Below are 57287 nucleotides of genomic sequence, written 5' to 3' on the forward strand. Positions count from 1 at the left end.
AGGATGGTCGGGATGCGGACCTCGATGGCCATGGCTGAGGGCTCCTGTCGGAAGGTGTCGTGGGTTCGTGGGGCGCGCGGCGGCACGCGGCGGCCCGCCGCGGCTCACGGCCGTACGGCGGCAGCGGAAGATCAACAGATGGCGCTGTTCAGCCTGCACAGGTCGACGTGCAGGCGCGCCACGAGCAGCGTGCCCGGCGCCTTGTCGCTCACGTCGAGAAGAACCATGGGCTCATCGTATCGATTCCCGGTCCGGCTTCCGGAGTGTGATCTCACCGTTCGGACAGTTTTCATCCGCAGTGCGAGATCAGTACGCCTCCACCACCTTGACCTCCTCCTCCGTGACCTCGCCCTCCACGATCCGGAACGAGCGGAACTGGAAGTCGCCGGCGTCGTCGGTGTCCGCGGTGGAGACGAGGACGTAGTGGGCGCCGGGTTCGTTGGCGTAGGTGATGTCGGTGCGGGAGGGGTAGGCCTCGGTGGCCGTGTGGGAGTGGTAGATGATCACCGGCTCCTCGTCGCGGTCGTCCATCTCGCGGTAGAGCTTGAGCAGGTCCTGCGAGTCGAACTCGTAGAAGGTGGGCGAGCGGGCGGCGTTGAGCATCGGGATGAACCGCTCGGCACGGCCGGCGCCCACGGGACCGGCCACCACGCCGCACGCCTCGTCGGGGTGGTCCTCGCGCGCGTGGGCGACGATCTGGTCGTACAGGGCCTGGGTGATGGTCAGCATGCGGCCAGCATAAGCAGAAGGGCCGACCCGTACCGGTGGGTGGTACGGATCGGCCCATATGCCGGACATCCTGAGCGGCGGCCCTGTCGGGGTGCCACGAGCAGCCCGTGCGGCCGGACGTCCGGGTGCGCACGAAGGCGCTGGTCGGCGGGGTTCGGCGGGGTGGCGGTCAGCCGACCTTCTCGAATTCCGGCTCGCCGTGGCGCTCGGTGATCTGCGGGTTGCGGGCCTTGAGCACGAACCAGCCGATGCCCAGGGCGACGGCCCAGCCCGCCATCACGTACAGACAGATCCGGGAGTCGGCGTCGTAGGCGATGAGGCCGGTGACGAAGAGCAGGAAGGCGATCGCGACGTAGGAGAAGACCGAGCCGCCCGGCGCCGGGAAGGACGAGGCGGGCAGGCGGCCCGCGACGACCTCGCGGCGGTAGCGGACGTGGCTGACCAGGATCATCAGCCAGGTCCAGATGCCGGCGGCGGTGGCGACGGAGGTGACGTAGCCGAAGGCCTTCTCCGGGACGATGTAGTTCAGCACGACGCCGATGCCCATGAAGACGACCGAGACCGTGATGCCGAACGCCGGGGTCTTGGTCGACGACAGCCGGCTGAAGACCTTGGGCGCCTCGCCGTTGTCCGCGAGGGTGCGCAGCATGCGGCCCGTGGAGTACATGCCGGAGTTGCAGGAGGACAGGGCGGCGGTGAGCACGACGAAGTTGACGATGCCGGCGCCGGCCGGGATGCCGATGACCGCGAAGGCCTCGACGAAGGGGCTGACGCCCTCGGCGAACTCGGTCCACTTCACCACGGCCAGGATGACGGTGAGGGCGCCGACGTAGAACAGCGCGATGCGCCAGGGCAGGGTGTTGATCGCCTTGGGGAGGGTCTTCTCCGGGTTCTCGGACTCGCCGGCGGTGACGCCGACCAGCTCGACGGCGAGGTAGGCGAACATGACGCCCTGGAGGGTCATCAGGGACGAGCCGATGCCCTTGGGGAAGAAGCCGTCGAACTCCCACAGGTTGGAGACGGCGGCGGTGTCGCCGGCCTGGCTGAAGCCGAGGGTGAGCACGCCGATGCCGATCACGATCATGCCGATGATGGCGGTGACCTTGACCATCGAGAACCAGAACTCGATCTCGCCGAAGAGCTTGACCGAGATCAGGTTGGCCGCGAAGAGCACGACCAGGAAGACCAGGGCGGAGACCCACTGCGGGATGTCCGGGAACCAGTAGTGGATGTAGATGGCGGCGGCGGTGAGCTCCGCCATGCCGGTGACCACCCACATCAGCCAGTACGTCCAGCCGGTGAAGTAGCCGAAGAAGGGGCCGAGGAACTCGCGTGAGTACTCGGCGAAGGAGCCCGAGACCGGCCGGTAGAGCAGGAGCTCGCCGAGCGCCCGCATGATGAAGAAGATGATCACACCCGCGAGGGCGTACATGAGGATGATGCTGGGGCCGGCCTTGGCGATGTTGGCCCCGGCTCCCAGGAAGAGGCCGACGCCGATGGCGCCGCCGATGGCGATCATCTGGACCTGACGGCTGCCGAGCCCGCGCTCGTACCCCTCTTCGGGGGCCTTCTCCGTGTCGACCTGCGCAGAGGTCATGTGTGGTGCGCCTTTCTCCATGCCGACCCGGGCCTGTCGTCGGCCTCGGATCGGGTCTCGATCCCCCCGGATGATGGAGCTGAGCGGGCCTCGCGTCCCGCTCGTGCCTGGCCGGCGGTCCGCCGGCTCGGTGGCGCACCCGGCCGAACATTCGGGTGGTGTTCGCCGGGCGGTCGTGAAGATTTACCACGGCCGCAGCACTGATCACAGGGGGCGCCTGTGATGTGTCACACAGGCAGAAGCGGACAAAAGGCACCTTGAGGGTGCAAAGAAGGGCGCGGCTTTGACGCGATCGTTATCCGGATTTGAGGCTCCGCTGAGCGGACGCGCGAGCCTCGCGATCGGGACCGATCAGGGCATAAGGGTGGTGACAAGCGTCTCCTGGAGCCCGCCGAGCCACAGATACGCCATGACCATCGGCTTGCGCGGGTCCTCGTCGGGCAGCCGGTAGAGCAGGTCGGAGTCGTCCTCGTCGGTGATCTCCAGCCGGGAGCCGATCGCCAGGCGCAGGTCGTTCAGGGCGCCCAGCCACTGCCGGGACTCGTCCGGCGACAGCTTCAGCACCGCACCGTCCTCGCCCGCCGACGCCGACGCGGACGCCAGGGCGTCCAGGGCGCGGATCACCGCGAGCGCGTTCTGGCGCTTGCCGGCGCGCAGGTCGTTCTCGGTGTAGCGGCGGAACTCGGCGGAGTGCTCCCGCTGCTCCTCGGCCTCCTTGGCCTGCGGGGTGCCCTCGGGGTCGCCGTAGGCGTCCGGGAAGAGGCGGCGCAGCACCGGGTCGGAGGGGGGCTCGCTGGGGCCCTCGGCGAAGAGCTCGGCGAGCGGGTCGTCGGAGGCGTTCTCGGCGGGGCCGGGGCCGATCAGCTCCAAGAGCTGGACCGCGAGCGAGCGGATGATGGAGATCTCGACGTCGTCGAGGGCGACGGCCGCGCCGCCGCCGGGGAGCGGTTCGAACTGTCCTGGCATGGAGGTGATTCAGCTGCTTCCGTCCTGCGGGCGGGCGTCGGTCATTTCCGGTCCTGCTGGAGGGTGGCCCACAGGCCGTAGCCGTGCATGGCCTGCACGTCCCGTTCCATCTCCTCGCGGCTGCCGCTGGAGACGACGGCCCGGCCCTTGTGGTGGACGTCCATCATGAGCTTGGTGGCCTTGTCCTTCGAGTAGCCGAAGTACGACTGGAAGACGTAGGTCACATAGCTCATGAGGTTGACGGGGTCGTTGTGCACGATCGTCACCCAGGGCACGTCGGGTTCGGGTACGGCGAAGACCTCCTCCGCCGACTCGGTCTTCTCGATCTCCATGGGTGCGGCTGCCGTCACACAGCCCATGCTGCCACCACAGGGGGGCACCCGCACAAACGGGCCTGTGCGTGCCGCCACCCGACCTTAAATCGTCAGACTGACGAAATGGGAGTACGATCCTTGCCATGCTGCACGCCCCGGGGGACGACCCCCGGACCCCCGGCCTGCCCGGGGGCGCCCGGAAAGTCATAGCTAGGAGAGTTCGGTGGACGTAGCGGACCTTGGGCTGCCGGTGGACGTTCCCTCGACGGCGCTCTTCACGGACCAGTACGAGCTGACCATGCTGCGAGCCGCCCTGAAGGCGGGCACGGCCGGACGGCGGAGTGTGTTCGAGGTCTTCACCAGGCGACTGCCGGACGGACGCCGCTACGGCGTCGTGGCGGGCACCGGACGGGTGCTGGACGCGGTGGAGAACTTCCGCTTCGACGCCGGCGTCCTGCGCTTCCTGCGCGAGAAGGACATCGTCGACGGCGAGACCCTGGACTGGCTCGCCGACTACCGCTTCAGCGGCGACATCTGGGGCTACCCGGAGGGCGAGGTGTACTTCCCCGGCTCGCCGATCATGCGGGTCGAGGGGACCTTCGGCGAGTGCGTGCTCCTGGAGACGGTGCTCCTGTCCATCCTCAACCACGACTCGGCGATCGCCGCCGCCGCCTCCCGCATGGCCTCCGCCGCCGGTGACCGGCCGCTGATCGAGATGGGCGCCCGCCGCACCCACGAGCTGGCCGCGGTGGCCGCCGCCCGCTCCGCCTACGTCGGCGGTTTCGCCACCACCTCCGACCTGGCCGCCGGGTTCCGCTACAACATCCCCACCGTCGGCACCTCCGCCCACGCCTTCACCCTGCTGCACGACACCGAGCGCGACGCCTTCCGCGCCCAGGTGGACGCCCTCGGCCGGGACACCACGCTGCTCGTGGACACCTACGACGTCGCCGAGGCCGTCCGCACGGCCGTGGAGGTGGCCGGGCCCGAACTGGGCGCCGTACGCATCGACTCCGGCGACCTGCTGCTGGTCGCGCACCGGGTGCGGCAGCAGCTGGACGAGCTGGGCGCCACCGAGACGAAGATCGTCGTCACCTCCGACCTGGACGAGTACGCCATCGCCTCGCTGGCGGCGGCGCCCGTGGACGCGTACGGCGTCGGCACCCAGCTGGTGACCGGCTCCGGGCACCCGACGGCCTCAATGGTCTACAAGCTCGTCGCGCGCGCCGAGTCGGGCGAGCCCGGGGCGCCGCTGGTGCCGGTGGCCAAGAAGTCCACCGGCGGCAAGACCTCCATCGGCGGCCGCAAGTGGGCCGCCCGGCGCCTGGACTCCTACGGCTACGCGGAGGCCGAGGTCGTGGGCACCGGTCCGGTCCCCGCGGGCCTCGCCGACCGGCAGCTCCTGGTCCAGCTGGTCAAGGGTGGCGAGGTCGTCGCCCGTGAGCCGCTGGACGTCGCCCGGGACCGGCACGCCGCCGCCCGCGCCAACCTGCCGCTGTCCGCGACCCAGCTCTCCCGGGGGGAACCCGTCATTCCGACGGAGTACGTGCACGGAGGGTCGGGTAACTAAAGCTGGTGCGCCGCGAAAAGGACCGCACCGCCCGCCCCTCCTCGTCCCCCGTGCCCCCACCGACCTAGCCGCCCCAGTCGAAGGACACCGACCATGCGCCGCGCCTTGATCGTCGTAGACGTGCAGAACGACTTCTGCGAGGGAGGCAGCCTCGCGGTGACCGGCGGTGCCGACGTGGCCGCCGCCATCACCGAGCTGATCGGGCAGGCGCCCGCCGGCTACCGCCACGTCGTGGCCACCCGCGACCACCACATAGCGCCGGGCGGCCACTTCGCCGACAACCCCGACTACGTCCACTCCTGGCCGGCGCACTGCGTCGCCGGCACGGAGGGAGTCGGCTTCCACCCGAACTTCGCCCCCGCCGTCGCCTCCGGCGCCATCGACGCCGTCTTCGACAAGGGGGCGTACTCGGCGGCCTACAGCGGCTTCGAGGGCGCCGACGAGAACGGCACGACGCTCGCCGACTGGCTGCGCGCCCGGCAGATCGACGAGGTCGACGTCGTCGGCATCGCCACGGACCACTGCGTCCGGGCCACCGCCCTGGACGCCGCCCGGGAGGGCTTCCGTACGCAGGTGCTCCTCGACCTGACCGCCGGAGTCGCCCCGGAGACGACCGAGCGGGCGCTGGAGGAGCTGCGGGAGGCGGGCGTGGAGCTGTCGGGCAAGCCCGTCGTCCAGTAGGCGGCTCGCCTAGGCCTGGGCCGTCGGGCGCCTGAGCAGCGCCCGGATCGGGTGCCACAGCTCCTGGACGAGGGCCCCGCCCACGGGAGCCGTGCGCCATATCAGGCCGTCGGGGTGGTGCAGGACCGCCGTGATCTCGTCCGGGGTGGGCGGTGCCGCGTTGCCCCGCAGGTAGACCGCGCGCAGTCCCAGGTTGCGCAGCCTGGTCAGGGCGCGCGCCCGGTTGTGGGCGTGGACGAGTACGCGCACGTTGCCTCCGGCGGCGGCGGGGCTGGGCAGGTTCAGTGCCACCACCACCGTGCCGTTCGGCAGCTTGCAGAAGCCTCCTGCGGCCATGCGGTCATACCCCCGTGTCGGTCGGTGCGGGTTCCGGTGTCAATAAGCGAGCCACAGGACGCACCTAAACACGGATCGGCGGCGACCCGCCAGGGGGTCGCCGCCGATCATGCGCTGACCTGCGCAGATACTATTTACCTACCTGCGGAGCCCACCTCGAGCTCGATCGTCGAGCCGTTCTTGGCCTCCTTGAGGATCTTGATCTGGGTGTTGGTGTCAGTGATCTTGACACCACCGGTCGGGTTCGCCGGGTCGTAGTAGGTGTTCTTGCGGTCGTTGAAGACCGAGACGCCCTTCGAGCCCGGGAAGTACTTCGCGACGTCCGCCTTGTGCAGCGTGATGGCGTCCGTGCGGTAGAGGCTGAACGGCGAGTCGTACGCCTGGATGCGGTTGCGCAGCAGGGTGCCGTCCTTCCACGTCATCGCCGTCGGGTGCGAGTCGATCGGCAGGACCAGGCCGGTGCCGGGGTGCTGGCTGGTGTTGTTGTCCGCCTGGGAGGTGTCCCACTTCCAGATCAGCAGGCCGTTCTGGTACGGGTAGTGCTCCACCCAGTCCGGACGGGCCGTGGAGCCGAAGTTGTACGGACCGGTCTCCAGCGTCTTGTCGTACGACACGTACTGCCGGTTCTCGGCGATGTAGTACTGCGCGTAGTCCTTGGTGAAGGACGCGCCCTGACGGGTGAAGCCCTTCGCGGTCCACGCGGCGTCCGCGGTCTCGGCGTCGTCGGAGAAGAGCGCCGCGCCGTCGGCCGTCACCGTGATCTCGTCGGCGGTGAAGCCCTTCATGGCCAGACCGCCGTCGGTCTGGTAGCGGAAGCGGAGGTCGATCTTCTTGCCGGCGTACGCGTCCAGCGGGTAGACGAGCTTGCCGTAGGCGTCGACGGAGGCGCTCAGGGCCGGCTTGTCGCTGCCGTCGCGCTCGATCGGCCGGCCGTCGAACGTGCCGTCCAGGGCCGTCCAGTTGGCGCCGCCGTCGGTGGACACCTCGGTGTAGAGGTAGTCGTAGTTGGCCTCGATGTCGTACCAGGCGTCGAGGGTGAGGGCGGCCGACGTCTTCCCGGTGAGGTCGACGCTGCGGGTCAGCGTGTTCTTGAGGTCGTCACCGCTGCCGCTCCACCACTGGGTCTGGCCCTGCGCGGGGGGAACGATCTCGGTGGTGACCGCCTTCTTCGGCAGCTCGACGACCAGACCCTGCTTGTGCTTGGTGTTGTACTCGGCCACGCCCAGCTTGTGCCAGGAGCTGACGCCCGCCTTGGCGGTGTCGTAGTTCAGCCACCCGAGCTGGAGCTTGTCCCAGGCGTTCATGTCGCCGGGCAGGTCGCCGATCTCGTTGCGGCCGGTGCCGAGCCAGGAGCCGGACGACATGAGCGTCCAGAAGCCGGTGGAGTTGTCGCCGCCGGCGGTGTCGTAGTGGTCCGGCAGGCCGAGGTCGTGGCCGTACTCGTGGGCGTAGACGCCGAGTCCGCCGTTCTCCGGCTGGATGGTGTAGTCGCCGACCCAGATGCCGGTGGAGCCGATCTGCGCGCCGCCGAGCTTGTTCTCGGACGGGCCGGTGGCGCCGGCGTCGGTGCCGAAGGCGTACCAGCGGTGGGCCCAGATCGCGTCGGTGCCCTGGACGCCGCCGCCCGCGGACTCGTCCTCGCCGGCGTGCACGATCTGGAAGTGGTCGATGTAGCCGTCCGGCTCGTTGAAGTCGCCGTCGCCGTCGAAGTCGTAGCGGTCCCACTCGTCGAAGCGGGCGACGTCGGCCTTGATCTGGGCGTCGGTGCGGCCGGCCGCCTTCTGCTGGGCGACCCAGGCGTTCAGACCGTCGCTGACGACGTTCCACACGCTCGGGCAGTTGGTGTCGCCGCAGGCGTTGTTGCCGTAACGGGCCTCGTTGTACGGGACCTTGACCCAGTCGGACACCTCGCCGTCGACCGAGTAGCGGCCCGAGGACTGCTTCTCGTAGTACGTCTTGACCGAGTTGACGCCCGTGCCGGAGCCGAAGTAGAGGTCCTGGAAGTGCTGCTGGTTGTAGTCCTCCTGCCAGGCCGTGGAGTTGTCCGTCTTGCGGTTCGGCTTGGCTATCTGGTTGTGCAGCGGGCCCGCTTCGCCGCCGTAGCGGCTGTCGGTCTTGTCGCCGAACTCGACCAGGATGGTGAAGATCTTGTCGGTCTTCTCCCGGCCCAGCTCGACGTACTTGGCGTCGCCCTTCTTGCTCTTGAGCTGGACGACGTTGGAGCCGTCCTTCTTCTTCACCGAGGCCTTGCCGGCGATGACCTGGTTCAGCGCCTCCTGACGCTGGGCCTCCTGGGTCTTGCTGAGGGGGCCGTCGAGGTCGTGCGAGTCCATACCCTTGGCCGGGTGGGGGTCGTTGCCCTCCGCGGCTGCCGGGCGGATGGGCGCGTCCGCGTACGCCACAGTGGCGGCGGAGAGTGTGGCGCCCGCCGCGGCGAGCGCGACGGCGGTGGCCGCCGTTCTGAACGTCCAGGATCTGCTGGTCACTTGAGTTCCTCCCCCGCGTCCACGCGCGCGGATCGGGGGACCCAGGACATGGCAAAGTCCGCGCACACGTGATCAACGCGTGTAGTCAAGTGACGACATTTGACTAGAGGTTCGCGGGAAAAGACAGACCTTGACTTGAGCAGAACAAGTGCACTATGCGGAGTCGTCGTTCGCTTTACGGACACCGTCCAGGCCCGCGGGCGCGTGGGAGGGGCCCCGCGTCCGACTCCATGAATCCGTGCGCCCCCCGTGCATCTGCCCTGTCGGTTAGGTCACGCTTACTGTTTGTTCCACTCGGGCACACAGCCCGTTAGAGTCGGTTGGCGGAACGCCCGGGGTCGGCGGAAAGCCAGGCTGACAGCCGGTCTTACCCACAGATTGCCTTCCGAGGACACGATGGCCATGCCCCGTCCGACTGCCGCCCAGTTCGCCTACGGTTCGTGCACCGTGATCGTCTCGACGCTCGCCATGCTGCTGCTGTCACGGACGAGTTCGGGTCCGGGAGTCGCGGTCATCGCCGTCGCCGCCCTCGCCCTCGGACTGCTGGTCGCCGTGACGGTGCCGCTGCCGAGGACCCGCCCGGTGGCCGCCGTGCGGCCCGCGGCGGCCGAGGAACCGGTGCCGGCCGCCTCCCGGGTCCACGCGGGGGCCGGCGAGTCGGTGCGGGGCCGGGCCGCCTGACCGCGGGCCCGGCGGTCCTCAACGGGTGCTGACCACCACCGTCTTGGCCGCCTTGTCGTGCAGGCCCTGCTTGTAGGGCTTGTCGAAGAAGCTCCAGCCGCCCGCGATGATCGTCCACACGCAGGCGCAGCAGAAGGCGAACGGGATCCACAGCACGAGGGCGCGGATCAGCGAGGTCTGCACGGAGGGCGTGGCGCCGTTGTCCAGATTGGCGACCCGCATGCCGAGCCACTTCTTGCCGAGCGTCTGGCCGGTGCGGGCGATCATGTAGGTGTCGTAGGCGATGTAGAGCACGGCGGCGATCAGGGACTGTCCGAAGGACTTGCCGGCCGCGACCTCGTCGCCGTCCACGGAATACTCCTGGACGTTGAACGCCCAGCTGAGCAGCCAGACCACGATGCCCACGAGGATCATGTCGATGATGCGGGCGAGCGTGCGCCGGCCGCTGTCCGCGAGCGGCGGCATGCCGGCCAGCGGGTCGCTGGGGTAGGAACCGCCGCCGTACGGGTCACCGCCGTAGGGGCCTCCGCCGCCGTAGGGCCCTCCTCCGCCGTCGGGCGGGGGCTCGCCGCCCCCGTGCGGCGGCGGGTTGTCGTACGGCGAGCCCGAGCCGCCCGGGCCCGGACCGGGGGACGGGGGCGGCTTCCTGAACGGGTCGTCCTCGGGCGGCTGCCCGCCGGGGCCGTGGGGCGGTTCGCTGCTCATGGCCCGAGTGGACCTCGGGCTCTTCGACGGCGCATCCGCCGAGGGGCCGTCCGGTGGACGGGGCTGCGACGTTCGGCGGACGGGGGTGCGCCGTTCGGGGAGGGGGTGCGGGTTTCGTCGGCGGGTGCGGGTGCGTCGTGGTTGCTCGCGCCCCGCTGCGGAGCCGCTGATGTCACAGCCCCGCGTCCCTTCGGGGCACGTCCACTGAACGCCCCCTGAAAGGGGCGCGGGGAACTGCGCGACCGGCTGCACACCACCCGCACCCGACCGCGAGACGGATGCCCCGCGGCCCCGCCCGCCCGGCTAGCCCGCGACGAACGTGCCGGCCGCCTTGTCGTGCCAGCACTGGTGCCACGGGCGGTCGAACAGGCACCACGCGACGCCCACGACTCCGACCGCCAGGAGGCCGGGGACGCTGTAGACCAGCCAGCGGCGCAGCGCGGCGCCGAAGGACGGGGGCTCGTGCGCCTCGATGTCCCGCACCTCGAGGCCCAGCAGCTTCTTGCCCAGGGTGCGGCCCCACTTGGCGGTGGGCAGCGCCTCGTAGACGACGCCGAAGAGCAGCAGGACGGCCAGCACGATGCCCAGGTACGTGGCCGTCGTGCCGTCGAGCAGCCAGACGGTGACCGTCTCGCCGGAGAGCTTGGCCGCGTCGATCTTGTCGTTGACGTGGTCGATCGCCTTGGCGCCGAGGGGTACGGCGGCCACGGCGGTGACGCCCGCCAGGACGACGGTGTCGATCAGCCGGGCGGCCAGCCGCTTGCCGACCCCGGCGGGGCGGGCCGCGGCCTGGCGCCGGGCGGCGGCCTGGAACACGTCGTCGACGGGCGGCTTCCAGGGCACGACGGGCTGGTCGTCCCCGCCCGCACCGGCGAGTCGGTGCACCTGCTGCGCCCAGGAGGACTGTCCGCCACCGGGACCGACGGCGACCGGGGCCGAGGCGGCGGGCTGGGGCGGGGACTGGACGGGCTGGGGCTGGGGTGCGGCGGCCTGCCGGGGGACGGCGGATCCTGCCGGGCCGCCCGCCTGCTGCGGGCCGGAGAGAGCCGTCGGGGCGGCCGCGGGAGCCTGCTGGGGCCCCGCCGTGCCCTGGACGGCGGCCCGGGCGGCGGCGCCCTTCCCGGCGGCGAAACCGGGGCCGCCCGTGCCGGGTGAGGCGGAGGCGTCCGGGGTGCCGGGTGCCGCGCGCGGCGGGACCGCGCGGAAGGTGATGGTGCCCTCGTCGGCGGCCGGGGCCGCCTGCGGCCCGGCCGTCGGGCGGCGGAAGACGAAGGTGCTGCCCGCCCCGCCCTCGGCGTCGGCGGGTGCGCCGCCCGCCGGGTTTCCCGCGTCCCCGGACGAGACACCGGACCGACCGGCACGCCCGTCGGCGGAGCCGTCACCGGCGACTTGAGCGGCAGCCGGGTCCGCGTAGGCCTGCCCGGCACCGGCGGACCCGGAGGCGCCGGATGCGGGAGCGGCGGACCGAGCGGAAGCGGGGTCCCCGTAAGCCTGTCCGGCACCGGCGGACCCGGTGGCGGCCGGTCCGGCGCCGGCAGACCCGGTGGCGGGCCGGTCGGTCGGGGAGGCCGCGTGCGCCGGTGCGGCGCCGGTCGGCCCGGCCTGTCCCCGGGGCGCCGGTCCTGCGGGCGCTTGTCCGGGAATCTCGCCGGAGGCGCCCGCACCCGCCCCGCCGCCGGGCCCGGTCCGCGCGTGCGGCACCCTCGGGTCGGCTCCCTGGGCGTTGGGCCACGCGACGCGAGCGCTCCCGGGCTGCCCCGTGTGGTCGGCGCCCCAGGCCGAGGCGGGCTCCGGACGGCTGCCGTGCTGGGACGCACCGGCGGACGGCTCCTCGACCGGGTCCTCGTCGAAGAAGTGCGGCCCGGTCTCCTCCACGGAGGCCACCGCGGGTGCCGCGGGCCGCACGCCGGGCGGCGGGGCGAGCGGCTCACCGTCCTTGGGCGCCGGCCGGCTGGTGCCGGCCACCCAGGAGGCACCGTTCCAGTACCGGACGTATCCAGGAATGGACGGGTCCGGGTAATACCCTTCGCGGGGCCTGTCGTCACCGGGGGCCGGGGTTGGGGCGCTCATGTCCGTCGTCCCGTATCTGCTCGGGGGTTGATTTGGGGGCCTCCACATCTATCAGACGGGCGCAACCCGTACGGCCAGTCCCGCCGTACCCGCCCCTTTCCGGGCAACCTCGTGCACGGACCTTCACACGGAGGAGGAGTCCGGCGGTCCGGGGAGGCCGTCGGAAAAAGTTCCGCGAACCCGCGTAACGCTCACGGCCGAGGCCGCTCTCCCTCGTACGGGCCCGCTCCGGGCGGCCCGTGCGGACCGTACGAGAGAGGACACATCCGCCATGCACATCACCGTCGTGGAGCGCGAGCTGGAGCTGCGGCTCATCCTGTCGCCCGAGTACGGCGTCCCGGTCCCGGCCAGGCTCACCTACCTCGCCGACGACCCGTACGCCGTGCGCATCACCTTCCACGTCGACTCCGGCCACCCCGTGCACTGGACGTTCGCCCGCGAGCTCCTGGTGGAGGGGGTGTTCCGGCCGTGCGGGCACGGGGACGTGCGGGTGTGGCCGTCGAAGGCCGAGGGCCGCAGCGTCGTCCTGATGGCGCTGAGCAGCCCGGACGGAGACGCCCTGTTGGAGGCGCCGTCGGCGCAGGTGTCCGCCTGGCTGGAGCGGACCCTGCGGGCGGTGCCTCCGGGCAGCGAGGGCGCGCGGCTCGGACTGGACGACGGGCTGGCCGAACTGCTCGCCCGGTAGTGCGGGCGAGGGGTCAGAACAGCTTGCCCGGGTTGAGGATGCCGAGCGGGTCGAAGACCTGCTTGACGGCCCGCTGCATCTCCAGTCCCACCGGGCCGATCTCGCGCGCCAGCCACTCCTTCTTCAGGACGCCCACGCCGTGCTCGCCGGTGATGGTGCCGCCCAGTTCCAGGCCGAGGGCCATGATCTCGTCGAAGGACTCGCGGGCGCGCCGGGACTCGTCGGGGTCCGCCGCGTCGAAGCACACGGTGGGGTGGGTGTTGCCGTCGCCGGCGTGGGCGCAGACCCCGATGGTGAGGTCGTACTTCGCGGCGACGCGCTCGATGCCCTCCAGCATGTCGCCGAGCCGGGAGCGCGGCACGCACACGTCGTCGATCATCGTCGTGCCCTTCACCGCCTCCAGCGCCGTGAGGGACAGGCGCCGTGCCTGGAGGAGGAGTTCGGACTCGGCCACGTCGTCGGCGGGCACCACCTGTGTGGCACCGGCGGCCTCGCACAGCGCGCCGACGGCGGCCAGGTCGGCGGCCGGGTCGGCGGTGTCGAAGGCGGCGAGCAGCAGGGCCTCGGTGGTCTCCGGCAGCCCCATGTGGGCGAGGTCGTTGACCGCCTTGACGGTCGTACGGTCCATCAGTTCGAGGAGGGACGGGACGTGCCCGCCCTCCATGATCCGGCAGATCGCGTCGCAGGCGGCGGAGGCGGAGGCGAACTCGGCGGCCAGCACCAGTTGCTCGGGCGGCTTGGGCCGCAGCGCGAGGACGGCCCGTACGACGATGCCGAGGGAGCCCTCGGAGCCGACGAACAGGCGGGTGAGGTCGTACCCGGCGACGCCCTTGGCGGTGCGGCGGCCGGTGGACATCAGGCGGCCGTCGGCGAGGACGACGTCCAGGCCGAGGACGTACTCGGCGGTCACCCCGTACTTGACGCAGCACAGGCCGCCGGAGGCGGTGCCGATGTTGCCGCCGATCGTGCACATCTCCCAGCTGGAGGGGTCGGGCGGGTAGTACAGCCCGTGTTCGCCGACCGCGCGGGAGAGCGTGGCGTTGACGACGCCCGGTTCGACGACGGCGACGCGGTCGACCGGGTTGATCTCCAGGATGCGGTCCATCCTGGTCAGGGAGAGGACCACGCAGCCGTCGGTGGCGTTGGCCCCGCCGGACAGGCCGGTGCGGGCGCCCTGCGGGACGACGGGGACGCGCAGCTCGGTGGCGGTGCGCATGACGTGCTGGACGTCCTCCACGGTGCGCGGCAGGACGACCACCGCGGGGGCGCCGGCCGGGCAGAAGCTCGCCATGTCGTTGGCGTACGAGGCCGTGACGTCGGGGTCGGTGAGGACGGCCTCGGCGGGCAGGCCGGCGAGCAGCCGGTCGACGAGGGTGCCGGTGACCGCCGTGGCTGCGTCGTCTTCGTCGCGAGGCGCTTCGATACGGCTCATGATCACAGGTTCGCACCCGGGGCCATCGGTGTGAACCCCGTCGACGGCTCCCTTCGCCTGCCCGCTGCGGGCGCCCGAGGCGCGGCGGGTGCCGGCGGAGCTGGGCGAGCCCTCCGTGGAGGACCCGCCCGAGTAGCCGCTCGCGGTGCTCAGAGGTTGCCGCGCTTCTCCTGCTCGCGCTCGATCGCCTCGAACAGGGCCTTGAAGTTGCCCTTGCCGAAGCCCATCGAGCCGTGGCGTTCGATCATCTCGAAGAACACGGTCGGACGGTCCTGGACCGGCTTGGTGAAGATCTGCAGCAGGTAGCCGTCCTCGTCGCGGTCGACGAGGATCTTCAGTTCCCGCAGGGTCTCGACGGGGACGCGGGTCTCACCGGCCCACTCGCCGAGCGTGTCGTAGTACGAGTCGGGCGTGTCCAGGAACTCGACGCCGGCCGCCTTCATCGTGCGCACGGACTGCACGATGTCGTTGGTGTTCAGCGCGATGTGCTGGACGCCGGCGCCGCCGTAGAACTCCAGGTACTCGTCGATCTGGGACTTCTTCTTGGCGACCGCGGGCTCGTTGATCGGGAACTTGACCTTGAGGGTGCCGTCGGCGACGACCTTGGACATCAGCGCGCTGTACTCGGTGGCGATGTCGTCGCCCACGAACTCCTTCATGTTCGTGAAGCCCATGACTTTGTTGTAGAAGCCGACCCACTCGTTCATGCGGCCGAGTTCGACGTTGCCGACGCAGTGGTCGACGGCCTGGAAGGTGCGCTGCGCGGGCGGCTCGACGATCGGCGCGGCGGCGGCGTAGCCGGGCAGATAGGGGCCGTCGTAACCGGTGCGCTCGACCAGGGTGTGGCGGGTCTCGCCGTAGGTGGCGATGGCGGCGAGGACCACGGTGCCGTGCTCGTCCTTGAGCTCGTACGGCTCCGCGACCGAGCGGGCGCCGTGCTCGACGGCGTAGGCGTGGGCGGCGCGCGCGTCCGGGACCTCGATGGCGAGGTCGACGACGCCGTCGCCGTGCTCGGCCACGTGCTGGGCGAGGAAGCGGCCCCATTCGGTGGCCGGCTTGATCACCGAGGTGAGGACGAAGCGGGCGGAGCCGTTCTCCAGGACGTAGCTGGCGGTCTCGCGGCTGCCGTTCTCCGGTCCGGAGTAGGCGACCAGCCGCATGCCGAAGGCGGTGGAGTAGTAGTGCGCCGCCTGCTTGGCGTTGCCCACGGCGAAGACGACCGCGTCCATTCCCTTGACCGGGAAGGGGTCGGCCTGCCGGGCGGTGTCGGGAGTGTGGTGTGTGGTCTGCGTCATAGCCGCAGGGTCTCCCGCGTCCGCAAGGTGCGCAATAGTTTGCGTTTTCACTGGGCACTCTGCCCAGTGAAACGCCGGTCGTGACAGGCGATCTGTGCAGGATGACCAGCCGGGAGGGCGCGAGGATGGGGATCGACCGTCTGGACGGGCGGATCATCGGGCTGCTCGCGCGGGAGCCCCGGATCGGCGTGCTGGAGATGTCCCGGCGGCTGGGGGTGGCGCGCGGCACGGTGCAGGCGCGGCTGGACCGGCTTCAGTCGAACGGAGTCATCCGCGGATTCGGGCCGGAGGTGGACCCGGCGGCGCTCGGCTACCCGGTGACGGCGTTCGCGACGCTGGAGATCCGGCAGGGTCAAGGGCCCGATGTCCGGGCGCATTTGGCGAGCGTGCCGGAGGTGCTGGAGCTGCACACCACGACGGGTACCGGGGACATGCTGTGCCGGCTGGTGGCCCGCTCGAACGCCGATCTCCAGCGGGTGATCGACCGGGTTGTCGGTTTTGATGGCATCGTCCGGGCCGCCACGGCGATCGTGATGGAGAACCCGGTTCCGCTGCGGATCATCCCGCTGGTGGAGCAGGCGGCCGAGGACCGCGACCGACGACGTGAGTGAGACTTCCCGACCCCGGAGGTGAGCGGACGTGAACTTCTGGGAGTTCGTCGGCAGCCGCCACCAGCAACTGCTCACCGACGCCTACCAGCACGCCAGCGCCGTCTTCCAGTGCATGGTGGTGGCGACGCTGCTCGGGGTGCTGATCGGTGTCGTCACCTATCGCAGCGAGTGGGCGGGGAACCTGGCGACGCTCACCACCGCGACCATCCTGACCATTCCGTCCCTGGCCATGATCGGCCTGCTGATCCCCATCGTCGGGCTGGGCGTCCCGCCGACGGTGACCGCGCTGACCCTGTACGGGCTGCTGCCCATCGTCCGCAACGCGATCGTCGGGCTGCGCGGGGTGGACCCGGCGCTGGTGGACGCGGCCAGGGGCATCGGGATGTCGCGGGTGGCGCAGCTGCTGAAGGTGGAGCTGCCGCTGGCCTGGCCGCCGATCCTGACCGGCATCCGGGTCTCGACGCAGATGCTGATGGGCATCGCGGCGATCGCCGCGTACGCCTCCGGGCCCGGCCTCGGCAACGAGATCTTCCGCGGGATCGCGTCGCTGGGCAGCAAGAACGCGCTCAACCAGGTGCTCGCGGGCACGCTCGGCATCGTCGTCCTGGCCCTGCTCTTCGACGCCGCCTACGTCCTGCTGGGCAGGCTGACCATCTCCCGGGGGATCCGTGTCTGAGACGTCCGAGAACACCTCCGCCGACGCGCCGGGCGCCACGGGCACCACGGGCACCACGGGCACCACGGGCGCGATCATCGAGCTGGAGAACCTGACCAAGCGCTACCCCGGCAGCCCTCTGCCCGCCGTGGACAACGTCTCCATGGAGATCAAGGCGGGCGAGACGGTCATCTTCGTCGGCCCCTCGGGCTGCGGGAAGTCCACCACCCTGAAGATGATCAACCGGCTGATCGAGCCGAGCGGCGGACGCATCCGCATCGACGGCGAGGACGTCACCGACATCGACCCGGTGAAGCTGCGGCGGAAGGTCGGCTACGCGATCCAGTCCTCCGGTCTCTTCCCGCACATGACCGTCGCCCAGAACATCGCGCTGGTGCCCCGCATGATCGGCTGGTCGAAGGCGCGGATCCGGTCCCGGGTGGAGGAGATGCTCGACCTGGTCGGGCTGGACCCCGGGGAGTTCCACGACCGCTATCCCCGCCAGCTCTCCGGCGGCCAGCAGCAGCGGGTCGGCGTGGCCCGGGCGCTGGCGGCGGATCCGCCGGTGTTGCTGATGGACGAGCCGTTCGGCGCGGTCGACCCGATCACCCGGGACCACCTCCAGGACGAGCTGATCCGGCTCCAGCACGAACTGCACAAGACCATCGTCTTCGTCACCCACGACTTCGACGAGGCGATCAAGCTGGGCGACCGGATCGCCGTACTGCGCGAGCAGTCCCACATCGCCCAGTTCGACACCCCGGAGGCGATCCTCACCAACCCGGCCGACGACTTCGTCTCCGGTTTCGTGGGGGCCGGGGCGGCGCTGAAGCGGCTCAACCTGACCCGGGTGCGGGACGTGGAGATCACCGACTATCCGACGGTGACCGTGGAGGACCCGCTCCAGCACATCTTCGACCGGCTGCGGGCCGGCGGCACCAACGAGATCCTGCTGCTCGACCGGCGTGGCCGCCCGTACAAGTGGCTGCGGCGGGGCGACCTGATGCGGGCCAAGGGCTCGCTCGCGCGGGCCGGGACGCTGGTCACCGACACGGTGACCCGGGACGCGACGCTGCGGGACGCCCTGGAGGCGGTGCTGACCGACAACACCGGGCGGGTCGCGGTCACCGGACGGCGGGGCGAGTACACGGGCGTCGTCGACATGGAGACGCTGATGAACTCGGTGCAGGAGCTGCTGGAGGCCGACCGGCTGGACGCGCTGGAGCACCGGCACGATCTGGAGGAGGCCCGGGCCGACCGGACGCATTCCGAGCAGGAGGGCTTCGGAGGGGCGGCGAAGGCGTGAGTTCACGGACGGGCCGGCCGGGCGAGGGCGGGAGCGACGAGACGCTCACCGCCCCGGACGACGACGGCACCGAGCAGGAGCCGCGCCCGCCGGGGCCCGCCCGGACCGCCCCGCGGGTCACCTGGCAGAAGCTGACCGTCCTGCCCGTGGTGCTCGTGATGGTGCTGCTGGCGACCTGGCTGTGGTTCCGGCAGGCGTCCCTGGACGCGCTCAGCGAGAACGCCCTGGCGCGCGGCGCGGTCTCCAAGGCCCTGTGGCAGCACATCCAGCTGACCGCGATCTCCACGTTCTTCGTGCTGATCATCGCCATTCCGCTGGGGATCCTCCTGACCCGCAGGATGTTCCGGAAGGCCACCCCGGTGGCGATGGCGTTCGCCAACATGGGTCAGGCGACACCGGCCCTGGGTCTGCTGGCGCTGCTGGTGATCTGGCTCGGCATCGGCCGCCGGTCGGCGCTGATCGGCATCATCATCTACGCCATCCTGCCGGTGCTCTCCAACACCATCGCGGGCCTGAAGGCCAACGACCCGACGCTGCTGGAGGCGGCCCGCGGGATCGGCATGTCCCCGATGGGCGTGCTGACCCGGGTGGAACTGCCGCTGGCCGTCCCGCTGATCCTGGCCGGGGTGCGCACCGCCCTCGTGCTGAACGTCGGTACGGCGACGCTGGCCGTGTTCGGGGGCGGCGGCGGCCTGGGCGTCCTGATCACCACCGGCATCACCAGCCAGCGCATGCCGGTGCTGGTGCTGGGCTCCGTCCTCACCGTCGCCCTGGCGCTGCTGGTGGACTGGCTGGCCTCGCTGGCCGAGCTGCTGCTGCGGCCCCGGGGCCTGGAGGTGAGCACATGAGGCGGCGTACGTGTCTGCTGGCCGCGGCGCTCCTGGTGGCGGCCTCAGGCTGCGGTCTGACCAGCGGCTCCCCCATGGTGGACGACGTGAAGCCCGGCACGATCGGGCGGGGCGAACCGTTGAAGGGCGCCGACCTCACCGTCGTCTCCAAGGAGTTCACCGAGCAGCTGATCCTCGGCGCGATCATGGGCATCGCCTTCGAGGCGGCGGGCGCGAACGTGCTGGACCGCACCGGCATCCAGGGCTCCGTCGGCACCCGCGCGGCGGTGGAGAACGGCGACGGGGACGCCACGTACGAGTACACGGGCACCGCCTGGATCACGTACCTCGGCAACAGCAAGCCGATCCCCGATCCGCGGCAGCAGTGGGAGGCGGTGCGGAACGCGGACGCGAAGAAGGGGCTGACGTGGCTGCCGCCGGCGCCGATGAACAACACGTACGCGCTGGCGATGAACCAGGCCAACTACCGCACGTACCGCACCCGGACGATGTCGCAGGTGGCCGAGCTGTCCAAGAAGGACCCCGCCGCCGTGACGCTGTGCGTGGAGGGCGAGTTCGCCAACCGCGCGGACGGCCTGCCGGGCCTGGAGAAGGCGTACGGGATGAGCATCCCGCAGCGGAACATCACGCAGATGGACACCGGCATCATCTACACGCAGACGGCGAAGGGGGCCTGCACCTACGGCGAGGTGTTCACCACCGACGGGCGGATCAAGTCGATGAACCTGGTGGTGATGGCGGACGACAAGAAGTTCTTCCCCAACTACAACGCGGCGCCCATGGTCAGGACCGACACCCTGAAGAAGTGGCCGGCGATCGCCTCCGTCCTCGCCCCCGTCACCAAGGCGCTGAACAACGACGTCGCGCAGACCCTGAACGCGAAGGTCGACGTCGACGGGCAGGACCCGCACCAGGTGGCGCTGGACTGGATGACGGAGAAGGGCTTCGTGAAGGAGGGCTGAGCGCCGCTCAGCAGGAGGGGACCTCGCCCTTGCCCGAGTTCAGGGCCCGCAGCGCGTCGACCGCGCCCTTCAGCGAGGTCACCGGGACCAGCCGCAGTCCCTCGGGCAGCTCGACCTGCGCGTCCGAGCACTCCGCCTTCGGCACCAGGAAGACGGTGGCCCCGTCCCGCCGGGCGGCCTGCGTCTTCAGCGGCACACCGCCGACGGCGCCGACCTTGCCGCCGGCGCTGATCGTGCCGGTGCCGGCGATGGTCCGGCCGCCGGTCAGGTCGCCTCCGTGGCCGTCGCCCTTCAGCTTGTCGACGATGCCGAGGGAGAGCAGCAGGCCGGCGCTGGGGCCGCCGACGTCGCCCAGGTCCAGCCGGACGTTCACGTCGGACGGGTCGAGACCCACGTAGTCCAGCGCGGCCGTCGTCGCCGTGTCCTGGGACTCCCGCATCTGGTTCAGGTTGTACTTCTCGATCTCCTTGACGTTGTCGCCCTCGGGATAGACGGCGTCCAGGGGCATGACCGCCCGGTCGGTGTCGAACCAGTTGCCCAGCACGTCACCGAGCGAGACCCTGGCGTCGGGGCCGGTCGCCACGATCGTCGTCATCCGCAGCTGGCCCTCGGTGTCCCGGGTCGGCGCGCCCGAGATCCTGATCACCTCGTTGCCCTGGTACTCCTTGAGCACGTCGGCCGTCGACCCCGGCTGCGCGATGGAGAACGGCAGGGGGGCGAACGCCGCGGTGGCGAACAGCGCCACGACGGGCAGGGCGCAGACGGCGACAGCCTTGGGCCGCGTGAGACGAGAAAGCACGAAGTCAATCTAACGTGCGCCTGCGGCAGCGCAGCCGCGGGCAGCCGTGCCGAGCCGCCGTGCCACGCCGCCGCAGCTGCGGGCGGTCGTGCCTCCCCCAGTGCCTGAACTGCCTGGGAGGTACCCCCAGGGGCGGCACGGGTGGGCGGTGGGGGTCCCCCGCGCGAGCGCAGCCGAGCGTGGGGGAGGCACCCCGGGCCACGCGACCCCCGCCCCGCCCCGCACCGACGCCGGGTCACCGGCCACCCGCCCCTACCTCAGCGCCTCCGCCACCTCCCGCGCCGCTTCCATCACCCGCGTCCCCACCCGCTCCGGCACCACCTCGGACAGCATCACGACCCCCACGCTGCCCTCGACCCCCGTCACCCCGAGCAGCGGCGCCGCGGCCCCGCACGCCCCCGCCTCCAGCTCCCCGTGCGTCAGCGTGTACCCGGGCCCCGGCTCCGCCACGGCGACCTTCTGCCGGGCCGACAGGATCGCCTTCCCCGCGGCCCCCCGCTCCAGCGGATGCCGGAACCCGGCCCGATAGGCCACGTGGTAGTCCGTCCAGGTCGGCTCGACGACGGCCACGGCGAGCGCCTCCGCGCCGTCCACCAGCGTCAGATGGGCGGTCGCCCCGATGTCCTCGGCCAGCGACCGCAGCGCCGGCATCGCCGCCTCGCGCACCAGCGGGTGCACCTGGCGGCCCAGCCCCAGCACCCCCAGCCCGACCCGGGCGCGTCCGCCCAGGTCACGCCGTACGAGCGCGTGCTGCTCCAGCGTGGCGAGCAACCGGTACACGACGGTCCGGTTGACGCCCAGTTTGTGGGACAGCTCGGTGACGGTCAGCCCGTGGTCCGTATCGGCCAGCAGTTTGAGGACACGCAGTCCCCGGTCGAGCGTCTGAGAGGTCTCCGCGGTCACGACGCCCACTCCTTAGTGGTGAGGTCGACGGCCCCCTCGCGGCGGATGCGTCACCGAGTCCCGTCGGTCACGCGCTTCAGAGGCCGCCGATCGGCTGACGGCCCGGCCTTGTGCCCGGGCCCAGTCGCTTCACGGCTGCGCTCCGCGGCGGCGCTGCCACGGGGCGTGTGCGTAGCGGGACAGTAGCGAGCCGGTCCGCTCAGCGGAAGGCTCCGTCCAGAATCCGGTCAGCAACCGGCGAGGACTGACCGTGTTTGTCCCCATACGTACAGCACACGCTGTGGTTCGCTCACCCCGCCGTGTCACTTCATGCGCGTCGCCCACTCCTGGACCTTGGCGATGCGCTGGCGCAGCTGGCCGGCGGTGGCCTCGGCGCTGGGCGGGCCCCCGCACACGCGGCGCAGTTCGGTGTGGATCACACCGTGCGGCTTGCCGCTCTGGTGGACGTAGGCGCCGACCATGGTGTTGAGCTGCTTGCGCAGCTCCATCATCTCCTTGTGCGAGACGACCGGGCGCCGTCCGGCGGGCAGTTCGAGCAGGTCGGCCTCGTCGTCGGGCTTCTTGCGGCTGTGCGCGATCTGCCGGGCCTGCCGCTTCTGGAGCAGCAGCTGCACCTGGTCGGGCTCCAGCAGCCCGGGGATGCCGAGGTAGTCCTGCTCCTCCTCGCTCCCCGGGTGGGCCTGCATGCCGAACTCGGCGCCGTTGTACATGACCCGGTCGAAGACGGCGTCGGACTCCAGTGCCTCGAAGGGCAGCATGTCCTGCTCGCCGGTGTCCTCGTCCTGCTCCCGGTTCGCCTCGTCCATCTCCTTCTCGGACTCGGCGTACGGGTCCTCCTCGCCCTCCTTCTTGGGCTTGTCGAGGACGTGGTCGCGCTCGCGCTCCATCTCGTTGGCGAAGGTGAGCAGGTCGGGCACGGTCGGCAGGAAGACGGAGGCGGTCTCGCCGCGCCGCCGGGACCGCACGAAACGGCCGACGGCCTGGGCGAAGAACAACGGCGTGGAGATGGTGGTGGCGTAGACGCCGACCGCGAGGCGGGGCACGTCGACGCCCTCGGACACCATGCGGACGGCGACCATCCACCGGTCGGTGCTCTGGCTGAACGCGTCGATGTTCTTCGAGGCACCGGTGTCGTCGGAGAGCACGACGGTGGCCTTGCTGCCGGTGATCTCCCGGATCAGCTTGGCGTAGGCGCGGGCGGAGTCCTGGTCGGCGGCGATGACCAGGGCGCCGGCGTCCGGGATGGCCTTCCGGACCTCGGTGAGCCGCTGGTCGGCGGCGCGCAGCACGGCCGGCATCCACTCGCCGCGCGGGTCCAGCGCGGTGCGCCAGGCCTGGCTGACGGCGTCCTTGGTCATGGGCTCGCCGAGCCGGGCGGCGATCTCGTCACCGGCCTTGGTGCGCCAGCGCATGTTGCCGCTGTAGCTCATGAAGATGACGGGGCGCACGACGCCGTCGGCGAGCGCGGAGCCGTAGCCGTAGGTGTAGTCGGCGGCTGAGCGGCGGATGCCGTCGTTGCCCTCCTCGTACGTGACGAAGGGGATCGGGTTGGTGTCGGACCGGAACGGCGTACCCGTCAGCGCGAGGCGCCGCGTGGCCGGCTCGAAGGCCTCCAGGCAGGCCTCGCCCCAGGACTTGGAGTCACCGGCGTGGTGGATCTCGTCGAGGATCACGAGGGTCTTGCGCTGCTCGACGCGGTTGCGGTGCAGCATGGGCCGGACGCCGACACCGGCGTACGTGATGGCGATGCCCTGGTACTCGCGGCTGAGCGGGCCCGCGCTGTACTCGGGGTCCAGCTTGATCCCTATCCGGGCCGCGGCCTCCGCCCACTGCTTCTTCAGGTGCTCGGTGGGCGCGACCACGGTCACCTGCTGCACGACGTGGTGGTGCAGCAGCCAGGACGCCAGCGTCAGCGCGAACGTCGTCTTTCCGGCGCCGGGGGTGGCAACCGCGAGGAAGTCCCGGGGCTGCTCCTGGAGGTACTTCTCCATCGCCCCCTGCTGCCAGGCCCGCAGCTTGCTGGCGGTGCCCCACGGGGCACGGCCGGGGAAGGCCGGGGAGAGGTGGTGCGAGGGGCTGGAGCTGGCGGTGGTAGTCACGGTCTCCGAAGGGGGTAGAACGGCTCGGCCACGTATGACAACCGGGCCACCCTACCGGCGGCCCCACATGATCGACGCGCCCACCGGGTCGGGTCACCCCCGGGTGGGACGGACGTCACAGCCGCCGCGTCCGCCCCGCGAGCCCCTCGGCCGTTCGCGGTTCACCGCTCCCGCAGCCGCGTCGTCACCCACGCGCCCACCAGGGCCACCCCCGCCATCGGCAGGAACACCGCCGCGAAGGCCGCCGGGTGGGAGCCGGTGGCCTCGGTCGCCGCGTGGGTCACCGTGCCGCCGCCCAGGGCCGCGAAGGCCGCTCCGCCGACGGCCAGCAGGATCACGTTGGACAGGCCGTCGGAGATCTGGAGGGCGGCGGAGTTGGTGCCGGCCTCCTCGGGGGCGGAGAGCTGGAGCAGCAGCACACTCGTGGAGGAGATCACCAGGCCCATGCCGAGGCAGCCGAAGCCCCAGGCCACGGCCACCGTCCAGGCGGGCACGGCGTCGATCAGCACGCTCGGGGCGGTGGCGATGGCCGCCGCGACCAGCACCATGCCCAGCGTCATCAGCCGGTCCCGGTACGGCTCCATGCGGGACCGGGACTGGAGCCAGGAGCCCGCCGCCCAGGTCGCGCCGCCCGCCGCCAGCGAGAGCCCGGCCAGCGTCGGGCTGAGCCCCCGCTGCGTGACCAGCATCAGCGGCACGAAGGACTCGGCGGCGATGAAGGACCCCGCGGCGACACCGCGCAGCAGGACCACGGAGGGCAGGCCGCGCGCCGCCCGGTAGGTGCCGCGCGGGAGCAGTCCGAGGACGGCCGGGACGAGCAGCGCCACACCGGCCGCGCCGGGCAGCAGGGAGATCCAGCGCAGGTCCTGTGCGGCGTACTGGAGCAGTCCCGCGCCCAGGGAGATGCCGAGGGCGAGGCGGATGCGGCGCCGGTCGAAGGAGGGCGGTTCCTCCCCCGCGTCCGCTCCGCCCACCGGGCCCGCCGCCCGGCTGCGTATCTGGGGCAGCGCGAGCGCCAGCGGGAACACCACCAGCACCGGGATGCCGACGAACACCCACCGCCAGCCGAGGTGCTCGGTGACGGCGCCCGAGGCCAGCGGTCCGACGACGGACGGCACGACCCAGCCCGCCGCGAACGCCGCCATGATCGCGGGCCGCAGCCGCTCCGGGTAGGCCCGCCCGACGACGACGTACAGGGCCACGATGACCAGCCCGCCGCCGAGCCCCTGCACCGCCCGCCCGAGGATGAACAGCCACATCGCACCGGCCGTCCCGGACAGCAGCAGTCCGGCCGCGAAGGCGGCGATCCCGCCCGTCAGCGGCCCCAGCGGGCCCCGCCGGTCCGACCACTGCCCGGAGAGCACCATGCCGAACAGGCTGGTCGTGAAGTACCCCGAGAACGCGAACGCGTACAGCGACACCCCGTCCAGCTCGCGCGCCGCGACCGGCATCGCGGTGCCGACCGCCGTCGCCTCGAAGGCGATCAGCACCACGACGGAGACGATGCCGATGCTCAGCGCCCGGTAGGCGCTGCTCAGCACGGTGTCGGGGGGAGCGGCGAACTCGGTGGCCTGGCCGGGGCCGGCGGGGTCCGCGACGTCGGTGTCGCGCGGGTCAGGGAGGGTCATGGTGGCCAGAGTAAGGGCCGCAGCCCACCTTGACCCCTGTCGGGAGGCGGGGCGGAACCGGGACCTTGGTCGTACGACCGCACTCTGTTCATGAACGGCGTGTGGCAGTCGCGTTGCGGCCCTCCCGGAACTCTTGAGCCCCTCTCGCGCCCCGCCGTACGGTCGAGTCACCGAGTTCGGCACGGACACCGACACCGTCCGGAACACGGCCGTGTGCCCGAGTGGCCCAGGGGCTCGCCTGCAAAGCGAGTTACACGGGTTCGAATCCCGTCACGGCCTCCACTGCCTGACGAGGCAGAACAACAGGGCGGCACCCCTAGGGGTGCCGCCCTGTCGGCTATCCGTCTCAGCCGGTGACCACCGCGGCCTGGGGCCGGATCGGGAGGCGGTTCACCGGGCGGCCCGTGGCCGCGCGTACGGCGGAGGCGACGGCCGCCGGGGAGGCCACCACCGGCACCGCGCTGACCGCCTTCGCGCCGAAGGGCGCGACCACGTCCCGCTCCTCGACGAGCTTCACGATCCGGATGTCCGGGGCGTCGAGGGCCGTCGGCAGGGCGTAGCCGGTCAGGTCGGGGTGGCGGATCAGGCCGCGCGGGGTGCGCAGGTTCTCCGTCAGCGCGATGCCGACGCCCTGGGTGACGCCCGCCTCGATCCGGGCGGCCAGCTGGGCCGGGTTCAGCACCCGGCCGACGTCCTGCGCGACGGCCAGCTCCACGACCCGTACCGAGCCGATCTCGATGTCGACGTCCACCACCGCGCGGATCGCGCAGAAGGACATGCCGACGAAGGCGTCGCCCTGGCCCGCCTCGTCCAGCGGCTCGGTCGGGTGCGGGCGGCACTGGGCGGTGGCCCACAGCTCCTTGCCGTCCAGCGCCTCGGCGACCGTGGTCGACAGCACGCCGTCGTACGAGGTGATCTTGCCGTCGGCGATCTGGAGCAGCTCGGTCGACATCCCGAACTGGTGCGCCAGGGGCTGGAGGAGCTGGGTGCGGACCATCTTGGCCGCCCGTTCCACCGCGCCGCCCGACACCCAGGTGTGGCGGCCCCGGCAGCCCGCGCCGGCCGGGGGCTGGTCGGTGTCGACGGGCGCCACGTGCACCTCGTCGACGCCGAGCGTCTCCTGCACGATCTGCCGGGCCAGCGTGGTGAAGCCCTGTCCGGTCTCGACGGCCGCGCACAGCACCGTCGCCACGCCGTCCTGGACCTTCACGGTGGCCGTGGAGACCTCGTCGGCGCCCTCGGCGCCCAGCATATGCACCATGCCGATGCCGTAGCCGACGCCCCGGCGCACCGCGCCCGGTTCGCCCGCTCCCTCGGGTCCGCCGGGCAGCAGCCACTCGTCCTCGGGTGTGTCCTTGGGCAGGGCGGGCAGCGGCACGTCCCGTACCGCCTGGAGGAGTTCGGCGACCGGTGCCGGGCAGGTGACCGTCTGGCCGGTGGGCAGCACGTCGCCGGTGGCCAGTACGTTGCGCAGCCGCACCTCGGCCGGGTCCAGCCCGAGCCGCTTGGCGATCTTGTCCATCTGCGCCTCGTACGCGGCGCAGACCTGCATGGCCCCCTCGCCCCGCACATGGCCGGAGGGCGGGTTGTTGGTGCGCACGGCCCAGCCCTCGATGAAGGCGTTCGGGACGACGTACGGACCGCAGGCGAAGGCCACCGCGGCGGCCAGGGCGTCGGAGGAGGTGTCCGCGTAGGCCCCCGCGTCCAGCAGGATCTGCGCCTCGACCTTGACCACCCGGCCCTCGGCGTCCGCGTGGTGGCGGTAGCGCAGGAGGGTGGGGTGGCGGTGGGTGTGGCCGAGGAAGGACTCCTCGCGGGTGGCGGTCAGCTTCACCGGGCAGCCGGTCTTCAGCGCCAGCAGACCGAGCGGAAGCTGGAAGCCCTGGTCCTCGCGGTCGGCGGTGGCGCCGGGCACACCGGTGACGACGATCTTCACCCGTTCGGGTTCGAGGCCGTAGCAGGCGGCGGCCGTGTCGCGGTCACCGTGCGGATCGGTGGAGGCCAGGTACAGCTCCACGCCCCCGTCGGGACGCGGCACCGCGAGGCCCGCCTCGGCGCCGATGGGGGCCGGGTCCTGACGGCCGATGCGGTACAGGCCCTCGACGACGACCTCGCCGGCCGCCTCCGGGTCGCCGTGGCGCAGCGGGATGTGCCGGATCAGGTTGCCGTCGGGGTGCAGCGGCTCGGCCTCGAAGGCCTGCTCCGGGTCGGTGACCGGGTCGAGCACCTCGTACTCGACGATGACGGCGGCGGCGGCCATCCGCGCGGTGTCCGGGTGGTCCGCGGCGACGGCGGCGATGGGCTCGCCGTGGTGGCGTACGACGTCGGAGGCGAACACGGGGCGGTCGGCCCGGCCGCGTCCGTGCAGCGCGGTGCCGGGCACGTCCTCGTGGGTGACGACCGCGCGGACGCCGGGCATCTCGCGCGCGTGGGTGGTGTCGATGGACACGATGCGCGCGTGCGGGTGCGGTGAGCGCAGGACGGCGGCCCACAGCAGGCCCTCGGCCCACAGGTCCGCGGCGTACGGGAAGGTGCCCTCGGTCTTGGCGCGGGCGTCGGCGGGCGGCAGGGAGACGCCCAGGCCGTGCGGGGCCGGCTCGGGGGCGGGGGCGGCCTCCGCCGTTCCCGCGGCCTCGGCGGTGGCGGCTTCGTTGGTCACGCGTGGCCTCCGTCCTGACCGTGGGACTGGTCGCCGTAGGGCTGATCCCCGTAAGGCTGATCCCCGAAGGGCTGGTCCCCGTAGGGGTGATCGCCGTAGGACTGATCACCGTAGGGCTGGTCGTGCGGCGCGGGTGCGTCCGGTGTGCCGGGCGGTCCCGGGGACTCGAACGCCGAGGCGTGGACGCCACCGGCGCCCGGGCCCGCCTGGTGCGGGATGCGGGGCTCGGCGGCCTCCGCCTCGGCCGCGTCGGCGGCGGAGTGGGCCTCGCGCTCGGCGACGACCTCCCTGACCGCCTCCAGGACGCCCCGGTAGCCGGAGCAGCGGCACAGGTTGCCGCACAGGGCCTGCCGGGCCTCCAGTTCGGTCGGCGCGGGGTTGCCCTCCAGGAGGTTGTGCACGGTCATCGCCATGCCGGGCACGCAGAAACCGCACTGCACCGCGCCGCACCGGGCGAGCGCCCGCTGCACGTCCGACGGCTGTCCGTCGGCCGCGAGGCCCTCGACGGTGCGCACCTCGCTGCCGGCGGCGGTGACGGCGGGGACCAGGCAGGAGGCGACCAGCCGTCCGTCGACCTGGACGTTGCAGGCCCCGCACTCGCCCTGCGAGCAGCCGTCCTTGGCGCCCGCGAGGCCGAGGCGTTCGCGCAGCACGTACAGCAGGGACTCGCCGATCCAGGCGTCGGTGACGGGGCGGTCGGCGCCGTTGACGCGGAGCACGTAGGAGGCGAGGGGGTGCTCGTCCTGCGGGCCGGCGGGGCCCGGCTCGGCGGGGGCGGCGGAGTCCGCCGGGGGGTCCGGGCGCGGCTCGTCCTCCCCCTCGTGCGCGGCCACCGGGTCCGGGGCTGCTTCGATGAGGGGCTCCTCGGCGGCCTCCGGCGCTGGGGCCGCCTCCTCGTCCCCGGTGGGTGCCACGGAGGGCTCGGCGGAGCCTTCAGGGGCCTCCTCGGCCTCTTCCGCCTCGCCGGTCGCCGCCTCGTCGGCCGCTCCCTGGCCGGGGGCCGTCCCGTCGGAGGCCGTCCCGTCGGGGGCCGTCTCCTGGAAGGCGGTCTCGTCGGGGGCCGTCTCGTCGGAGGGCGCCCCGCCGGTCACCGGGCCGCCCTCCGACGGCGCCGGCGGCTCGGTCCCGGCGCCGGGTTCGGCGGGCTCCTCCGGGTACGCGTCGCCCGCCGGGGCGGGAGCGGACGCGGGTCCGGCGGAGGGGGCGGACGCCGGTGCGCTCCCGGTGGCCCGGTCGTCGCCGGTCCGCTCCGGCTCGGCCGGTCCCTGCGCCCACGGCTGGGTCGCCCAGGGCGCCGGGGCGCCGCCGGGGAGGGTGGCCGGGGCGGCGCCGCCCCACTGCTCGGCCAGCGCCGACGCGGTGAACTCGCCCGACTCGTCCGGGAGGTCACCGCCGGCGACGGGAATCGACCACTGCCCGGTGACGTCCTGGCCGGGCGCCTCGTGCCCGGCCTCGGCGGCCGGTGCCGCGTTCTCCGCGGTGGCGTCGGTGAAGTCCCACTGGCCGGTGGCGCCCGGGTGATACGTGAACCGGTCGCCGTGCCCGGCGTTCGCGTCGTACCCCGCGGCCTGACCGTAGGGGTCCTGCTGCGCGTACCCGCCGTGCTCCTGGTGCCCCGGGTGCGGCTGCGCGGCGTGCCCGTGGTCGCCGTGCTGCCCCCCGGGGTCCGGGACGTGCCACTGCGTGCCGTCGACGGGTGCGGACGGCATCGCCCAACTGCCGGTGGCCGCCGGGTCGGTCCCGGCGGTGGTGGCGGGCGCGACCGTGATCTGCGGCGGCACGTAGCCGTGCCCGGGCGCGGCGAGCGGGCTGTCGGCGGAGGCCAGCAGCGCGTCGATGCCGCCCTCGGGCAGCTTCACGAAGGCGGTCGCGCCGTCGTCGTAGTCGCCCTGGGGCAGCGGGTCCCAGCGTCCGCCGCTGCGGGGCGTGCCCTCTCCGTGCTGGTCGTCGGTCACGACAGCGCCCTCCCCAGTGCTCGTCGGGCCAGCGCGGCGACGATGCGCCGCAGGTGCAGTACGGCGGGCGGGAGCTGCGGCACGGAGCCGTCCTCGGCCGGGGCCGCGTCGGGGATGCAGGCGGCGGCGACGTACTCGCCGAAGGCGCTCAGCGCCTCCGGGACGATCGCGCGGCCGTTGTCCCAGTCGATGAGCGAGGCCACCCACTGCTCGGCCTCCAGCGGCCGCAGCGGCATCGGCGCGATGGCACCGACCGCGCAGCGCACGCCGCGCCGGGCGGGGTCGAGGACCAGGGACACGGACGCCATCGCCCGGCCCGGCCCGGTCCGGCCGGTCGCCTTGAGGAAGACCTGCGGGGCGTGCAGCAGCGGCACGCGCACGTAGCCGATGAGCTCGCCCGCGCGGAGCATCTCCATGCCGGCCAGCAGGTGCGAGACCGGCATCTCGCGGCGGGCCCCGCCCGGGCCCGCGATGATCAGGGTCGCCTCCAGCGCGGCCAGCACGGGCAGCGCGTCCCCGGTGGGGGCGGCGGAGGCGATGTTGCCGCCCAGGGTGCCCGCGTTGCGGATCTGCGGCGGGCCGGCGGCGCGCGCGGCGGCGGCGAGCGCCGGGATGAGGGCGGCGAAGTCGGGGCGGCCCATGCGGGCGTGCGTGAGCCCGGCGCCGAGCAGGGCGTGACCGTCCTGGTACTGCCAGCCGCGGATCTCGCTGATGCGGCCGAGGCCGACCAGCGCGGCGGGCCTGAGCTGCCCTGAGTTGACGGCGGCCATCAGATCGGTGCCGCCCGCCACCGGAACGGCGGCGGGCATGGCCGCGAGGGCCGCCACGGCCTCGTCCAGTGTCGTGGGCAGCGTGACGGCCTGCGCCGCCTGCGGTGCGTGCGTGGTCAAACCGACTGCCCCTTCCCGCTGTCCCACCTGGTCCCGCCCGTGTTGCCGTACGGTACGACCTGACAGGGCGGACGTGGCAACTCTGGCACATCTTCGCAGGGCCCGAACGCGGGGGTCCGCTAGGAGGCATTCGCCCACCTCGTCGGCGAGATGATCCGGTTTCGTACGGGATTCCCGTTGGTCGACGATGCGCACGCGTTGCCACTCTTCAGTGGCGTTTCGGGGCGTTCTCCTTACTTGTTCGGCGGTGGTCCGTCGATCGGCCGGCCGAGCACACCGGGCCGCCGCTGCCAGGGCAGGGGGCCGGCGGGCGGCCGGTAGGCGACACCCAGGGCGTCCAGCCGCCGGTAGTGGGCGGCCATCCGCCGCTCGAAGTCGGCGAAGTCCCGTTCACCCGGGGCGGGCAGTGTGCTCCAGGCGACCTCCGCGAAGGCGGCGAGCCGCGGAAAGACCTGGTAGTCCACGCGTGCCTGGGTCTCCATCACCTCGGTCCACACGTTCGCCTGGGTGCCGAGCACGTGCGCGGCCTCCTCGGGCGTCAGCTCCGGCGGAACCGGCTCGAACCGGTAGACGTCCTCCAGGGTGCGCACGAAACCGATCGGTACGGGCTCGTCCTCGCCCGCGTCCTGCCGGTGGTCCAAGTACACCTGCTGCTCGGGGCACATGACCACGTCGTGGCCCGCGCGCGCGGCGGCGACCCCGCCGGCGTACCCGCGCCAGGACGACACGGCCGCACCCTCGGCCAGTCCGCCCTCCAGGATCTCGTCCCAGCCGATGAGCCTGCGCCCGCGCGCGGTCAGCCACCGGTCGAAGTGCTTGATGAACCACGCCTGCAGTTCGTCCTCGCCGGCGAGCCCGAGTTCCTTGATGCGGGCCTGTGCGGCGGGTGACCGCTGCCACTGCCCCTTGGGGCATTCGTCACCGCCGACGTGAACGAACTCCGAGGGGAAGAGTTCGAGGAGTTCCTCGAACACGCCCTCGTAGAAGCGCAGGGTCCCGTCCGTGGGCGCGAGGACGTTCTCGCAGACGCCCCAGGTGTCCCAGACGGTGAGGGAGGCGGTGTCGACGACGTCGGTGTTGCCGAGTTCCGGATACGCGGCGATGGCGGCCTGCGAGTGCCCGGGTACGTCGATTTCGGGGACGACGGTGATGTGCCGTTCGGCGGCGTAGGCGACGATCTCCCGGATGTCGTCCTGGGTGTAGAAGCCGCCGTGCGGCTTGTCCTCCCACAGCGGCGATGCCCGGTGCCCGTATTTGGTGCGCGCCCGCCAGGAGCCGGTCCCGGTGAGTTCCGGATACCGCTTGATCTCGACGCGCCAGCCCTGATCGTCCGTCAGGTGGAAGTGCAGGACGTTGAGTTTGTGGGCGGCCATCAGGTCCAGGTAGCGCAGGACGCCTTCCTTGGGCATGAAGTGCCGGGCGACGTCCAGCATCAGGCCGCGCCAGCGGAAACGGGGCGCGTCCTCGATGACCTGGTGCGGGACGCCGAGGGTGAGGCCCGGCCGCACGGGCGCCCGGCGGAACGCCTCCGGCCCGAGCAGCTGCCGCAGGGTCTGGGCGCCCCAGAAGACGCCCGCGGGGCCACCGCCGCGGATCTCGACGCAGCGGTCGGGGATCACGCTGAGCCGGTACGCCTCCGGCTCCAGCGCGTCGTCCAGCAGCAGCCGTACGCCGGCGCTGTCCTGCGCGCCTGGCCGCAGAGGCAGCGCGAAGGCGGCGCCGAGCGTGGCACGCAGCCGGCGTTCCGCGGTCTCCGTACCGGGAGCGGCCCACAGGGTGGTGTCCCCGTCGAGCAGGACGCCGCCGCGCATGGGGCCTTCGACGGCGCGCGGCGCCGGAATCAGTTCGGTCACGTCAGTCCTTCACCGCTCCGCCGAGGCCGGAGACGAGTCGTCGTTGCACGAGTACGAAGAAGACCAGCACCGGGATCGTCATCACGGTGGAGGCCGCCATGACCCCGCCCCAGTCGGGGTCGTCCGGCTTGTAGAAGACCAGCAGCGCCATCGGCAGCGTCGACTGGGAGGTGTCACTGATGATGAACGACTTGGCGAACAGGAAATCGTTCCAGGTCGAGATGAAGGAGAAGACACTGGTCGCCACCAGTCCCGGGAAGACCAGCGGGAAAAGGATCTGCCACAGAAAGCGCGACCGGCTCGCGCCGTCGATGCAGGCGGCCTCCTCCAGGGCTTCCGGCACCGCTTTCACGAAGCCCCGCAGCATCCAGATCGCGAAGGGCAGCGAGAAGGCGATGTGGGGCAGGATCAGCGACCCCAGGGTGTTCAACTGCCCGAGGTCCCGCATGAGGAAGAACAGCGGGATCGTGAGCGCTTCCACGGGCACCATCTGGGCCACCAGGAACATGATCAACAGGGTGGTCCGGAAACGGAACCGGAAACGTGTCACGGCGGTCGCGGCGAGAAACGCGATGAGTGCCGAGGCGACCACGACGGTGACCGCCACGAGCAGACTGTTGAGAAAGTAACGGCCGAATTCCTGCTGCCCGAAGACCCGCCGGAAGGAATCCAGCGTGGGCGTCAGCGTCCACGGCCGCGGCTCGCTCGACTCGATCTCCCCGGCCGGCTTGAACGCGCTCAGCACCATCCAGTACAGCGGGAAGGCCACCACGACCGCGATCAGCAGCGCCGACGCCTCGGCCGCCAGCCGCCACGGACGGCGCACCCGCGCGCGCGGAAGATTCACAGCTCCTCCCCCTGGCGACGCAGCAGCCGCAGGTAGACCAGCGTCACGCCGAGCAGGATCAGCAGCATCACGACGCCGATCGCGGAGCCGAGGCTGTACTGCGACGACGCGAACGCCTTCTGGTAGGCGTAGACGTTGAGGACGAGGTTCTGGCCGGCGATGCCGCCGCCGTTCGTCATGACGTAGATCTGGGTGAAGACCTTGAAGTCCCAGATGACCGACTGGATGGTCACGACCACGAGGATCGGCCGGAGCATCGGCGCCAGCACCGAACGCCAGATCCGCCACTGCGAGGCACCGTCGAGGGCGGCGGCCTCCAGCACCTCGGCGGGGACGGCACGGATCCCGGCGTAGACGGTGACCATGACGAACGGGAAGGAGCACCAGACCACTTCGAGCAGGACGAGCAGAAAGGCGCTGTAGCGCCCGTACGTCCAGGAGTGGTCGCCGAGGCCCAGCATCCGGTTGACCGGCCCGAAGTCCGGGTCGAACAGCAGCAGCCAGACCGTCGACCCGGTGACCGCCGGAGTCGCCCAGGCACCGAGCCCGGCCAGCATGAGCGCGAGCCGGGGCAGCGCCCGCACCCGGGTGAGCAGCACGGCAAGCGCACACCCGACGGCCAGCGTGGAGACGACACAGGCCGCCGCGAACACGACGGTGGCGGACAGCACCCGCCAGAACTCACCGTCCCCGAACAACTCGGCGTAGTTCCCGAACCCCTGAAAACTGGTCGGCTCCCCACCGGACACCTGGGCCTGCGTGTACTCCAGAAAGGAGATCAGCCCGAGCTGGTAAACGGGGTAGACGAGCAGCCCACCGAGAACGACAAGAGCGGGCGCGAGATAGATCCAGGGGGTACCGGAGGCGCCTCGCAAGGGGCGCGGGGCTGTGTCGGATTTGCGGCTACCGCCGCGTGAGCGCGACGTACCAGGACGCGCCCGCACCCGCCCGCTCACGGCACCGCCCGAGCCGGTAGGCGTCACACTCATCCGGCGGAGCCAAACGCCTCGTTCATCTTCCGCGCCGCGTCCCCAGCGGCAGCGCCCACGTCCTTCTTGCCGCTGACCACCTCCTGGAACATCGTCGGCAGCACCAGCGACGAGTCGATCGTCGCCCACGCGGCCGACGCCGGGACGAACTTCGCGCCCGCGGCGAGCGTGTCGACGAACGGCTTCACGTACGGCTCCTTCGCCGCGACCCCCTGCCGCACGTCCGCGAAGGTCGGCAGGAAGCCCATCGCGTCGAACAGCTCGCCCTGCGCCTCCTTCGACGCCAGCCGCTTCATCAGGTCGACGGCGAGGGTGCGGTGCGAGGTGCTCTTGAGGACGCCGATGTTGTTGCCGCCGGCGAAGGCCGGGGCGATGGAGCCGGGCTTCACGCCGGGCAGCGGCACGACCGCGTACTTGCCCTTGACCGTGCCGGCCTCCACGGCCTGGTGGCTGAAGTCGCCGCCGATCGCCATGGCCGCCTTGCCGGAGGCGAACGCGGTGACGGTGTCGTTGCCGCCCATGCCGGCGCACTTGGCGGCCGGGCAGTTGTCGTCGCCGAAGAGGGAGGTGTACGCCTTGATCCCCTTCTGCGCGGCAGCACTGTCGATCGCCGAGGCGTACGAGCCGCCCTTTCCGGTGGCGAGTTCGCCGCCGTTGGCCCAGATGAAGGGCATGGCGCCGTAGGTGTAGGCGCCGCCGACCGCGATGCCGTACAGGCCGGGCTTCGCGGCGCGGATCGTCTTCGCGGTGGACGTCAGTTCGTCCAGCGACGTGGGGGGTTCGAGGTTCAGCTCCTCGAAGACGTCGGTGCGGTAGTACAGGGCCCGTACGCCCACGAAGTACGGGGCGCCGTAGACCTTGCCGTCCACGGTGACCGACTGCCGGGCGGTCGGGTCGGTGTCCTTGGCCTCGTCCCAGGCCCCGAACTCCTCGGTGACGTCGGCGAGTCCGCCGTCCTTCACATAGCCGGCGGTGTCGGTGTTGCCGTACTCGATGACGTCGGGGGCGCTCTTCGGGTCGTTGAAGGCGGCCTTGATGCGCTGGGCGCGGGTCTCGACGGGGATGTACTCGACGGAGACCTCGGTGCCCTCGTGGGCCTTCTCGAAGCCGGCGAGGACCTGGTCGACGACCTGTTCCTTGGGCTTGTTGTTGACCTCCTGGAAGAGCCAGACCCGCAGGGTGCCGCTCTTCTCGTCCTTGCCGGAGGAGGAGTTGTCGGACGTCTGGGGCGCGCAGGCCGCCGTGACGACTGCGGTGGAGGCCAGCAGTACGGCCAGCCGGGGGGAGAGCTTCATGGAGTGATCCTCCGGACGTGCGTTGCAACATACGCAATGGTGGTTTCGCTCTGCACAACACCCTGGAGGTTATGGACTACATGAACATGTCCACAAGAGGTCTCAACCACTTCGTGACACGCGAAGGCGCGCGACGGACCCCGGACACACGAAAGCCCCCGGAGCGCGCGCGGGCACGCTCCGGGGGCCTCGGGAAGACCGGACAGGCGGGGCTGCTACTTCTTGTCGCCGCCCTTGCCCTGGTCGCCGCCGGCGCTCATGGACTCGTAGATCTCCTTGCACATGGGACACACGGGGTACTTCTTCGGGTCGCGGCCCGGCACCCAGACCTTGCCGCACAGCGCCACGACGGGGGTGCCGTCGAGGGCGCTCGCCATGATCTTGTCCTTCTGGACGTAATGGGCGAAGCGCTCGTGGTCGCCGTCACCGTGGGACACCTGTGGCGTCGGCTCTACGAGGGTCCCCGTACCAGTCCCGCGCTCGGGCTCGAGAGTGCTCATAAAGGCCAAGGGTACTGAAGCTCACACGCTTCAGTTGAGCGAAGGGTCGTCCGGGTACGTCGCCACCATCGCCAGCTCGCTGCGCTGGCGGCGCAGGACCTCGCGCCAGAGTCTCTCCGGGAACGGGAAGGAGACGTCGCCCGGCTCGGACTCCACCACGTACCAGGCGCCCTCCGTCAGCTCGTCCTCCAGCTGACCGGGGCCCCAGCCGGCGTATCCGGCGAAGATGCGCAGGGCGCCCAGGGCGGGGGCCAGCAGCTCCGGCGGCGCCTCCAGGTCGACCAGACCGATCGCGCCGTGCACCCTGCGCCACCCCAGCGGGGCCGCCTCCCCGGACGCGCCGCCGGGGACGACGGCGACACCGAGGGCCGAGTCCAGCGACACCGGGCCGCCCTGGAAGACCACCCCGGGGTCACCGGCGAGGTCCGCCCAGCCCTCCAGGATGTCGCCCACGTCGACCGGCGTGGGGCGGTTGAGGACGACACCGAGGGAGCCCTCCTCGTCGTGGTCGAGAAGGAGCACCACCGCACGCTCGAAGTTCGGGTCCGCCAGGGCGGGCGTTGCCACGAGCAGCCGCCCTGTGAGCGAGGACACCTCGGTCATGCCAGACATGATCCCGCATGTTCCCCTCCCGTGGGGAGGCAATCGGGGGCACGAGGGTGAACGGGCGCCCCCGCACGCCCCGGCGCGGTGACCGCACGTGCCCGCCGCGGGACCCTTCGTGTTGTGACACACCTATGACGTTGCTGGACCCTCCTCGGGCTTACAGAAGGGGGGTGCGGGGCGACTACCCTTTCCCTTCTGGCCCCTGCCCCACCCCACGGAACGCGAGATTCATGACCGTCAACGGCGCTGATGACGTACTGCTTGTCCACGGCGGAACCCCGCTGGAGGGCGAGATCCGGGTCCGCGGTGCGAAGAACCTCGTGCCGAAGGCCATGGTCGCCGCCCTGCTGGGCAGTGCGCCGAGCCGACTGCGCAACGTGCCGGACATCCGCGACGTGCGGGTCGTACGCGGACTGCTGCAGCTGCACGGGGTCACGGTCCGTCCGGGCGAGGAGCCCGGCGAGCTGGTGCTCGACCCGACCCACGTGGAGAGCGCGAACGTCGCCGACATCGATGCCCACGCGGGCTCGTCGCGCATCCCGATCCTCTTCTGCGGCCCGCTGCTGCACCGCCTCGGGCACGCGTTCATCCCCGGCCTCGGCGGCTGCGACATCGGCGGCCGGCCCATCGACTTCCACTTCGACGTGCTGCGGCAGTTCGGCGCGAAGATCGAGAAGCGGGCGGACGGCCAGTACCTGGAGGCTCCGCAGCGGCTGCGCGGCACGAAGATCAACCTGCCGTACCCGTCCGTCGGAGCGACCGAGCAGGTGCTGCTGACGGCAGTGCTCGCCGAGGGCGTCACGGAGCTGTCCAACGCGGCCGTGGAGCCGGAGATCGAGGACCTGATCTGCGTCCTGCAGAAAATGGGCGCGATCATCGCGATGGACACCGACCGCACGATCCGCATCACTGGTGTGGACCAGCTCGGCGGCTACACCCACCGCGCCCTCTCCGACCGCCTGGAGGCCGCCTCCTGGGCGTCGGCGGCGCTGGCGACCGAGGGGAACATCTACGTCCGCGGCGCCCAGCAGCGCTCGATGATGACGTTCCTGAACACCTTCCGGAAGGTGGGCGGCGCCTTCGAGATCGACGACGAGGGCATCCGCTTCTGGCACCCGGGCGGCCAGCTGAAGTCCATCGCCCTGGAGACGGACGTGCACCCCGGTTTCCAGACCGACTGGCAGCAGCCCCTGGTGGTCGCCCTGACGCAGGCCACGGGCCTGTCCATCGTCCACGAGACGGTCTACGAGTCCCGGCTCGGCTTCACCTCCGCGCTCAACCAGATGGGCGCCCACATCCAGCTCTACCGCGAGTGCCTCGGCGGCTCCGACTGCCGCTTCGGCCAGCGCAACTTCCTCCACTCGGCCGTCGTCTCCGGACCGACCAAGCTGGAGGGCGCCGACCTGGTCATCCCCGACCTGCGCGGCGGCTTCTCCTACCTCATCGCCGCCCTCGCGGCCCAGGGCACGTCCCGGGTCCACGGCATCGACCTGATCAACCGGGGCTACGAGAACTTCATGGAGAAGCTCATGGAACTGGGCGCGAAGGTCGAACTCCCGGGCAAGGCGCTCGGCTAGCCGGTACCGAACACGCCGATGGGGCGGTCACCCGGACTCGGGTGACCGCCCCATCGGCGTTGACTTGAGCGCCCCGTCAGGGGCGCGGGGCTGTATCGACTTGCGGCTCCGCCGCGCGGGCGCAACCAGCCACAAGCGACCCGCAGGCCGCACGGCGGCCCGCAGTCACCCGGCGCTCAAGCGGAGCGCTTACTTACCCTTGGCGGCTTCCTTGAGCTTGGAGCCCGCGGAGACCTTCACGCTGTAGCCGGCCGGGATCTGGATCGGCTCGCCGGTCTGCGGGTTGCGGGCGGTGCGAGCGGCACGGTGCGTGCGCTCGAAGGTCAGGAAGCCGGGGATGGTGACCTTCTCGTCGCCCTTGGAGACGATGTCGCCGACGACGTCGGCGAACGCGGCCAGAACGGCGTCGGCGTCCTTGCGGGTCACCTCGGCGCGGTCGGCCAGCGCGGCCACCAGCTCACTGCGGTTCATGTTGTTACTCCCGTGTTCTTCTTGCCGTTGAGGCGTGCCACGCGGCGGAGCCGCATGCAGGCACAGCGAAAGCCGATGCTGCCAGGGACCTCGGACAGTTCCCTCACCCGGGTCCGTCGTCGGGCCCTCGCGCCCAGACAGGCATCCTGCCTGCACCTGCGGCGGTAATGCCAATCCGGCACCCCCAGGAGTCGTGAGAACACCCTTGGGAGTCAACGGAGAGGGCCGGGGCCCTGGTCTGGCGCCACCCTAGAGGGCGGTCCGAGGCGCTCCGTTCCACGACGCGCCGGTACGGCGGCCCGTCGTGGCGATCCTCACAGCCGTCGCACGGGCCACCGTGTCCCTCTGCGGGGGCCCTACGACGCCACGCCGGCGGCCTTCGCCGCCTCGCGCACGGCACCCGCGACGGCACCGGCGACCTTGTCGTTGAAGACGCTCGGGACGATGTAGTTCGGGTTCAGCTCGTCCTCGGTCACCACGTCCGCGAGGGCCTGCGCGGCGGCCAGCATCATCTCGGTGTTGACGGTGCGGGACTGGGCGTCCAGCAGACCGCGGAAGACACCCGGGAAGACCAGCACGTTGTTGATCTGGTTCGGGAAGTCGGAGCGGCCGGTGGCCACAACCGCCGCCGTCTGGCGGGCGATTGCCGGGTCCACCTCGGGGTCGGGGTTCGCGAGCGCGAACACGATCGCGCCGTCGGCCATGGCGGCCACGTCGTCGCCGTCCAGGACGTTGGGGGCGGAGACGCCGATGAAGACGTCGGCGCCGTGCACCGCCTCCTTCAGGGTGCCGGTCAGGCCCTCCGGGTTGGTGTTGTCGGCGATCCAGCGCAGCGCCGACTCGGGCGCGGCGTCGACCAGGTCGGCGCGGCCGGAGTGGACGACGCCGTGGATGTCGGCGACCACGGCGTTCTTGACGCCCGCGGCGATCAGCAGCTTGAGGATGGCCGTGCCGGCGGCCCCGGCGCCGGACATGACGACGCGCACGTTCTCGATGGGCTTGTCCACGACGCGCAGCGCGTTGGTCAGGGCGGCGAGGACGACGATCGCGGTGCCGTGCTGGTCGTCGTGGAAGACGGGGATGTCGAGGGCCTCGCGCAGCCGGGCCTCGATCTCGAAGCAGCGCGGCGCGGAGATGTCCTCGAGGTTGATGCCGGCGAAGCCCGGGGCGATGGCCTTGACGATCTCGACGATCGCGTCGGTGTCCTGGGTGTCGAGGCAGATCGGCCAGGCGTCGATGCCGGCGAAGCGCTTGAACAGGGCCGCCTTGCCCTCCATGACGGGCAGCGCGGCCTTCGGGCCGATGTTGCCGAGGCCCAGCACCGCGGAGCCGTCCGTCACGACCGCAACGGAGTTGCGCTTGATGGTCAGGCGGCGGGCGTCCTCGGGGTTCTCGGCGATCGCCATGCAGACGCGGGCCACGCCGGGCGTGTAGACCATGGACAGGTCGTCACGGTTGCGGATGGGGTGCTTCGACGCCATCTCGATCTTGCCGCCGAGGTGCATCAGGAACGTACGGTCGGAGACCTTGCCGAGGATGACGCCCTCGATGCCGCGCAGCTGCTCCACGATCTCGTCGGCGTGGGAGGTCGAGCCGGCCGCGATGGTGACGTCGATACGAAGCTTGTCGTGGCCGGACGCGGTGACGTCGAGGCCGGTCACCGAGCCGCCGGAGGACTCCACGGCGGTGGTGAGCTGCGAGACGGCCGTTCCGCTCGCGGGCACCTCCAACCTGATGGTCATCGAGTAGGAGACGCTGGGCGCCGTTGCCATGGCCGACTTCCTCTGCTTTCACCGTGTCGCGTGTTGTGCCGTCCGATCGTCGCACCTACCACCGGGTACGTGGTAGCCGCCCCGGATTGCGAACTTTTTGTTCGCGCGCCGGCCGACCGAAGGAGAGCTGCTTTCGGAAAACGACTTCCACCATACGAGAAGTTGGGCGTCGACGGAAGAGGTTGCCAGGAGCGACGGTCCGGCCCCGGGCAAGAACTTGCGGGACGGGAATTGTCTTGCGGGGATCGTTTGTTACCTTGGATGTGGCACCGGCTCGATCCAAGCCCCCGGGCCCAACCTTCGTCGCTACGAGCGACCACTTGCCGCGAGGCGAGCATGGCGGGTCGGTGCCACTTGAACATCGCGTAAGGCCCGCGCCGGACGACGGCGCGGGCCTTACGCACATCCCGGTGCGCTCAGTCGCGCAGCAGGTCCGGCACCCCGGCCGCGTCCGGCTCGTCCCGGTCGGCCGAGACGATCGTCAGCTGCTGGGTGGCCCGGGTCAGGGCGACGTAGAGCACACGCAGCCCGGCGGGCGACTCGTCCGCGATCTCGGCCGGCGAGACGACGACGGTCGCGTCGTACTCCAGGCCCTTGGCCTCCAGGCTGCCCAGCGCCACCACCCGGTCGCCGAGCCCTGCGAGCCAGCGGCGGGCCTCCTCGCGGCGGTTCATGGCCACGACGACGCCGACGGTGCCGTCGACGAGGTCCAGCAGCCGGGCCGCCTCCGCCCGCACGGTCGAGGCCAGGGCGTCCCCGACGACGGCGAAGCGCGGCTCCACGCCGGTCGAGCGGACCGCCGTCGGCGCCTCGGAGCCCGGCATGGCGAGGGCGAGCACCTTGGCCGCCAGCTCGGCGATCTCGGCCGGGTTGCGGTAGTTCACGGTGAGCTCGAAGCGCCGCCGGGGACGGGTCCCCAGGGCCTCGTCACGGGCCGCCGCCGCCTCGTCCGGGTCCGACCAGGAGGACTGGGCCGGGTCACCGACGACGGTCCACGTGGCGTGCCGGCCGCGGCGGCCGACCATCCGCCACTGCATGGGCGTGAGGTCCTGCGCCTCGTCGACGATGACGTGCGCGTACTCGGTGCGCTCCTGCGCCAGCCGCTCGGCGCGCTCCCACTGCGTCTCCTCGCGCTGCGGCATCAGCTCCTCGAGGCCGGTGAGCTGGTCCAGCGGGTCCAGCTCGCGCCGCTTGCGGGGGCGGGCCGGGGTGCCGAGGACGGCCTGGAGCTCGTCGAGCAGGGCGATGTCGTGCACGGAGTGGCCGTCGCGGCGCAGCGACCGGGCCACCTTGCGGACCTCGCCGGGGTTGAGGACCCGCCGCCCCCAGCGGCCCAGCCGCTTCTCGTCCGCCATGGCCGCCAGCACGGCACCGGGCGTCAGCTCCGGCCACCAGGCGTCCATGAAGGCGATGAAGGAGTCCTCCGAGCTCACGTCCTCGTCGAAGGAGGACCGCAGCTCGGCGGCCAGCTCCGGGTCGCTGTGGCGGCCGGCGGCGCCGGACTTGGCCCACAGGGCGTCCAGAAGCAGCCGGCGGGCGCGCGGACGCAGCAGGTTGACGGGCGCGGTGCCGCCGAGCACGGTGCGGCGGACGGCGGCCAGCTCCTCCGCCTCCAGTTCCAGCCGCCGGCCGAAGGCGACGACCCGCAGCAGGGTCGGGGAACCTTCCGGCTCCAGCGCCCCGCGCGCGGCCCTGCGCAGCACCTTGAGCATCCGTGAGGAGCCCTTGGCGCGGGCGATGGCCGGGGAGTCGTACAGCGTGGCCTCGGCGCCGTCGACGAGGGAGCCGATGGCGCGGATGGCGACCTGCCCCTCCTCGCCGAGGGAGGGCAGCACGCCCTCGGTGTACGCCACGAGCAGCGGTGTCGGCGAGACGATCAGGATGCCGCCCGCGTAGCGGCGCCGGTCCTGGTAGAGCAGGTACGCCGCCCGGTGCAGGGCGACGGCGGTCTTGCCGGTGCCGGGGCCGCCCTCGACGTACGTCACGGAGGCGGCGGGGGCGCGGATGACCAGGTCCTGCTCGGCCTGGATGGAGGCGACGATGTCCCGCATGCTGTGGGTGCGGGCCTGGCCGAGGGCGGCCATCAGGGCGCCGTCGCCGACGACGGGCAGCGCCTCGCCGTCCAGGTACGCCGTGATCTCGGGCCGCATCAGGTCGTCCTCGACGCCGAGGACGCGCCGCCCCTTGGACCGGATGACCCGACGCCGCACGACCCGGCCCGGGTCGACCGGCGTGGAGCGGTAGAACGGCGCGGCGGCGGGCGCCCGCCAGTCGATGACCAGCGGCGCGTAGTCCTCGTCCAGGACGCCGATGCGGCCGATGTGCAGGGTCTCGGCGATGTCGGCGGTGTCGTCGGGCCGCACGGTGCCCTCGGCGGGCTCGACGGCCGTGTACGCGCCGTCGGCGCCCTTCTTGCCGTCCTTGCCGAGGAGCAGGTCGATACGGCCGAAGAGGAAGTCCTCGAACTCGTTGTTGAGGCGGTTCAGGTGGATACCCGCCCGGAAGACCTGTGCGTCGCGCTCGGCGAGCGCGCCGGGGGTGCCGACGTGGCCGCGCCGGGCCGCGTCCTGCATGAGGAACTCGGCCTCGTGGATCTTCTCCTCGAGTCGGCGGTACACCCGGTCCAGGTGTGCCTGTTCCACGCTGATCTCTCGGTCGCGTACGGAATCGTGCACCGAGTCGACCGCCGAATCCTGTTGTGCCTGTGCGGCCACCGGGCCCCCTTCTGACGTGCTGGGCAGCCGTCAACCGTACGCCAAGGGGGGCCGGGAGGCCACGGGGCGGTCCGGCGGGGCCGGAGCCTGTCCGGCGGATCGGGTCGCGGCACGGCCGCGGCCCTCGGTCAGCGCCGGTGCTCGGGGGCCTGCGGATGCACGGCGGAGGAGGGCGGCAACACGATGAGGTCCCCCCGCGCGAGCGCAGCCGAGCGAGGGGACCGACAGCCGGCGACAACGCCGCAGACGGGCGTGCCGGACCCCGCGTCCGCGGCGTGATCCGCCGGAGGGGCCCTACACGTCCACCTCCACCAGGCGGTCGCCGTCGAAGGTCATGACCTCGAAGTGGTCGATCTGGTTGGGCTCCAGGGCGGCGCCGCCGTGCACGTAGAGCGGCTCCTTCGCCTTGTCGGTGGCGGCGCCCGGGATGCCGTAGCCCCAGTTCGGGACGGACCAGGAGCTGAGCGTCTCGCGCTCGCCGTTCTTGCCGACCGCGATCAGGGAGCACTTCTCGGGCCCCTTGACGTTCTTGAGCTCCAGGACGGCGTCGGTGCCCCAGGCCTTCTTCTCCAGGGCCACGGTGGCGCTGACCTTGGTGGCCGGGTCGGTCGCGGTGACCCGGTCGGGCATGGCGGCGAAGGCGGACGCGGCGGGGCTGCTGGTCTGCTGGGCCTCGGTCCGGTGGCCGCCGTCGTCACCGCCGCTGGTCGTCGCCACCGCGGCGAACGGGCCGCCGATGATCAGCGCGGCCGCGGTGCCCACCAGGTAGAAGTTGCGGCGGCGCTTGCTCGCGCGACGCTCGGCGACCTCGTCGACGAGCTTCTCCGCCAGCCGCGGGCTCGGCCTGACGGTCAGCGACTCGGCGATCGCGGGGGTGCCCGCGCCCGGCAGGTCCGCGAGGGCGGCCATCATGGGCTCCATGCCGGCCAGCTCGTCGAGCTGCTGGGCGCACCACTCGCAGCCGGCGAGGTGCGCCTCGAAAGCGGTTGCTTCGGCGTCGTCGAGAATCCCGAGGGCGTAGGCGCCGACGGTCTCGTGTTCGTTCGGCACCGATGATCCCTGCATGGGGGCAGAGCTACCCGAATCACCCGCGCCGAATCCCTGGGATCCCCCGTACCCGCTCATCACGCCGTCACCCCCCGCTCCTCCAGTGCCAGCTTCATCGAACGCAGGGCGTAGAACACCCGGGAGCGAACGGTGCCGCTGGGAATGCCCAGTGTCTGCGCCGCCTCATTGACGGTACGCCCTTTGAAGTACGTCTCGACGAGAACCTCCCGGTGGGCCGGGGTCAGGTCGTCGAGCGCGTCAGACAGCGTCATCAGCCACAGCGCCTTGTCGATCTCGTCCTCCGCGGGGATGACCTCCAGCGGCGACGGATCGACCTCCTGCGGCCGGGCCTGCCGGCTGCGGTGGCCGTCGATGACGATGCGCCGGGCGACCGTCACCAGCCAGGGGCGTACCGATCCGGTCGCCCGGTTGAGCTGACCGGCGTTCTTCCAGGCACGGATGAGCGTCTCCTGGACGACGTCCTCGGCGCGCTGCCGGTCCCCCGCGACCAGCCGCAGCACGTACGCCAGCAAGGGGCCGGCGTGCTCCCGGTACAGGGCGCGCATCAGCTCCTCGTCGGGCTCCGAGGAGGTCTGGGACATGCGATGTCGGGCCCTCGCACCACGTTCACCGGCCACGACGGAATCCTTGCGCACGCCCACCTCCGATGTCCGGGGGTTCCCCCAGTCGGTCGCTCGTCCATCCGGTACGGACGCGGGGTGCGGGGTGTTCAACGTGAGGTGACAGTTTTCTCCGGGGCGGGGCGACGAAGGGGGCAGGGGCGGACATGGGGGCACATCCCGCACGCCTCAGCGGGCGAGGGCCGCGCGGCGGCGGTGCCGGGCGACGCGTTCGCGGTTGCCGCAGATCTCGCTGGAGCACCAGCGTCTGCGGCGGCCCCGGGAGGTGTCCACGTACACGATCGGGCAGTTGTCGCCCGCGCACTGGCGCAGGCTCGCCCGCGCGACGGGGTCGGTGAGCAGTTCCACGGCGTCCCGGGCGAGCGCGCCGAGCAGCGCGGCGCACTCCGGAGGCGCCGTCAGCTCCCGTACCAGCACGCCGTCGTCGCCGCGCACCGCGCGGGGCGCCGGGGGCGCGGCGTGGGCGAGGTCGTTGACGCGGGCGAGCGCGAGGTCGTAGGGCCCGCCGGGAGCCGGGCCGGGGACGCGCGGGGCGCGGGCGCGCACCAGGCGGGCGGTCTGGCAGCGCAGTTCGCGGAAACCGGCCAGCCAGGAGCCGTCGGCGTGGGCCAGGGGCGTGCCCGGCGGGACGATCCCGGAGCCGGTGATCCAGGCGCGCAGCACCGCGACGGAGTCGAGCCGTTCGACGGGGTGAGTGGTGGCGAGGAGGTCCAGACAGATCCGCCCGGTGTCGAACCGCAGCTCGTACGGGTCTGTCGCCGTACCCAGTGCCATGTTCCTGTCACCGCCTAGGGGTTGCCCGCGGTGGAGCGGGCTGGGGAGGGGAGCAGGTGGACCGCTCCCTCTACAGTGCCTGCCCGCTCCCGCGCCCGGAACCCCTCGTACCGCCCCTGCCTGGACGCTCACGCATGCGCCGGCGCGTCCGGGCGCCCGTCGACGGACGCCACGGCTCAGGGTGCGCGCGCGAGGGAGGGGCGGAACACGACGGCGGACGGCCGCGCGGTCCACCGCGGGGGTACGGGTCGCGACGGGGAGACGCGGGGGCCGGCGCCGGAAGCCGGGCGCGGCACGGGGTCAGTCGTCGGCGTACTTCGCGTCCGTGGCCGGGTCCAGGGCCAGGCGGTAGCCGCGCTTGACGACCGTCTGGATCAGCTTCGGCGTTCCGAGGGAGGTGCGCAGGCGGGCCATCGCCGTCTCCACGGCGTGCTCGTCGCGCCCCGCCCCCGGCAGCGCCCGCAGCAGTTCGGCGCGGGGCACGACCCAGCCCGGCCGCCGGGACAGCGCCCGCAGCAGGGACATCCCGGCGGGCGGAACCGCCTTGAGGTCCCCGTCGACCAGTACGGCGTGGCCGCGGATCTCCACCCGGTGCCCGGCGACGGGCAGCGAGCGGGCCCGGGCCGGCAGCTCCTGGCACAGCAACTGCACGAGGGGGCCGAGCCGGAAGCGTTCGGGCTGGACCGTGTCGACGCCCTGCGCCTGGAGCGGTACCGCGGTGACCGGGCCGACGCAGGCGGGCAGCACGTCGTGGCCGAGGGCGGCGCGCAGCTCGGGCAGCAGGCCGCGCTCCTCGGCGCGGCCCAGGAAGGAGACGGCGGCGGGCGCGCTGGTGAACGTCACCGCGTCCACGCCACGCGAGACGGCGGCGTCCAGCAGCCGGTCCACGGGCCCGAGGTCCTCCGGCGGCAGCCACCGGTAGACCGGCACCCCGACGACCTCGGCGCCGGCCGCCCGCAGCGCCTCCACGAACCCCGGCAGCGGCTCGCCGTGCAGCTGTACGGCGACCCGGCGGCCGTCGACACCCTCCGCCAGGAGCCGGTCCAGCACCTCGGCCATGGACTCGGAGGACGGCGACCACCGCTCCGTCAGCCCCGCGGCGCGCACCGCGCCCTTGACCTTGGGGCCGCGCGCCAGCAGCTCCACCGCACGCAGCCGCTCCAGCAGGGCGTCGCCGAGGCCCCAGCCGTCCGCGGCCTCCACCCAGCCCCTGAAGCCGATGGCGGTGGTGGCCACGACGACGTCCGGCGCCTGGTCGATCAGCTGCTTGGTCGCGGCCAGCAGCTCGCTGTCGTCGGCGAGCGGCACGATCCGCAGCGCCGGGGCGTGCAGGACGACGGCGCCGCGCCGCTGGAGCAGCGCTCCCAGCTCGTCGGCACGGCGCGCGGCGGTCACGCCCACGGTGAATCCGGCGAGGGGACCGTGGTCCGGCTGCTGCTGTTCGTCGTCCATCGCTCTCGTCCCGGTCGTCGTACCTGCCTGCACGGCGACCGAGCCTGTCAACAGCGCGTGACGGGCTCGGTTCCACCGCATGTCACCAGTGTTACGTCATACCCGGGCGTAGCCGAGCCGGTCCTTCGCCTCCGCCGGGTCCGCCGGTCCGTCCGGCACCCGTACCGCGGGGCGGCGAAGGTATACCGCCCAGGTGACGGCGAAGCAGACGGCGTAGTAGGCGAGGAACGCGACGAAGGCGCCGGTGCCGGAGCCGAGGGAGAGGAAGGACTGCCGGAAGGCGAGGTTGATGGCGACGCCGCCGAGCGCGCCCACGGCGCCGATCAGCCCCATGGAGGCACCGGAGAGCCGCCGCCCGTACGCCACGGCCTCCTCGCCCGTCAGCCCCTGGGCGAGCGCCTTGTTCTGGAAGATCCCGGGGATCATCTTGAACGTCGACCCGTTGCCGAGCCCGCTGAGCACGAACAGCACCACGAACACGGCCACGAACAGCGCGAGCGACTTCGCCATGCTGGCCGCGACGAGTAGGGCGGTGGCGGCGGCCATGGCGACGAAGTTCCCGAGCGTGATCCGCGCGCCGCCGTACCGGTCGGCGAGCCTGCCGCCGAGCGGCCGGATCAGGGAGCCGAGCAGCGGGCCGATGAAGGTGAGGTACGCGGCCTGGAGCGGGGTGCGCCCGAACTGGGTCTGCAGCACCTGCCCGAAGGCGAAGCTGTAGCCGATGAACGAGCCGAACGTGCCGATGTACAGCACGGACATGATCCAGGTGTGCGCGTCCCGGGCCGCGTCCTTGGCGGCCCCGGTGTCGTTCTTGACGGACGCGAGGTTGTCCATGAAACGGGCCGCGAGGACGGCGGCCACCAGGATCAGCGGGATGTAGATGCCGAGCAGCACCCGGGGCCCGCCGCTCGCCCCGATGATCGCCAGCGCGACGAGCTGGATGACCGGCACGCCGATGTTGCCGCCCCCGGCGTTGAGGCCGAGCGCCCAGCCCTTCTTCCGGAGCGGGAAGAAGGCGTTGATGTTGGTCATGGAGGACGCGAAGTTGCCGCCGCCGATGCCGGCCAGCAGGCCCACCAGGAGGAAGGTCGAGAAGGACGTCCCCGGCTCCATGACCGTGAAGGCGGCGACGGTCGGTACGAGCAGCAGCCCGGCGGAGACGATCGTCCAGTTCCGTCCGCCGAAGACCGCCACGGCGAAGGTGTACGGCACCCGCACGACGGCCCCGACCAGCGTCACCACGGACGTCAGCAGGAACTTGTCGGCCGGCGTCAGCCCGTACTCGGGGCCCATGAAGAGCACCAGCACGGACCACAGCGTCCACACCGAGAACCCGATGTGCTCGGAGAGGACGGAGAAGAACAGGTTGCGCCGGGCGATCGGCTCTCCCGTCTCCTTCCAGAAGGTCTCGTCCTCGGGATCCCAGTGCTGGATCCAGCGGCCGCCAGGGACTGTCATGACGCCTCCACGCGCTCCGGGGCTCGGTTGCACCGACGATAGGAAGAGCGGGTTTCGAGCCGGTGAGGCTGCGGGTGACCGGCAGGGAACGTTGCTCTCACCCGGCGCGAGGGCGGGGTGAGAGGTCGGGTCGGTCAGCCCTGCGGGGGCTGGGGCTGCCAGTGCGGGTTCTGCTGGGGGTACGGCTGCTGCTGCGGGTAGGGCTGCTGCCGGGGCGGTGCGTACGGCGCCTGGGGCCCCGGCCGGCCGTAGGCGCCCGGGGCCGGGTACGGCTGTTGCGGGGCGTACGGGCCGGGAGCCGGGTGGCCGTACCCGCCCGGGGCGGGCTGACCGTAGCCACCGGGCGCGGCGGGGCCGCCGGGCGCCGGGTAGCCGTACGGCGCTCCGGCCACGGGGGCGCCGCCGCCGAAGGGGTTGCCGTGCCCGGGCAGTTGCGCCCCCGGCGGCAGGTACCGCACCCGCCCGGTCTCGTCCGCCACCGGCAGGAACCCGGCGGCCTGGAGACGGGCCGCGAACTTGGCGTTGCGCTTGCGGGTGACGAGCAGACCGACGCCCAGGATCGCCAGGACGAACAGCCAGACGATCGCGGCCATCACGAAGTCCTCGGAATGCCCGCCGGCCCGGAAGGCGAGGACGGCGCAGCCGATGGTGACACCGAGGGCGCCGTACCCCATCCGCTTCTCGGCGCTCTTGCCGGTGAGGTCGAAGTTGATGCGCGCCTTGAGCAGTTCGAAGGCGTCCGGCACCAGCGGCGGCACCGACACCCCGTCGCCGGCCTGCGGGTACTGCGCCCAGTTCTGCGCGGCCCGCGCCCGTGCCTGCGGGCTGGGGTCGGGCACGATCAGCATGGTGAGCCGGCTGTTGTTCCCGCCGCCCTGCCGCACGTCGGCGTACTCGTAACCGAACTGCTGGGCGATGAAGGCGAGTCGGGCCAGCTTCTTCACAGATGCCATCGCACTGGTGAGCTCGACCGGCTCCCCGCTCGCCATCAGCCGCAGCATCTTCTGTATCTGGCGCTTGCTCATCCCACCGCTCCCCCGGGCCGGCTCACGCCACCCTGTTCACGTCCGCAACCGGGGCAGTCTCGCACGGGGGAGCGGAGCACGTCAGCCCCGATGGGCCGCGCCGGCCGTCGCCCGCTTCCCGGCGGAGCGCTTGGTGCCGTTCGGCCACAACCGCGGCCTGCGCTTGGCCGCGAGGTCCTCGATCCAGCCCACGGCGAGGACCATCAGGCCGATCAGGGGCCAGACGAGCGCGAACATCCAGAGCGAGTACGCGTCCGAGAGGGCGTCCGCCGCCCGCTCGCTCTGCATGAACGGGAGCCGGTACAGCAGGTCGATGATCGGCACCGTCAGCATGATCAGCAGGTTGTGCCACAGGTAGATGGTGACCGCCCGGTTGTTGGAGAGGGTCACCAGCTTGTCCCACTTGGCCAGCCGGCCCGGGAGTTCCTGCCAGGAGGGGGAGTACTGGAGCAGGATCACGACGAAGCCGAACGACCAGGCGGCCTGCGCCAGCGGGATGTCGTTCAGGTCCCAGCCGTCGGGGCCCAGGTGGCCCGAGGCCCACCACAGGCCGAAGGCCATCACCAGCGAGGCCCCGGAGACGGCGACGTAGCGCGGGATCTGCTTCAGCAGGCCCTCGTTGTGGGCGAAGCCCAGCACCCAGCAACTGCCGTACACCGCGAAGTCGGTGACCGCGTTGCCCGTCTCGCCGGGGATCGTCACCAGGCCCGTGCCGACGATCGCCGTCAGCCCCAGCGGAGCGAGCAGCGTCGGCCAGGGGGCGCGGCGGAACGCCCACAGCAGCAGCGGGGACGCGATGACGAACCACAGGTAGGCGCGCAGGTACCACAGCGGTCCCGCGGCCTGCACGGCCCAGGTGTCGTCCAGCAGCCCCGAGGCGGAGCCGCTGTGCCAGGGGTAGGGCGGCGCGCCGATCGGGACGATGTAGTTGAGCAGCGAGAGCAGGCCCCAGGTGTCACCGTGGTCCGGGTCCTTGGCCGGGTTCCAGCCGCTCGCGAACATCAGCGCCAGCGCGACCGCGCCGAACGCCCACATGGGCGGCAGGAGACGGCGGACACGGCTGCGGATCACACTCAGCGCCGGGCGCTTCAGCGAACGCGCCATCAGCGAACCGGCCAGCGCGAACATCACGCCCATCGACGGGAACAGCACCGACAGCCAGGCCCAGCCGAAGAGGTGGTACACCACGACGCGGACCAGCGCGATGGAACGCAGCAGGTCGAGGTACCGGTCGCGGCCCGGCTTCTTGGGCGCCGGGGCGGCCGGCGGCGCGGCGGCCTCGGGCGCGGGCTCCGTCGTGCGCTGCTGCGGGACGGCGTACGGCGTCCCCGGGGCACCGCCCGGGCCCCCCGCGTACGGGGTTCCGTACGGCGTTCCGTAGGGGCCGGCCGGGTCCGGGCTCCTGCCCGTACCGGTCGTGTATCCGTGGGTCATGCCACAGGCCTCCGATCATTGCCGCTGCGCGATCGCTGGCTCGGGACCCCGCCGCCCGGGGCCTCGACGACACCGGTGCGGCGCAGCTTCTGCCAGCGCAGACGGCCACCGGTGAGCGCGGTGATCCAGGACTGGAGCAGCACGACGTACATGAGCTGGCGGTAGAGGACCTGCTGCAGGGGCAGCGAGATCAGATGGGTCATGCGTTCGCGGTCGAGGCGGAAGGCGTACGCCGCGCAGACCGCCTGGAGGAGCAGGACGCCCAGCCAGGCCACGATCGTCTTCTGGGTCGGGCCGAACACGATGCCGTAGAGCAGGAAGATGTCGATCAGCGGCGCCAGGAGCGGGGCCACGACCATGAACAGGGAGACGAAGGGCAGGCCGACGCGGCCGAAGCGGCCCGAGGGGCCCCGTTCGATCACGGCGCGGCGGTGCTTCCAGATGGCCTGCATGGTGCCGTAGGACCAGCGGTAGCGCTGGGACCACAGCTGCTGGACGGACTCGGGGGCCTCGGTCCAGGCGCGGGCGTTCTCGGCGTAGACGACGCGCCAGCCGGCGCGGTGCAGCGCCATGGTGACGTCGGTGTCCTCGGCGAGGGTGTCGTCGCTCATGCCGCCGAACGGCTCCAGCGCCGAGCGCCGGAAGGCGCCGACGGCACCCGGGATGGTCGGCATGCAGCCCAGGACGTCGTACATGCGGCGGTCCAGGTTGAAGCCCATCACGTACTCGATGTGCTGCCAGGCGCCGATGAGGCTGTCCTTGTTGCCGACCTTCGCGTTGCCCGCGACGGCGCCGACCTTCGGGTCGCCGAAGGGCTGGACGAGTTCGCGGACGGTGGACGGCTCGAAGACCGTGTCGCCGTCCATCATGACGACGATGTCGTGACTGGCGTTCGCCAGGCCGCGGTTGAGCGCGGCGGGCTTGCCGGCGTTGAGCTGGCGGATCACCCGGACGTTGGGCAGGCCCATCGCCTCCACGATCCGGGCCGTGCCGTCACTGGAGCCGTCGTCGATGACGATGACCTCGACCGGGTGGTCGCTGTCCATCAGCGAACGGACGGTGTTCTCGATGCACTTGGCCTCGTTGTACGCCGGCACCAGCACCGTCACCGGCTCGGTGACGGGCGGGCCCCAGCGGAAGTTCCTGCGGCGCACCCGGCGGGCGTGGACGCCGGACAGCAGCAGCATCAGCACGAAGCGGCCGATGACCAGCGTGCCGATGACCGCCAGGCCCGCCACCAGGCCGTCGGTGAGCTTCTCCGAGGCCTGGACCAGCCAGACCCACGCCTTGCCCTTCCACAGGTCGACGCCGGTCACCGGGGTCATGGCGCTGGGCGCGTCCAGGGCCTCGGTGAGGTTGTCGAACTCGTAGCCCTGCTTCTTCAGGCCGGGCAGGAACTGGTCCAGGGCCTGCACGGTCTGGTGGCGGTCGCCGCCGGAGTCGTGCATCAGGACGATGGCGCCCTTGCCGCCGTGCGGCGTGGCGCGGCGGATGATCTCGTGGACGCCCGGCTTCTGCCAGTCCTCGCTGTCGGTGTTGTTGACGACGGTGATGTAACCGCGGGAGCCGATGTACTCGGTGACCGGCCAGGACTTGTCGTCCATGGCGTCGGCGAAGGAGGAGTACGGCGGGCGGAAGAGCGAGGTGCGGACGCCGGCCGCGCCGGTGATCGCCAGCTGGTTCTGCGACAGCTCCCAGTCGATGCGCTTCTTGGACTGGAAGGAGAGGTCGGGGTGGTTGAAGGTGTGCAGGCCGACCTCGTGGCCCTCGTCGACCATGCGCTTGACGAGGTCCGGGTAGCGGGAGGCCATGGTGCCGGTGACGAAGAAGACCGCGTGGGCGTCGTGCTCCTTCAGCACGTCCAGCACCCTCGGCGTCCAGACCGGGTCGGGGCCGTCGTCGAAGGTGAGGACCAGGCGGTGGTCGGGCACCCGCAGGCTGTTGGCCTGACCGCCGCGGGTGTCGATGACCGGGCCGCCCTCGAGGATCTTCTCGGGGACGTGGTCGGTGGCGGCGGGCGGCTGGACGCGGTGGTCGGCGAGGATCTCGCTGTGCACGTAGCCGCGCAGCATGAGCATCGCCACCAGGGCGACGAGGACGAGCAGCGGCAGCAGCAGGCGCAAGGGCAGGCGGCGGCGCCGGGCGCCGTCACGGGCGCCGCGGGCGGCGCCGTGACGGCGGGTGCGGGAGGCCATCAGAGGGTGTACTCCGGGGACAGGGAAGGGGACGTGGAGGTGTCGGCCGGTGCGGTGTCGACGACGGGCGCGGCCGCGGTTCCGGCGGCCACCGGGGAGGTGTCGCTCGCGCCGTTCACGGTGGTGCCGCCGCCGGGGTCGGTCGTGGCGGTGCCACCGTCCGTGGGCGTGGTCGGGTCGACCGTGGTCTCGCCGCCGCCCGCCGGGGTCGACGGGTCCGTGGTGGCGGGGGGCGGCTGCTGCGTCGACACGGTCGGGTCCGGCTCGGCCGCGCCGCCGCCACCCGGCTTCGGGGCGGTCGCGGACGTGGAGGGCTGGGGATCGGTGCTGGTGCCCGGCTGCCGCGCGGTGCCCGAGGTGCCGGGCGCGGGGGCGTCGGCACCGGGGGTCGTCGCCGCGCCGGTGCCGGCCGTGGGGCTGGTCTGCGGGGCGGCGCTGCCGCTCGCGGAGGGCTGCGCGGACTGCGAGGGCAGCGGGGTGGTGTCGACCTGTCCGGCCGGCTTGCCCTGTTCCTGGCCGGGTACGGGCAGCCAGGGCGCGTTGGAGTTGCCCGACAGGAGCGTGGAGACGATGACGACGGCGTAGATCGCGCAGGCGCCGCCGAGGGCGATGCCGATACGGCGGAAGCGGCGGCTGCGGCGGCCCGACTCGTCGACGAACACCGGTCCGTCGGAGGCATCGGAGGCGGCGTGCTTGCCGGTGCCGTGCGCGGCCGCCCGGCGGATCATGCCGTCGCCGAGCTGGACGGCGTCGAGCTGGACCGTCACCTCGTGCGGGTCGTGGGTGTGGTCGGCACCGGCGGCCGGACGCGGGTCGGTGGCGTCGGGTGTGTCCGCGTCCAGGGCGCCCGGCGTCTCCTGCCAGGGGTCGCGGAGGGCCGCGGTGGCGGGGCCGGGCGCGGGGAAGGCGCGGGTCGGGGCCGCCTGGGCCGCCGACGGGAGGATGTCCGTCCGGTCGGTGTCCCGGCGCGGTGCGTCCTCGAGCCGGTGCCCGCCGTGCCGGGGCGCTCGGCCCTGGCCTATTCGGTCCTGGCGCGTCGTGCCGCCGAAGAGGTCGGCGCCCGTCCGGGGGCGGAGGACCTCGGTCTCGGCGGCACCGGTGTCGGGGCGCGGGACGTCCGTGCCCGCGCCGCCGGGAAACTCGCGGGCTCCTCCGAACCATCCGGGTCCCGCGGGCGCGCCGGGTCCACCGGGCACCGCGCCGGGCGCCGGGGCCGCCGCGGTGCCGGCGCCCGGGAAGGCGCCGGCCGCGGGAAGCACCTGGGTGGCGTCCTGCTGCGGGTCCGGCCCCGCGACATCACGAGCACCGGACGTGGCGCCGGGCCACTGCGGTTGGGCGTCTTTCTGCCAGTTCTTCACGCGCACGCACTTCCCCCCGAGGGACAGTTCTGGGTGCGCGTACGACTCCGAGCACCCGTCGGCCGAACCGGCCCCCACCAGGTTCGAGCGCCCCCTGTACCACACCGTGCTCAGGGCAAGAATGTAGCGCACGCGGAGGACGTGTGGTTGCCGCGTGTCGGTTAATGGACGGACATCACAGCGGCGTCACTGGCCGGAAGCCACGCCTCTGCGGGCCGGTGGAGCCACCCGTTTTCGGCCGCGACCTGGGCCGCGGCCCGGCGCAGCGCGTCGAAGGCGGGGTGCGCCAGCCCCTTTCGCCAGACCAGTGAAACCGGCGACAGCGGGACGGGATCGACGAGCGGGCGCACCACGGTCGAGGCCATGGCCGGAAAGCTCACCACGGCGAGGATCGGATTGCGCGTCTTGTCCATGATCCGCTGGAATTCCTCGTCCCCGATGGCCAGCGGAAGGGGTGGCGCCACGGCGATGCCGCGCCCCTCGAACAGGCGGGTTCCCAGGTCGGTCCACTCCGGCGTCCGCGGGTTGCCGGCCCCGGCGTACACGGTCTCGCCCGCCAGCGCGGCGAGCGGCACCTCGGGCAGCGGGGCCAGGGGGTGGTCCTCGGGCAGGACGACCGCCATGGGCTCGTAGCGGACCGGCTGGTGGCCGAGTCCCGCCCGCAGCGCCGGGGGGAGGCCCGCGAACCGGCCGAACGAGGCGTCCAGCCGGCCCGCGAGCAGTTCCGCGGCGGCGCCGGTCAGGCCGCTCTCGTAGCGGGCCATGAGTTCCAGCTCGGGTGCGAGGCGGCGGGCCCGCTCCAGGACCAGGCGTCCGGTGACCAGGCCGGGCGAGTTGAGGTCGACCAGCAGCGGGCGGGCCTGGCCGAAGGCGGAGAGGAGGTCGTCCTGCGCCTGGAGCACGCGGCGGGCGTACGGCAGCAGCCGCTCGCCGTCGGCCGTCAGCGTCACCTGCCGGGTGGACCGGACGAACAGCTCGGCGCCCAGCTCGCGTTCCAGGCGCCGCACATCCCGGCTGAGCGCCTGCTGGGCGACGTACAGACGGGCCGCGGCGCGGGTGAAGTGCAGGTCCTCGGCGACGGTGACGAAGGCGCGCAGGAGGCGCGGATCGAGGTGGGCGGGTGCGGGCATCCGGCGAATTTACAACGGGAGTGCGTGAATGCGTACGGAGAAGGTGTTGGACCCCGTGATCGCCCGCGGGCGACGGTGGGTGCATGCCGCAACCGACTCCTGAACACCCCTGCCCCCAGGCCCCCTTTCTCACCGTCACCGCCGACGCCCTGGTCGCCGCCGACTTCCGCCCGCGCACCCGACGCACCCCGCGCACCCCGCGCCGGCCGCCAGGCCCGTACCGGCGCCTGCTGTCCGTGCCCGGCGCCCGCGCGTTCACGATCGGGAATCTCATCGCCCGGCTGCCCATGGGCATGTTCAGCGTCAGCGCGGTCGTGATGATCGCCGGCACCCGCGGCTCGTACGCCCTCGCCGGTGCCGTCACCGCGACCGGGCTGGCGGCGACCGCACTGGTCGCGCCGTGGACCGCGCGGCTCGTGGACCGGCACGGCCAGGCCCGGGTGGCGGTCCCGGCGACGCTGTTCGCGGCGCTCGGCTCTCTCGCGCTGGTGCTGTGCGTGCGCTCCGGAGCCCCCGACTGGACCCTGTTCACCGCGTACACCGCCACCGCCACGACGCCCAACACCGGCGGCATGGCCCGCGCCCGCTGGGCCCATCTGCTGAAGGGCGACGCCGGCGCCCTGCACACGGCGAACTCCTTCGAGCAGGCCACGGACGAGCTCTGCTACATGCTCGGGCCGGTCCTCGCGGCCTTCCTGTGCACCGCGGTGTTCCCGGAGGCGGGCACGCTGACCGGTGTCGTCCTGCTGGTGACCGGCATCCTGCTGTTCGCCGCCCAGCGCGCGACGGAACCGCCGGCCCGGCCGCGCCCCGCCGCGAAGGCGCCGTTCCGCGCGCCCGGCATACCGCCGCTGCTGGCGATGTGCCTGGCTACGGGCGCGGTGTTCGGCGCGATGGAGGTCGTCACGATCGCCTTCGCGGACGCACAGGGGCACCGTTCGGCGGCCGGGGTGGTCCTGGCGCTCCAGGCGGCCGGTTCCTGCGCGGCGGGCCTGCTGTACGGCGCGCTGAAGCCGGCCGGGCCGGCCGAGGTCCGCCTGCCGTGGTGTGTGGCCGCGATGACGGCCCTGATGACGCTGCCCCTGCTGGCCGCGTCCCTCACCGGCTCGCTGCCGCTGCTGGCGCTCACGCTGCTGGCCGCCGGGATGGCGACGGCCCCGACGATGGTCACGACGATGACGCTGGTCCAGCACCGCACCCCCGAGGGCCGGCTGAACGAGGGCATGACCCTCGCGGTGACCGGTCTGCTCGGCGGCATCGCCTGCGGCAGCGCGGCGGGCGGCTGGA

General features: G+C 72.2%; 49 protein-coding genes and 1 tRNA gene (2 of these 50 cut by a window edge). 12 read left to right on the forward strand and 38 right to left on the reverse strand.

What is annotated here, in order from left to right:
- The 6 genes from ACIRG6_RS04585 to clpS all read right to left on the reverse strand — a co-directional run.
- A protein-coding gene (locus tag ACIRG6_RS04585) for a MoaD/ThiS family protein (RefSeq protein WP_239766340.1) crosses the window boundary here: on the reverse strand, window positions 1-32 show its start. The gene continues 256 nt to the left of window position 1, outside the view; the window shows 32 of its 288 coding nt (coding positions 1-32); its start codon is at window positions 30-32; the stop codon falls past the left edge of the window.
- A 99-nt stretch (window positions 33-131) separates the two neighbouring features.
- A complete protein-coding gene (locus ACIRG6_RS04590) occupies window positions 132-227 on the reverse strand; it encodes a putative leader peptide (protein WP_019065921.1) in 96 nt (31 codons plus the stop codon).
- Between the two features lie 79 nt (window positions 228-306).
- Entirely contained in the window at window positions 307-729 is a 423-nt protein-coding gene (locus ACIRG6_RS04595; protein WP_364674891.1) for a M67 family metallopeptidase, read from the reverse strand.
- 169 nt (window positions 730-898) lie between these two features.
- Window positions 899-2326, reverse strand: a complete 1428-nt coding sequence (locus tag ACIRG6_RS04600) for an amino acid permease (protein WP_403320670.1) — start codon at window positions 2324-2326, stop codon at window positions 899-901.
- Between the two features lie 351 nt (window positions 2327-2677).
- Entirely contained in the window at window positions 2678-3292 is a 615-nt protein-coding gene (locus ACIRG6_RS04605) for a DUF2017 domain-containing protein (protein ID WP_365021217.1), read from the reverse strand.
- A gap of 41 nt (window positions 3293-3333) precedes the next feature.
- Window positions 3334-3651: an ATP-dependent Clp protease adapter ClpS gene (clpS, locus tag ACIRG6_RS04610; protein ID WP_003975895.1), complete on the reverse strand. Its 318-nt coding sequence runs from the start codon at window positions 3649-3651 to the stop codon at window positions 3334-3336.
- Between the two features lie 178 nt (window positions 3652-3829).
- On the opposite strand from clpS, the gene ACIRG6_RS04615 reads away from it, so the two are divergent.
- Both ACIRG6_RS04615 and ACIRG6_RS04620 read left to right on the forward strand, forming a co-directional pair.
- Complete coding sequence (locus tag ACIRG6_RS04615) at window positions 3830-5176, forward strand: nicotinate phosphoribosyltransferase (protein ID WP_364674900.1); 1347 nt, start codon at window positions 3830-3832, stop codon at window positions 5174-5176.
- A 93-nt stretch (window positions 5177-5269) separates the two neighbouring features.
- Complete coding sequence (locus tag ACIRG6_RS04620) at window positions 5270-5857, forward strand: nicotinamidase (RefSeq protein ID WP_350722564.1); 588 nt, start codon at window positions 5270-5272, stop codon at window positions 5855-5857.
- Window positions 5858-5866: 9 nt separating this feature from the next.
- On the opposite strand, the gene ACIRG6_RS04625 is transcribed toward ACIRG6_RS04620, so the two are convergent.
- The gene (locus tag ACIRG6_RS04625) at window positions 5867-6193 is read right to left on the reverse strand and encodes a hypothetical protein (RefSeq protein WP_239766333.1); all 327 of its coding nucleotides are present in this window, start codon (window positions 6191-6193) and stop codon (window positions 5867-5869) included.
- 134 nt (window positions 6194-6327) lie between these two features.
- A complete protein-coding gene (locus ACIRG6_RS04630) occupies window positions 6328-8679 on the reverse strand; it encodes an immune inhibitor A domain-containing protein (protein ID WP_403320673.1) in 2352 nt (783 codons plus the stop codon).
- Between the two features lie 396 nt (window positions 8680-9075).
- Here ACIRG6_RS04630 and ACIRG6_RS04635 point away from each other — a divergent pair, with 396 nt between their 5' ends.
- Window positions 9076-9360: a hypothetical protein gene (locus ACIRG6_RS04635; protein WP_374210375.1), complete on the forward strand. Its 285-nt coding sequence runs from the start codon at window positions 9076-9078 to the stop codon at window positions 9358-9360.
- Window positions 9361-9378: 18 nt separating this feature from the next.
- On the opposite strand, the gene ACIRG6_RS04640 is transcribed toward ACIRG6_RS04635, so the two are convergent.
- Together ACIRG6_RS04640 and ACIRG6_RS04645 are read right to left on the reverse strand one after the other, a co-directional pair.
- The gene (locus tag ACIRG6_RS04640; RefSeq protein ID WP_364674907.1) at window positions 9379-10065 is read right to left on the reverse strand and encodes an RDD family protein; all 687 of its coding nucleotides are present in this window, start codon (window positions 10063-10065) and stop codon (window positions 9379-9381) included.
- A gap of 303 nt (window positions 10066-10368) precedes the next feature.
- The gene (locus ACIRG6_RS04645; protein ID WP_403320676.1) at window positions 10369-12135 is read right to left on the reverse strand and encodes an RDD family protein; all 1767 of its coding nucleotides are present in this window, start codon (window positions 12133-12135) and stop codon (window positions 10369-10371) included.
- Window positions 12136-12406: 271 nt separating this feature from the next.
- On the opposite strand from ACIRG6_RS04645, the gene ACIRG6_RS04650 reads away from it, so the two are divergent.
- The gene (locus ACIRG6_RS04650; RefSeq protein ID WP_364822613.1) at window positions 12407-12820 is read left to right on the forward strand and encodes an SsgA family sporulation/cell division regulator; all 414 of its coding nucleotides are present in this window, start codon (window positions 12407-12409) and stop codon (window positions 12818-12820) included.
- 13 nt (window positions 12821-12833) lie between these two features.
- Here the strand turns inward: ACIRG6_RS04650 and ACIRG6_RS04655 are convergent, their stop codons facing one another.
- Complete coding sequence (locus ACIRG6_RS04655; protein WP_365021211.1) at window positions 12834-14258, reverse strand: FAD-binding oxidoreductase; 1425 nt, start codon at window positions 14256-14258, stop codon at window positions 12834-12836.
- A 143-nt stretch (window positions 14259-14401) separates the two neighbouring features.
- On the reverse strand, window positions 14402-15547 hold the full coding sequence (gene hppD / locus ACIRG6_RS04660) for a 4-hydroxyphenylpyruvate dioxygenase (protein WP_364674918.1): 1146 nt from the start codon (window positions 15545-15547) through the stop codon (window positions 14402-14404).
- Window positions 15548-15672: 125 nt separating this feature from the next.
- Here hppD and ACIRG6_RS04665 point away from each other — a divergent pair, with 125 nt between their 5' ends.
- Genes ACIRG6_RS04665 through ACIRG6_RS04685 form a run of 5 tightly spaced genes read left to right on the forward strand, consistent with a single transcriptional unit; the run spans window position 15673 to window position 19929 of the window.
- Window positions 15673-16158, forward strand: coding sequence for an Lrp/AsnC family transcriptional regulator (locus ACIRG6_RS04665; protein WP_189231007.1), 486 nt, complete (start codon window positions 15673-15675; stop codon window positions 16156-16158).
- Window positions 16159-16186: 28 nt separating this feature from the next.
- Entirely contained in the window at window positions 16187-16834 is a 648-nt protein-coding gene (locus tag ACIRG6_RS04670) for an ABC transporter permease (protein ID WP_364674922.1), read from the forward strand.
- Window positions 16827-18119, forward strand: coding sequence for a betaine/proline/choline family ABC transporter ATP-binding protein (locus tag ACIRG6_RS04675; RefSeq protein ID WP_403320680.1), 1293 nt, complete (start codon window positions 16827-16829; stop codon window positions 18117-18119). The genes ACIRG6_RS04670 and ACIRG6_RS04675 overlap by 8 nt, the downstream gene beginning before the upstream one ends.
- Window positions 18116-18967, forward strand: coding sequence for an ABC transporter permease (locus ACIRG6_RS04680; RefSeq protein ID WP_403320683.1), 852 nt, complete (start codon window positions 18116-18118; stop codon window positions 18965-18967). Before ACIRG6_RS04675 ends, ACIRG6_RS04680 begins: the two co-directional genes overlap by 4 nt.
- Window positions 18964-19929 (forward strand): glycine betaine ABC transporter substrate-binding protein, encoded by a 966-nt coding sequence (locus ACIRG6_RS04685; protein ID WP_365021209.1) that lies wholly within the window; start codon window positions 18964-18966, stop codon window positions 19927-19929. Before ACIRG6_RS04680 ends, ACIRG6_RS04685 begins: the two co-directional genes overlap by 4 nt.
- A gap of 7 nt (window positions 19930-19936) precedes the next feature.
- On the opposite strand, the gene ACIRG6_RS04690 is transcribed toward ACIRG6_RS04685, so the two are convergent.
- The 4 genes from ACIRG6_RS04690 to ACIRG6_RS04705 all read right to left on the reverse strand — a co-directional run bounded on the left by ACIRG6_RS04690 (window position 19937) and on the right by ACIRG6_RS04705 (window position 25358).
- On the reverse strand, window positions 19937-20728 hold the full coding sequence (locus ACIRG6_RS04690; RefSeq protein WP_350722588.1) for a S16 family serine protease: 792 nt from the start codon (window positions 20726-20728) through the stop codon (window positions 19937-19939).
- A 252-nt stretch (window positions 20729-20980) separates the two neighbouring features.
- On the reverse strand, window positions 20981-21631 hold the full coding sequence (locus ACIRG6_RS04695; protein WP_239766312.1) for an IclR family transcriptional regulator: 651 nt from the start codon (window positions 21629-21631) through the stop codon (window positions 20981-20983).
- A 302-nt stretch (window positions 21632-21933) separates the two neighbouring features.
- On the reverse strand, window positions 21934-23730 hold the full coding sequence (locus tag ACIRG6_RS04700; protein ID WP_403320686.1) for a DEAD/DEAH box helicase: 1797 nt from the start codon (window positions 23728-23730) through the stop codon (window positions 21934-21936).
- A 161-nt stretch (window positions 23731-23891) separates the two neighbouring features.
- Window positions 23892-25358 carry an MFS transporter gene (locus tag ACIRG6_RS04705; RefSeq protein WP_364674933.1) on the reverse strand — a complete coding sequence of 489 codons (1467 nt, stop codon included), beginning with the start codon at window positions 25356-25358 and terminating at the stop codon, window positions 23892-23894.
- 207 nt (window positions 25359-25565) lie between these two features.
- On the opposite strand from ACIRG6_RS04705, the gene ACIRG6_RS04710 reads away from it, so the two are divergent.
- Window positions 25566-25640 (forward strand) — tRNA-Cys (locus ACIRG6_RS04710).
- Between the two features lie 64 nt (window positions 25641-25704).
- On the opposite strand, the gene ACIRG6_RS04715 is transcribed toward ACIRG6_RS04710, so the two are convergent.
- From ACIRG6_RS04715 to ACIRG6_RS04755, 9 genes are all read right to left on the reverse strand, one after another.
- Window positions 25705-28017, reverse strand: a complete 2313-nt coding sequence (locus tag ACIRG6_RS04715) for a xanthine dehydrogenase family protein molybdopterin-binding subunit (protein WP_403320688.1) — start codon at window positions 28015-28017, stop codon at window positions 25705-25707.
- Entirely contained in the window at window positions 28014-29972 is a 1959-nt protein-coding gene (locus ACIRG6_RS04720) for a 2Fe-2S iron-sulfur cluster-binding protein (protein WP_403320690.1), read from the reverse strand. The genes ACIRG6_RS04715 and ACIRG6_RS04720 overlap by 4 nt, the downstream gene beginning before the upstream one ends.
- On the reverse strand, window positions 29969-30862 hold the full coding sequence (locus tag ACIRG6_RS04725) for an FAD binding domain-containing protein (RefSeq protein ID WP_189231018.1): 894 nt from the start codon (window positions 30860-30862) through the stop codon (window positions 29969-29971). Before ACIRG6_RS04725 ends, ACIRG6_RS04720 begins: the two co-directional genes overlap by 4 nt.
- 233 nt (window positions 30863-31095) lie before the next feature.
- Window positions 31096-32715: a beta-N-acetylhexosaminidase gene (locus ACIRG6_RS04730; protein ID WP_364674941.1), complete on the reverse strand. Its 1620-nt coding sequence runs from the start codon at window positions 32713-32715 to the stop codon at window positions 31096-31098.
- 1 nt (window position 32716) lies between these two features.
- Window positions 32717-33562, reverse strand: coding sequence for a carbohydrate ABC transporter permease (locus tag ACIRG6_RS04735; RefSeq protein ID WP_318213054.1), 846 nt, complete (start codon window positions 33560-33562; stop codon window positions 32717-32719).
- Window positions 33559-34551, reverse strand: a complete 993-nt coding sequence (locus ACIRG6_RS04740) for a carbohydrate ABC transporter permease (protein WP_403320693.1) — start codon at window positions 34549-34551, stop codon at window positions 33559-33561. Before ACIRG6_RS04740 ends, ACIRG6_RS04735 begins: the two co-directional genes overlap by 4 nt.
- Window positions 34548-35846, reverse strand: coding sequence for an extracellular solute-binding protein (locus ACIRG6_RS04745; protein ID WP_403320696.1), 1299 nt, complete (start codon window positions 35844-35846; stop codon window positions 34548-34550). Before ACIRG6_RS04745 ends, ACIRG6_RS04740 begins: the two co-directional genes overlap by 4 nt.
- Window positions 35847-36061: 215 nt before the next feature.
- Window positions 36062-36346 carry a DUF3039 domain-containing protein gene (locus ACIRG6_RS04750; protein WP_171991040.1) on the reverse strand — a complete coding sequence of 95 codons (285 nt, stop codon included), beginning with the start codon at window positions 36344-36346 and terminating at the stop codon, window positions 36062-36064.
- A 30-nt stretch (window positions 36347-36376) separates the two neighbouring features.
- A complete protein-coding gene (locus ACIRG6_RS04755) occupies window positions 36377-36949 on the reverse strand; it encodes a YqgE/AlgH family protein (RefSeq protein WP_350722605.1) in 573 nt (190 codons plus the stop codon).
- A gap of 233 nt (window positions 36950-37182) precedes the next feature.
- Between ACIRG6_RS04755 and murA the strand changes: the two genes are divergently transcribed.
- Window positions 37183-38529, forward strand: a complete 1347-nt coding sequence (gene murA, locus ACIRG6_RS04760; RefSeq protein ID WP_318213057.1) for a UDP-N-acetylglucosamine 1-carboxyvinyltransferase — start codon at window positions 37183-37185, stop codon at window positions 38527-38529.
- Between the two features lie 189 nt (window positions 38530-38718).
- Here the strand turns inward: murA and ACIRG6_RS04765 are convergent, their stop codons facing one another.
- From ACIRG6_RS04765 to ACIRG6_RS04825, 13 genes are all read right to left on the reverse strand, one after another.
- Complete coding sequence (locus ACIRG6_RS04765) at window positions 38719-39000, reverse strand: HU family DNA-binding protein (protein WP_003990598.1); 282 nt, start codon at window positions 38998-39000, stop codon at window positions 38719-38721.
- A gap of 356 nt (window positions 39001-39356) precedes the next feature.
- Window positions 39357-40772, reverse strand: coding sequence for an NAD-dependent malic enzyme (locus ACIRG6_RS04770; protein ID WP_239766298.1), 1416 nt, complete (start codon window positions 40770-40772; stop codon window positions 39357-39359).
- Window positions 40773-41188: 416 nt separating this feature from the next.
- Complete coding sequence (locus ACIRG6_RS04775) at window positions 41189-43486, reverse strand: HelD family protein (RefSeq protein ID WP_364674954.1); 2298 nt, start codon at window positions 43484-43486, stop codon at window positions 41189-41191.
- A 294-nt stretch (window positions 43487-43780) separates the two neighbouring features.
- On the reverse strand, window positions 43781-44551 hold the full coding sequence (locus ACIRG6_RS04780) for an anti-sigma factor family protein (RefSeq protein ID WP_239766291.1): 771 nt from the start codon (window positions 44549-44551) through the stop codon (window positions 43781-43783).
- A 59-nt stretch (window positions 44552-44610) separates the two neighbouring features.
- Window positions 44611-45135: a sigma-70 family RNA polymerase sigma factor gene (locus tag ACIRG6_RS04785; protein ID WP_166661591.1), complete on the reverse strand. Its 525-nt coding sequence runs from the start codon at window positions 45133-45135 to the stop codon at window positions 44611-44613.
- A 207-nt stretch (window positions 45136-45342) separates the two neighbouring features.
- Entirely contained in the window at window positions 45343-45948 is a 606-nt protein-coding gene (locus ACIRG6_RS04790; RefSeq protein ID WP_403320701.1) for a CGNR zinc finger domain-containing protein, read from the reverse strand.
- A 300-nt stretch (window positions 45949-46248) separates the two neighbouring features.
- Complete coding sequence (locus ACIRG6_RS04795; RefSeq protein ID WP_350722616.1) at window positions 46249-47400, reverse strand: uroporphyrinogen-III synthase; 1152 nt, start codon at window positions 47398-47400, stop codon at window positions 46249-46251.
- 96 nt (window positions 47401-47496) lie between these two features.
- Window positions 47497-48858, reverse strand: coding sequence for a nitrate/nitrite transporter (locus tag ACIRG6_RS04800; RefSeq protein ID WP_403320703.1), 1362 nt, complete (start codon window positions 48856-48858; stop codon window positions 47497-47499).
- 134 nt (window positions 48859-48992) lie between these two features.
- Window positions 48993-49883: a hypothetical protein gene (locus ACIRG6_RS04805; RefSeq protein WP_403320705.1), complete on the reverse strand. Its 891-nt coding sequence runs from the start codon at window positions 49881-49883 to the stop codon at window positions 48993-48995.
- 81 nt (window positions 49884-49964) lie between these two features.
- The gene (locus tag ACIRG6_RS04810; protein WP_364674962.1) at window positions 49965-51317 is read right to left on the reverse strand and encodes an acyltransferase family protein; all 1353 of its coding nucleotides are present in this window, start codon (window positions 51315-51317) and stop codon (window positions 49965-49967) included.
- Window positions 51314-53512, reverse strand: a complete 2199-nt coding sequence (locus ACIRG6_RS04815; RefSeq protein WP_365021196.1) for a glycosyltransferase — start codon at window positions 53510-53512, stop codon at window positions 51314-51316. The genes ACIRG6_RS04810 and ACIRG6_RS04815 overlap by 4 nt, the downstream gene beginning before the upstream one ends.
- On the reverse strand, window positions 53512-54870 hold the full coding sequence (locus tag ACIRG6_RS04820) for a hypothetical protein (RefSeq protein ID WP_403320708.1): 1359 nt from the start codon (window positions 54868-54870) through the stop codon (window positions 53512-53514). Before ACIRG6_RS04820 ends, ACIRG6_RS04815 begins: the two co-directional genes overlap by 1 nt.
- A gap of 161 nt (window positions 54871-55031) precedes the next feature.
- Window positions 55032-56000, reverse strand: a complete 969-nt coding sequence (locus ACIRG6_RS04825; protein ID WP_403320710.1) for a LysR family transcriptional regulator — start codon at window positions 55998-56000, stop codon at window positions 55032-55034.
- A gap of 83 nt (window positions 56001-56083) precedes the next feature.
- Between ACIRG6_RS04825 and ACIRG6_RS04830 the strand changes: the two genes are divergently transcribed.
- On the forward strand, window positions 56084-57287 hold the 5' portion of the coding sequence (locus tag ACIRG6_RS04830) for an MFS transporter (protein ID WP_403320712.1). 122 nt of this gene lie beyond the right edge of the window; only the first 1204 of its 1326 coding nucleotides appear in the window; the start codon lies at window positions 56084-56086; the stop codon falls past the right edge of the window.

Source organism: Streptomyces flaveolus, from assembly GCF_044765825.1.
In the GTDB taxonomy this organism is placed as follows: Bacteria; Actinomycetota; Actinomycetes; order Streptomycetales; family Streptomycetaceae; genus Streptomyces; species Streptomyces flaveolus.

Excerpts from the sequence above, each read along its gene's own strand:
- hppD (WP_364674918.1), bottom strand. The coding sequence starts at position 15,547 with ATGACGCAGACCACACACCACACTCCCGACACCGCCCGGCAGGCCGAC.
- ACIRG6_RS04745 (WP_403320696.1), bottom strand. The coding sequence starts at position 35,846 with ATGAAGCTCTCCCCCCGGCTGGCCGTACTGCTGGCCTCCACCGCAGTC.
- ACIRG6_RS04740 (WP_403320693.1), bottom strand. The coding sequence starts at position 34,551 with ATGAGTGTGACGCCTACCGGCTCGGGCGGTGCCGTGAGCGGGCGGGTG.
- ACIRG6_RS04685 (WP_365021209.1), top strand. The coding sequence starts at position 18,964 with ATGAGGCGGCGTACGTGTCTGCTGGCCGCGGCGCTCCTGGTGGCGGCC.
- ACIRG6_RS04800 (WP_403320703.1), bottom strand. The coding sequence starts at position 48,858 with ATGACAGTCCCTGGCGGCCGCTGGATCCAGCACTGGGATCCCGAGGAC.
- ACIRG6_RS04605 (WP_365021217.1), bottom strand. The coding sequence starts at position 3,292 with ATGCCAGGACAGTTCGAACCGCTCCCCGGCGGCGGCGCGGCCGTCGCC.
- ACIRG6_RS04620 (WP_350722564.1), top strand. The coding sequence starts at position 5,270 with ATGCGCCGCGCCTTGATCGTCGTAGACGTGCAGAACGACTTCTGCGAG.
- ACIRG6_RS04640 (WP_364674907.1), bottom strand. The coding sequence starts at position 10,065 with ATGAGCAGCGAACCGCCCCACGGCCCCGGCGGGCAGCCGCCCGAGGAC.
- ACIRG6_RS04815 (WP_365021196.1), bottom strand. The coding sequence starts at position 53,512 with ATGGCCTCCCGCACCCGCCGTCACGGCGCCGCCCGCGGCGCCCGTGAC.
- ACIRG6_RS04785 (WP_166661591.1), bottom strand. The coding sequence starts at position 45,135 with ATGTCCCAGACCTCCTCGGAGCCCGACGAGGAGCTGATGCGCGCCCTG.
- ACIRG6_RS04650 (WP_364822613.1), top strand. The coding sequence starts at position 12,407 with ATGCACATCACCGTCGTGGAGCGCGAGCTGGAGCTGCGGCTCATCCTG.
- ACIRG6_RS04590 (WP_019065921.1), bottom strand. The coding sequence starts at position 227 with ATGGTTCTTCTCGACGTGAGCGACAAGGCGCCGGGCACGCTGCTCGTG.
- ACIRG6_RS04665 (WP_189231007.1), top strand. The coding sequence starts at position 15,673 with ATGGGGATCGACCGTCTGGACGGGCGGATCATCGGGCTGCTCGCGCGG.
- ACIRG6_RS04810 (WP_364674962.1), bottom strand. The coding sequence starts at position 51,317 with ATGACCCACGGATACACGACCGGTACGGGCAGGAGCCCGGACCCGGCC.
- clpS (WP_003975895.1), bottom strand. The coding sequence starts at position 3,651 with ATGGGCTGTGTGACGGCAGCCGCACCCATGGAGATCGAGAAGACCGAG.
- ACIRG6_RS04750 (WP_171991040.1), bottom strand. The coding sequence starts at position 36,346 with ATGAGCACTCTCGAGCCCGAGCGCGGGACTGGTACGGGGACCCTCGTA.
- ACIRG6_RS04805 (WP_403320705.1), bottom strand. The coding sequence starts at position 49,883 with ATGAGCAAGCGCCAGATACAGAAGATGCTGCGGCTGATGGCGAGCGGG.
- ACIRG6_RS04790 (WP_403320701.1), bottom strand. The coding sequence starts at position 45,948 with ATGGCACTGGGTACGGCGACAGACCCGTACGAGCTGCGGTTCGACACC.
- ACIRG6_RS04795 (WP_350722616.1), bottom strand. The coding sequence starts at position 47,400 with ATGGACGACGAACAGCAGCAGCCGGACCACGGTCCCCTCGCCGGATTC.
- ACIRG6_RS04825 (WP_403320710.1), bottom strand. The coding sequence starts at position 56,000 with ATGCCCGCACCCGCCCACCTCGATCCGCGCCTCCTGCGCGCCTTCGTC.
- ACIRG6_RS04635 (WP_374210375.1), top strand. The coding sequence starts at position 9,076 with ATGGCCATGCCCCGTCCGACTGCCGCCCAGTTCGCCTACGGTTCGTGC.
- ACIRG6_RS04595 (WP_364674891.1), bottom strand. The coding sequence starts at position 729 with ATGCTGACCATCACCCAGGCCCTGTACGACCAGATCGTCGCCCACGCG.
- ACIRG6_RS04645 (WP_403320676.1), bottom strand. The coding sequence starts at position 12,135 with ATGAGCGCCCCAACCCCGGCCCCCGGTGACGACAGGCCCCGCGAAGGG.
- ACIRG6_RS04765 (WP_003990598.1), bottom strand. The coding sequence starts at position 39,000 with ATGAACCGCAGTGAGCTGGTGGCCGCGCTGGCCGACCGCGCCGAGGTG.
- murA (WP_318213057.1), top strand. The coding sequence starts at position 37,183 with ATGACCGTCAACGGCGCTGATGACGTACTGCTTGTCCACGGCGGAACC.
- ACIRG6_RS04755 (WP_350722605.1), bottom strand. The coding sequence starts at position 36,949 with ATGACCGAGGTGTCCTCGCTCACAGGGCGGCTGCTCGTGGCAACGCCC.
- ACIRG6_RS04770 (WP_239766298.1), bottom strand. The coding sequence starts at position 40,772 with ATGGCAACGGCGCCCAGCGTCTCCTACTCGATGACCATCAGGTTGGAG.
- ACIRG6_RS04780 (WP_239766291.1), bottom strand. The coding sequence starts at position 44,551 with ATGCAGGGATCATCGGTGCCGAACGAACACGAGACCGTCGGCGCCTAC.
- ACIRG6_RS04625 (WP_239766333.1), bottom strand. The coding sequence starts at position 6,193 with ATGGCCGCAGGAGGCTTCTGCAAGCTGCCGAACGGCACGGTGGTGGTG.
- ACIRG6_RS04705 (WP_364674933.1), bottom strand. The coding sequence starts at position 25,358 with ATGACCCTCCCTGACCCGCGCGACACCGACGTCGCGGACCCCGCCGGC.
- ACIRG6_RS04600 (WP_403320670.1), bottom strand. The coding sequence starts at position 2,326 with ATGACCTCTGCGCAGGTCGACACGGAGAAGGCCCCCGAAGAGGGGTAC.